Origin of the sequence: Allohoeflea poritis, from assembly GCF_027889715.1 — a bacterium.
Taxonomy (GTDB): Bacteria; Pseudomonadota; Alphaproteobacteria; order Rhizobiales; family Rhizobiaceae; genus Hoeflea_A; species Hoeflea_A poritis.
In genome coordinates this window covers 56,417-107,737 of record NZ_JAPJZH010000018.1, presented here as the reverse complement: position 1 = coordinate 107,737, position 51,321 = coordinate 56,417, and the positions used below count along the sequence as shown (strand labels likewise).

Sequence of the window (51,321 nt, the reverse complement as noted above, 5' to 3'; positions counted from 1 at the left end):
GCGCAAGCCATTTCCTCAGCTTCATACATATCGCCGCCGCAATCCTATGGATGCGATGAATGTCGATTCAGCCTAGGACGGGGCGACGCTGGCAAAGGCCTCGTTGATGCGGTCCTGCGGCCATTGCGTCACGGAAGACGCCGGTGCGCCGGGCGCGCGGATATCGACGCCGTCGCCCGACCGCAGGGTCTGTGTCGCGCCGGCGGCCGTAACAGCCAATTCGCCGCGCTCGACGAATACGGCAAACACATCGCGGTTGGGACCGGCGAAAAACCGCGTGCCGCGGACACCGAGCTGACCGAATACGGAGCGAATGGTGGTGGCGGTCTTCGGGGCGTCTTCCGGCCGGTCGAACACCATGGCGCCGCCCGAAAGGTCGAAGGTTCCCTTCACCCCGGCCAGATATTCGTCGATCAGCAGTTCTGCGTCGGCGCCAAGCCGCAACGCCGTCTCATCGCCGAGCAGCATGGCAAGGAAGCTCTGACCGCCGGTCTTGACGAGGTCGCGTTCCATCAGGCCCGCGCCGACGCTCAGCGCAACGCTGTTTCCGGAGCGATCGGCAGTCGCGACGCCGGACAAAGCAGTGACCGCGCCGATGGGGTCGGCTGCCACGGAGCGCGCGGGCAGCGCCAGGCTTCCCGCAAGGCCGGTTGCGGCGGCAAGGAACTGCCGGCGATTCGAGTGTCTTTTTTGCATGGCGCGAATGATCTCTTCTGTCCAGGTTCCGCCGAGACGGTAGGTGTTAATTGTGCGGTCTTTGTGACGTGATTTCACTGTGTTTTCTGTGAATTAGCCCACATTCATATGCCCAGGATCGCTGTCGTGATCATGAAATACATGAGCAATCCGGTCGTATCGACGATGGTCGTCAGCGCGGGACCGGCCATGATGGCCGGGTCCTGGCGAATGGTCAGGGCAAAGAGCGGCAGGATCGCACCGATGATTGCCGAGACAACGACCTGCACGGCTATGGCCACGCCGATGGCAAACGCGATCATGTGCAGCGTCAGTCCCTGCGTCACATCGGCGCTGTTCGATATGAAAAGAACCTTCACCAGCGCGAAGGCAAAGAGCATCGCGGCAAGCATCAAGGCAATCCTGACCTCGCGCCCCAGCACGCGCAGCCCGCTGCCGACGGTGACGTGGCCCGTGGCGATCGACCTTATGAGAAGACCGGATGTCTGGGTTCCGACATTGCCGCCGGTGTCGGCGACCATCGGCATGTAGAGCGCCAGAATGACGAGCGCGTCGAGGGCGTTCTCATAGACGTGGACGACATAACCGGCGAGCAGCCCGGCGACGGCAAGGCCGAAAATCCACGGCGCGCGCCGCGCGAAGTCGCGCCAGATCGGAACATTGAGATAATCCGGCTGGGTCTCGCCGGTGACGGCGGCGAACCGTTCCATATCCTCCGAGGCCTCTTCCTCGAGCTGCTTGTATGCATCGTCATAGGAAATGGTGCCGATCAGACGCTCTTGCGCATCGACCACCGGCAGAACCGTCCTGCCGCTTTGCGCCACCTGCCGGGCGGCATCCTCGACCGGAAGATCGACGCCGATCGCGTGGACATCCCGGATCATGATGTCCTCGACGCGGGCGTCCTTCGGCGCGCGCAGGAGTTCACGCAGGCCGACCCGGCCGATCAGGCGGTGATCGGCATCGACAACGAAGGCCACGTAGATCGTCTCCGCCGCGTCCTCGGCGACAAGCTGGCGCACGGCGTCGCTGCAGCGGGTCCGCGGCTGCAGATCCGCGTAGCGCGAATTCATCAGACCGCCGGCGACTTCTTCCGAATAGTCCGCCAGCCGGGCGATTTCGGCGCGACGTCCTCCGGCTATTCTCGCGCTGATGGCGCCGCGGCGTCGGGCCGGCAGCTTTCGCAACAGCCGCGCGGCATCGTCGGGCTGCAACGGATCGATCAGCCGCACGATGTCTTCATCGGCCATAGCGGCCAAAACCTTCTTTTCCGGTTTCTGCTTCAAGTCCATGGAAATACCCGAACGTTTGCTGGAGACCCCACCGTTGCATAGCAACTCCCGCCAATGGCCGTAAGACAACGAAGTGAGGAATCTTGGGATGATCGATCCGGGTCTTCGCGCATGAACGCCGGATTAATGGCGGGTTCAATATTGGTTCAGCGCCGCCTTGTCATGATAGTGTGCATCATCAACACCGAACCCGACGGGGGCACGTCATGAAAGCCACATTTTTCGCAGCCATCGCATTCGCAGCCGTAGCCGCAGCCGGCAGCGCCCAGGCCCTGGACCTGCAGGAGGGCGGATCGCCCAAGCTGAAAGTCACCAAGCTCCAGATGGGAATCAAATCGCCGGCCACGAACGCCTGCCCGGCCAATGCGCAACTGAAAGCCTGGGTCTTCACCAACAAGGCAGGTTCGGTGCCGATCTACATCGCGCGCAATGGCGGCACCGTCTCCGGTCCCTACATGGTGCAGACCAAGGCAACCGGCAACGGCACCTTCATGGGCGTCTATTCCAGAACGCTGCAGATCCACCAGCCCATCGACGCGCAATACCGCGCCTCGGCTCCGCAGCACAAGAAGCTGAGCAACTGGGTGCCGCTGAAGGCAAGCTGCAAGATCGGCCTGGGCGGCGGCGGCATCCTGCAGAACTGACCCCCGCCGGTCTCCGGATCAATCAAAGCCCCGCCCCCGGCGGGGTTTTTTTATGATGCGCCGCCGCAGTGTGAATTGCCGTTTCCGAGCCTTCTATTGTAGACTTGCCTGCAAGGAAGGGACGAGATGTCACGCTTCTTCGGTTTGTTCCTGGTGCTCGTGACCGCGTTGTCCGCCAATGGTGTGGCCGCGCAGGAAAACACGCGGACCTTCGAAACGCCGACCATCAACGGCGTGCGGCTCGATTGGTGCAAGCATTTTGCCAGTCAATGCGGCGCGCCGGCTGCCGACCTGTTCTGCCAGCAGAACGGCTACAAGCGCGCGACGCGCTTTATCATCGATCCGGGCATCGGCGCCTTCGGCATCCCGACGGTCATCTCCGGCGACGGGCGCCTGTGCCGGGCGCCGATCTGTTCGGGCTTCCGGGCAATCACATGCACCAGACCGGCACCCGTCAAGGAAAAGAAGCCCGACGGCGGGCAGATCGTCGGGAAACCGCCCAAGGCCGGCCCAGACATGGAAACGGTCGTGCTCGGCCCGAACCGCACGCGTTACCGGTTTCCGAAAATCAGGAATGTGCGCCTGGACTGGTGCCGCAACTGGGGCAAGAACTGCGGCGAACCGGCCGCCGACCTGTTCTGCCGGGAAAAGGGTTTTGCCCGGGCCGGCAAGTTCACCCGCGATGAAACGACCGGCAAGAATGGCATTCCGTCGGTGGTTTTCGGAGACGGGCGCATTTGCAATGCCGACTATTGCAACAGCTTCAAGCAGGTCACCTGCGTCCGCCGCAAGGCAGCGGAAACGGCTGAAAAGCCGAAGGAGCCGGGAAAGCCGCCCGCCAGACCGGGAATCGAGCTGACGATCACCGTGCCGCAGATCGGGGTGGCGGTGATTCCGATCCCGACGCCGAAGCCGGTCCGACCGCCCCGGGTGGCCGGGAAGCCCAAACCTGCCTTGCAGACGAGACCGCCGAGGAACGATGTCATCGTTGTCGGCCCGCCGGTGAATTACGAGCGCTTCAAACCCCTTCCGCGGCAAGAGCTGACGGCAAACTGGGTCGGCATCATCGATACCCTGGACAGCTATCCGGAAGGTGCCAGCCTCTACAAATGCGCCAGCGGGGACTGTTCGATCGCGACCGCCGCCGATTTCGAGATCGACCCGGACGCGCAGTATCAGGCGGTGCGCCTGAATTACCGGGTGGGCAAGGTGCCGCACGCTTCGGGCGCCCTGTGGCAGGTGAGCTACCTGCCCTATCCGCCCTTCGGCAACGGATCGGAAAGCGACATCGAACCGCAAGGCCTCATCGCGTCCGATATCGCCGATATCAAGGAAGGCTGGTTCGCTTTCGACCCGAAGGACCTTGCCACGGACCTTCCGGGCAGCGGCGGACCGGCGATCTTCTACGTGCGGGTGCTGCCGGTCGCAGCCGGCTCGGGCCGGGTCGTCGGCCAGCCTTCGAACATGATGCGGATCTATTACGGCGCCGCGCCGCCGCCGCAGGAGCCTTTCGAATTCTATGCCAAGGAAGAGGTTCAGGGCAGCCGGCCGCTGATCCGCATGACGGCGCTGGAATTCAAGCCGTTTCACCAGGTCGCGCGCTGGCCGCCCGGCTGCAAGACGTGGGAAGAGAAATACGGCAAGAAGGACAGGAATGCTCTCAAGAAAATCGGCAAATTCTTTACCGGCGCGTGGGACTGGACCGGCAAGTCCTACCAGTGGATGAAAAACCGCGTTGTCGACATTGCCGCGACCCTGACCTTCAACATCGTTCCCGACAGCACGCTCGAATTCGCGCTCAATTCCGCCCTGGTTTCGGCCGGTATTCCGCCGGATATTCCGAACCTCGATCAGATGATGCGCGACGGGGTCGACGGGCTGGCAAAGGAAGTGGCGAAAACCGCGGTCACACAGGTACCGACGGCCGATCTCGCCACCAATGTCGGCAATCTGGCGGTTGATATCACCATCCAGACCGCAGCCGGCATGGCCGAGGAAGAGCTGCGCGAACGGCTTGAGGAGGAAGTCGAGAAGCGCACGCGCCAGGCATTGCTGCAGGCAGCCGACGAACTGGAGCAGCAACTGAAATCGAGCGGCAAGGGTGCGCTGTGCGATCCCACCTATTTCCACGGCGTCTACAAGGTGACGGTGAAAAACACCGGTAACAAGGATTATGCGGGTCTTCAAATCCGGGCGAATGCGGCCCCAGTCTATCTGGAGCGGACCTGGACGGTCGACCTTGAGGCGGGCGAGGAAACCACATTGGTCGCCGTCGCCGCGCCGCGCCTGCCGAACGGCCCCTACAGCCATCCGCTGCTGCCGCCCGGCAAGCGCGCGGAAGAAGACATCGACCGCTGGTGGAACGATATCGTCCATGACGAGGAAGTGGAGATCGAGGTGGTGCTGCCGGGAGCGCGCAAATGCCTCGGCGGCGATCCCTCAAGCCGGTTCTGCGAGCAGGAATATTTCACCGCCCACCGCTCGCCGCCGCAACCGGTGACCGAGGGCTACGAATTCTCGCAGTAGGCAGCGAAAACAGACGGGCCTTTGTCTAGAGCAAGTTGCGATTAGATTGATGCATTTGATGGCGGAAAATCGGTTCAGCCGGTTAGGCGCGTCGCGCAGCGCGATGCAGCGCATCGGGCAAGCGGCGCAACGACGCCGATGGGCCGATTTTCCCCACCCTGGAAAGGAAGAACCCATTGGATAACAACGGTTAATGGGCCGGGCGATTTTGGCCCCTGGCGTCGTTGGCTCGCGCTTGTGGTGGGGTGACACCACGGCGCGCAACCCGCCTAACCAGCGACCAAAATCGCCGCGGTCAAATGCGTCAATCTAATCGCAACTTGCTCTAATCCCGCACCAGAAGATGCGCATTCATCATGCCGGCGAAGCGATCCATCATGCGGGCGAGATAGGCCGGGTCCGAAACGAAGCGTTCATGCGTCAGCAAACCCCGGAAGAAAGTCCGGCTGATGCTCCACAGCAGCGCTGCGTCGTCATCCGCGGGATCCGAGCCGCGATAGCGTGCGCTGATTGCCGCCGCGCTCTCCGCCTCCCACGCATGCAGGTCATCGGCCAGCACCCTGTGGAGTTCGCGATCCGTTCGGCAGGCAACGATGATTTCCACGAAAGCCCGCCCTTCGGCGGTATTGACGATATGGTTCCAGGAATCGATCAACAGCTTTTCAGCCGGCACGGGGCGCTCGCCCGCATCCCCGGCCGCATGCATCGGACGCATCGCCGCGTGCAGCATGCGCATGCATGTTTCGGCCACAAGCGCCTGTTTGGTGGGGAAATGGTGGGTCAGCGCACCGCGCGACACGCCGGCACGCTCCTGGATCCTGTTGATCGAGGTTTCCGCATAGCCGAGTTCATCGAGACAGGCGACAACGGCGGCACAGATGCGCCGCTTCATGGCCTCGGCCTTGATATCCTTCTTGGATATCTTCGCCGGCCCTTCCCGTGTCACCGTATCCGACATAATTGCCGCTTCCCCCTTGGAGCGAGACGTGTGTTTATATCGCCTTGACAGGTCGCGTGGCAAGAATTTAAAAACAGAATGTTCGGTCTGTAATAGAGATCCATCTATTGGGAGGACGCATGCCCAAGGACCAGTTGATCATCGCAGGTGCCAGCGGCTTCTGGGGCGAGGCGCCGCATGCGACCGCTCAGCTGCTGCGCTATCCCGGCCTCGAATTTCTGGTCTACGACTACCTTGCCGAGATCACCATGTCGATCATGGCGCGGGCGCGCATGAAGGACCCTGCCCTCGGCTATGCAACCGATTTCGTTACGGACGCCATGGCCGGAAACCTTGAGGAAATCGCGAAGCAAGGCGTCAAGGTCCTGTCCAATGCGGGCGGCGTCAATCCGGCGGCCTGCGCAGAAGCGCTGCGCAAGGCAATCGAGGCGGCCGGGCTCACGCTGAAAGTCGCGGTTGTCGAAGGCGACGATCTGGCAGCCCGCGCACCGGAATTTTCCGATCGCCGCGAGATGTTTGCCGGGACCGCCTTTCCCGATGCGTCCAGGGTCGCTTCGGTCAATGCCTATCTGGGCGCCTTTCCGGTCGCGGCGGCGCTCGATGCGGGCGCCGATATCGTTATCACCGGGCGCTGCGCGGATAGCGCCCTGGTGCTGGCCGCCTGCACTCACCGGTTCGGATGGACACAGGGCGACCATGACCGGCTGGCCGCCGGCTCGCTCGCCGGTCACCTGCTGGAATGCGGACCGCAATCGACCGGCGGCAATTTCACCGACTGGGAGCTGTCCGGCGATATCGCCGAAATCGGCTACCCGGTGGCGGTCGTCGAGGAAGACGGCCGTTTCGACATCACCAAGCCGGACGGTACATCCGGCATCGTATCGCGGGCTTCGGTGGGCGAGCAAATGCTCTACGAGATCGGCGATCCGCAGGCCTATATGCTGCCGGACGTGATCTGCGATTTCTCGCATGTCGTGCTGGAACAGGCCGGCAAAGACCGCGTGCGGATCACCGGCGCGCAGGGCCGCGCCCCGACCGGACGGCTGAAGGTCTCGGCGACCTTCATGGACGGCTACAGGGCCGGTTTCGTCTTCCAGTTCAACGGCCGCAATGCGCGCGAGAAAGCGCAAGCCTTTGCCGAGGCCGGCCTGAAGCGCGCCCAAACGCGGCTCAAGCAACTTGGTGCGCCGGACTATAGCGAGACAGCCGTCGAGCTCTTCGGGGGCAGCCCCGGCGGCAAGGGCGACGAGGAGATCTGCGTCAAGGCGGCCGTGCGCCACGCGGATGCGCGCGCCGTCGGACTGTTTTTAAAGGAAATCACCGGCTGCGCGCTGGCAACGCCGCCTGGACTGCATTTCTTCACCGGTGCCGGCCGGCCGAAACCCTCCCCGGTCGTGCGCCTGTTCTCATTCCTGATTGCCGCCAGCGACGTGCCGGTTCGCGTCTCGATCGACGGCAACGATATCGGTTACGCGGCAGCCGTCCCTGCCCTCCATGACGCTGTCGTGCCCGACCGGCCTGCCCCACCGCCACCGGCTGCCGAAACCGACCTCGTCACCAGCCGCCTCGAGGCGCTGGCGTGGGCGCGTTCCGGCGACAAGGGCAACGATGCCAATATCGGTGTCATTGCACGCCGGCCGGAGTTTATCCCCTGGATCTGGCGCAGCCTCACGGATGGTACGATCGCGTCCGCCTTCGCGCCCTATCTGGAGGGCGAAGTCGAAAGGTTCTTCATGCCCGGAATTCACGGCATGAACATCGTCATGCATAATGCGCTTGGCGGCGGCGGCGTCGCCAGCCTGCGCAACGATGCGCAGGGCAAGGCTTTCGCGCAGACGCTGCTGGCGCTGCCGATCGAGATTCCGGCAGCGCTTGCCGGCAATGCCGCAACGGGGGAACGCTGATGGGTTTTGTCAGCCAGATCGACACCGGCTCGGACCGTTTCGCCAAAAACCGGGACGACATGATCGCCCTTGTCGAGCAATTGCGCGAGCTGGAGGCCAAGGCCGTTGCGCTGTCCGAGCGCCGGCGTCCACGCTTCGAGGAACGCGGCCAGATCACGCCGCGCGAGCGGCTGGCGCGGCTGCTCGATCCGGGCATGCCCTTCGTGCAGCTGCATGCGCTGGCCGGCTATCTCGTCGACAGTTCCGATCCGGAAAAAAGCGTTCCGGGCTCGTCATTGATCGTCGGCATCGGCTTCGTCTCGGGCGTGCGCTGCATGGTCTGGGTCGACGACAGCGGCATCAAGGCAGGCGCCATGGGCAAGATGAGCCTGCCCGCGGTGCTGTCGATCCAGGCCCTGGCGCGGCGGCACAAGCTGCCGCTCGTCCATCTGGTAGAAAGCGCCGGCGCAAATCTGATGGAATACAAGGTCGAAGGCTGGGCGCATGCCGGCGCGCTGTTCCGCAACCTTGCCCTGTTGAGCGCCGAGGGTATACCGACCATAACGGTGCTGCACGGCCCTTCGACGGCGGGCGGCGCCTATATGCCGGGCCTGTCGGATTACGTGATCGGCGTAAAGAAAAACGGCATGGCGGCGCTTGCCGGCGCGGCGCTGGTCCACGCGGCCACGGGCGAGAAGGCCGACGAGCGCGAACTCGGCGGCTCGGAAATGCACGCCAGCACATCGGGTCTCGTCGAGTATCTGGCTGAGGACGACGCGCACGGCATCGCCATTGCGCGCGACGTTGTGCGCCGGCTCGACTGGAACAAGCGGCTGGCCCCGCAAGGCGAACGCGCATTCGAGGAACCGAAATACGATCCGGACGAACTCGCAGGCGTGGTTCCGGCGGATTACAGGACCCCCTACGACGTCCGCGAGGTTGTTGCGCGCTTTGCCGACGGTTCCGATTTCGAGGATTTCAAGCCGCGCTACGGCCTGTCGACCGTCTGCCTGCAGGGTGCCATCAACGGGATCGCCTGCGGCATTATCGGCAATAACGGTCCGATCGATCCGGCCGGTGCGACAAAGGCGGCCCAGTTCATTCAACTGTGCGACCAGGCGGACATGCCCATCGTCTTCCTCAACAACACCACCGGCTACATGGTCGGCACGGAATACGAACAGGCGGGCATGATCAAGCACGGCGCCAAGATGATCCAGGCGGTCTCCAATGCGCGGGTGCCGAAGATCACGCTCTATATCGGCGCGAGCTTCGGCGCGGGCAATTACGGCATGAGCGGCGTCGCCTTCGAGCCGGACTTCCTGTTCGCGTGGCCCAATGCGACGACAGGCGTGATGGGCGGGGAGCAGGCCGCCGGCACGATGACCATGGTGGCGCGTGTCGCGGCGCAGCGAAAAGGCGAAGAAGTCGACGAGGAAGCCCTTGCCGGACAGCACAAGATGATTGCCGCGCATTTCGACCGGCAGTCCGACGCATTCTTCACGTCCGGCCGTTGCCTCGATCACGGCATCATCGATCCGCGCGATACGCGCAAGGTCCTGGGCTTCTGCCTGGAGACGTGCCTGGAATCTAGAAACCGCACCTTGCGGCCGAACGCCTTCGGCGTTGCGCGGATGTAGGAGGCGACCATGACAGACCTGCCGCAAACCGAAGCGATGGATCTCGAATACGAAGCCGGATGGCTGACCGTCTGGTTCAACCAGCCGGAGATACGCAATCCACTGACCGGTCAGCGGATTGGCGAATTGAAAGCCGTCTGTGACGCCATTGCCGGCAATCGCGATATCAGGGGCGTCACCATTCGCGGGCGCGGCGGTATTTTCTGCGCCGGCGGCGATCTCAAAGCGTTCAAGAGCGCCTTCCAGGGCGATGCAAGCCGCGATGACATCGTCGCCATGAGCCTTGAGGCCGCGGCTCTGTTCGATGCCGTCAACACCTTGCCGCAGGTGACGGTGATGGCGGTCGAGGGCGCGGCCATGGCCGGCGGGTTCGGTCTGGCCTGCGTCGGCGACGTGGTTATTGCCGAAGAGGGCGCGCGTTTTGCGCTCACCGAAACCACGATCGGGCTGACGCCGGCGCAGATATCTCCCTTTGTCTTGCAACGGCTGGGCGCACGCGAGGGCCGGCGACTTATGCTGCTTGCTTCGACGCTCGGCGCCGCGGAAGCGAAGTCCGTTGGCCTCGTCGACACGGTCGTATCCGGTTCAGAAACAATGGATGCCGAAATCGAGGCCGTTCGCACGCAAGTAAGGCGCTGCGCGCCGGGCGCCGTCGCCGAAACCAAGCGGCTGATCCGGACGCTGCCGGCGATGCAGCGCGAAGCGCAGGCAAAGGCGGCAGCGGACAGCTTTGCCGATACCATGGTGTCCGGGGAAGCCCGCGAAGGCGTTGCCAGTTTCCTCGAAAAACGCAAACCCGAATGGGCGGAAAGGTAAGCGGCGTGGCCATATCCTCGATACTGATCGCCAATCGCGGCGAAATCGCCTGCCGCATCATCCGCACCGCGCGCGGGCTCGGGCTGCGGACAATCGCCGTCTATTCAGAGGCCGATCGCGGCGCACCGCATGCAATCATGGCCGACGAGGCCGTGATGATCGGACCGGCACCGGTCGGCGAAAGCTATCTGCGCCCGGACCGCATCATCGAGGCGGCCCAGGCGACACATGCCGATGCGATCCATCCCGGATACGGGTTCCTGTCGGAAAACGAGGCTTTCGCCGAGGCGGTCGACAATGCCGGGCTGGTCTTCATCGGCCCACCCGCCAAGGCCATCTACCTGATGGGCAACAAGGCCGAGGCCAAGCGGCGCATGCTGGCGGCAGGCGTTCCCTGCGTGCCGGGTTATGAGGGCGAAAACCAGGATGACCTCGCCTTTGCCGAAGCCGCACAGGAGATCGGTTATCCGGTGATGGTCAAGGCTGCCGCCGGCGGCGGCGGGCGCGGCATGCGGCTGGTTCAGGAAGCAGGCGACCTTGCCGAAGCGCTCTCGCTGGCGCGCTCGGAGGCGGCCAACGCGTTCGGATCCGATGAGCTGATCCTGGAAAAGGCCATCCTGCGGCCGCGCCATGTCGAAATTCAGGTGTTTGCCGACAAGCACGGCAATTTCATTCACCTCGGCGAGCGGGACTGTTCCGTGCAGCGGCGGCACCAGAAGGTTATCGAGGAAGCCCCCTGCCCCGTCATGACGCCGGATCTGCGCGGCGCGATGGGCGCCGCGGCGGTGGAGGCGGCAAAGGCGGTCGATTATCGCGGCGCCGGCACTGTCGAATTCCTGCTCGATGCGGCGGGGGAATTCTATTTCCTGGAGATGAACACACGCCTTCAGGTCGAACATCCGGTTACGGAAATGGTGACGGGTCTCGATCTGGTCGCCATGCAGATCGCGGTCGCACAGGGCGAAGAACTGCCCCTGAAGCAAGAGGATGTCAGGCTGGACGGCCATGCCATGGAGGCCCGTCTTTACGCCGAGGATCCATCGCGCGACTATCTGCCCGCGACCGGCCACATCGATCTGTGGCGTCCGGCCACGGGGGACGGCATCCGGGTCGATGCGGGCATCGCATCCGGCATGGAGGTGTCGCCCTACTACGATCCGATGCTGGCGAAGATCGTTGCCTGGGGCGAGACCCGGGACGTGGCACGCAGACGGCTGGTGCAGGCCTTGAAAGAGTCCGTGCTTCTGGGGCCGAAGACAAACAGCGCCTTTCTTGTCGACGTGCTCGAACAGGACGCATTCGCCAGGGGCGAGGCGACCACGGCGTTTCTCGATGAGTTCTATGGCGGCGGCTTCGATGCGGACGAACCGGACGGAGCGGAAGTCGCCCTTGCCGCGGCGCTGCTGCTCGACAGCGAGCGCGGTGCCGCTTTTGCGGCCGCCGGCTATGTGTCGCGATCGCAGCTCGGCTGGTCGAGCGCGCCTCTGGCGCCGATCCCGCTGCACCTGATGACCGACCATGGCGATTTCGACGTCGGAGCCGAATGCCTCGGCGCCGTGTGGTCGATCACCGTGGGTGACGATCTCTACGCGGTCGCGCTCGGCAAACGGGCGGACCATGCTGTCCGCGCAAGGGTCAATGGACGAACGGTGGACGCGGTGGCGGTCATTACCGGCGATGGCATCGGACTGGCGGTCTCCGGGCGGCGTTTCGGTTTCCGGCGCGGCCGTTCGGGCATGCAGGGCGAGGCGGCCGGTTCCAGCGGGCGCGTGGTCGCGCCGATGCCCGGGCTCGTTATCGATATCCTGGTCGAACAAGGCCAGACCGTCGCCAAAGGCGAGGCCCTGGCGGTTCTCGAAGCCATGAAGATGCAACACCAGATCGCCGCACCGATGGACGGCGTGGTCAACAGCGTTGCCGCGGCGAAGGGCGATCAGCTCGCTTCGGGCGACCTGATGATCGACATCGGCGAAGCGGCCGAATAACCGCCAGGGAGGGCGCAATGGAACAGGCGCAGGATTTTCTTGAAGAATGCGAGGCGCTGGCAGCGGTGTTGACCGGCCTCGCCGACAGCGATTTCGAACGGGCGACCCAGTTCAAGGGCTGGACCATCAATGACGTGCTGGCGCACCTGCACTACTGGAACCGCGCGGCGGACCTTTCGGTCACAGATCCCGACGTGTTCAGCGCCGAGCTTGGCGAGCTGATGAAAGCCTTTGGCGGCGGAGGCCTGCGCGACTACGAGAACGCCAAGATCACCGCGCGCGGACAGGAACTGCTTTCCGCCTGGCAGGTGCTGTTTCGCGACATGGCCGCACGCTGGTCGAAACTCGATCCGAAGCTGCGCGTCAAATGGGCGGGGCCGGAAATGTCGGTTCGCTCTTCGATGACAGCGCGGCAGATGGAAACCTGGGCGCACGGCCAGGAGGTATTCGACGTCCTTGGCGCCCAGCGCAAGGAAGCCGACCGCATCCGCAACATCGTCGTGCTCGGCGTCAACACTTTCGGCTGGACCTTCAAGGTGCGCGGCTGGGATATTCCTGAACAAATGCCGCATCTGTCACTGACGCTGCCGTCCGGCGCGACCTGCGAATATGGCGAGCCGGGCGATGCCGGCAGCATCACCGGATCGGCGGTCGAATTCGCGCAGGTCGTGACCCAGACCCGCAACATCGCCGACACCGGGCTTGCCGTGACCGGACCGGTGGCGACCAGATGGATGGAAAACGCCCAGTGTTTTGCCGGCCCGCCGGAGCCTCCGCCGGCGCCGGGAAGCCGGTTTCGCAGCACGTCCTGAGCGCGAGTGGTTGCTATTTCTGCTCGCCCACCAGCCCCTTGACCAGCCATTTCTGCAACAGGAAGACGACGATCGCCGGCGGCAGCATGGCAAGCACCGCCAGGGCCATGCCGTAATTCGTTGCCGTGCCGAAGCGCTCGATGCCGCGCACCAGCGTGAAATAGCCCTCACCGGTGGTCGATACCATCAGCGGCCACAAATACTGGTTCCAGCCAAGCACGAAGGTGACGGCAAACAGCGCCAGGATCATCGGTAGCGAGACGGGCACCAATATATCGACAAGAAACCGCAACGGGCCGGCGCCGTCGATGCGCGCCGCTTCGATCAGTTCGTCCGGAACCGATTTGAAGAACTGCCGGAAGAAGAACGTGCCCATGGCCGCCGCCAGGAGCGGCAGCACGAGACCGGTATAGGTGTTGAGCAGGCCGAGCGTGTGGACGACCTGAAAACTGGGCAATATACGGGTCTCGATGGGCAGGAGCAGGCTGGCGAAAATGAGCCAGAACAGAAAGGAAGCGAAACGCAAACGAAAATAAACCAGCGCATAGGCCGACAGCAGCGACAACAGGCATTTGCCGAGTGAAAAGCCGAGCGCCATGACCGTCGAATTCAGCGCCATCGTGCCCGCGGTGATCGTCTGGCTGAAGCCGGCTTTTTCAGTCAGAACCCGGCCATAGACAGGGACGAATTCAGAACCCCAGGTGAGCTGGAGCCCATCGGCGGAAACAACTGAATTCTGGTGCGTTGAGGTCAGGAAGACAGCAATAACGGGCAGCAGCATGAACACGCAACCTGTGATCAGCACCAGATGATCGAGCACCTGGCGAACCGTCCGTTTTTTCACTGTTACCCGGCTGCTCAATCTATTGCCTTGAAACTAATGGATTTGTTCTCGCCCATGGACCTGTTTAACGCCATGATGGTCAGAAAACCATTTTCGTTTTTACAAAAAATCCTGTCACAAATTCTTCATTTTTTTGACATGTGGGTGTTACTCGCCGTAGCCTAGTTTCCGACGTCTGCGGCCTGCTCTGCGCGTAGTCGTTAGGGGCCATTCAATTCAACATATGAAGGGGCGAATAATGTCAATTCGCAATATCGTAATCGGCGCAATGGCAAGCGCCATGTCGGTCGCGATGGCCGTACCGGCCATGGCGCAAACGGAAATCACATGGTGGCACGCAATGGGCGGCCAGCTCGGCGAAACGGTCAACCAGCTCGCTGAAAAGTTCAATGCGTCGCAGTCCGATTACAAGATCACACCCATCTACAAGGGCAGCTACGAAGAAACAATGACGGCCGGCATCGCTGCCTTCCGCGCCGGCGAACAGCCCAACGTCATCCAGATCTTCGACGCCGGCGCCGCCACGATCATCGGCGCGAAGGGCGCTGTCGTTCCGGCCCAGCAGCTGATGAGCGAAAACGGCGTTCCGTTCGACATCAACGACTACATCTCGGGCGTGCGCTATTTCTACGCGGACAAAGAGGGCGAGATGATCGGCATGCCGTTCAACTCCTCGACGCCGATCATGTACTACAATGAAGACGCTCTGAAAAAGGCCGGCGTGACGCCGCCGAAGACCTGGGAAGAATTCCAGTCGGTCACGGCTCCGAAGCTGAAGGAAGCAGGCTATGTGCCGCTTACGCAGTCGCACCTTCCCTGGATCTTCACCGAGAATTTCTATTCCCGGCACAATCTCGAATTCGCCTCGCTGGACAATGGCTACGATTCCGGCACGCCGGTCATGATGATGAACGAAGACCCCATCAAGGGTCACTTCGCAGCCGTCAAGGAATGGCTCGATAACGGCATGTTCGCCTGGTACGGCACCGGATGGGCCGACAACCAGAAGCCGTTCAACGAAGGCCAGGCCGCCATGTGGCTCGGTTCCTCCGGCTCGTTCGGCGGTGTCAAGGCAGCCGCCAATTTCTCCTTCAACGCGACCTACCTTCCCTACTGGGAGTCGCTGACCAAGGAGCCCTACCAGACGTTTATCGGCGGCGCGGCGCTGTTCGCGATGTCCGGCAAACCTGCTGACGAGAACAAGGCCGTCGCAGAGTTCTTCCGCTTCCTGACATCCCCGGAAATCCAGTATTTCTGGCACAAGGAAACCGGTTACGTGCCGATCACCACGGCGGCCTATGAGCTCGCCAAGAAGGAAGGCTACTACAAGGAAACGCCGCAGGCTGAAGTCGGCATCAGGCAGCTGACCGAACGCGCCGGTGACTGGACCAGAGGCTACCGCCTCGGCTTCTACGTCCAGATCCGCGACGTGATGAACCGCGAATACGGCAAGATCCTTTCCGGAGAGAAAGGTGTCGACGAAGCGTTCACGACAATCGAAGTTGAGTCGAACAAGCTCCTCGAGCGCTTCTCAAAATCGATGGGTAACTGATAAGGTGGTTCGGGGCGCGCGCATTGCGCGCCCCGGATTTTTAAGGGGGCGGGCCTTCGCATGATCAAATCGCAGTTCAAATCGCCGCTATTTCCCTATCTGCTCCTGCTTCCACAGCTTTCCATTGTCGTCATCTTCTTCTACTGGCCGGCCGCCGAGGCGATCCGGTCCTCCTTTTATCTCGAGGATCCGTTCGGATTTTCCTCGACATTTGTCGGCCTCGACAATTTCCGCGACATGGTCTCACGGTCCGACTACGTCGCGACAGCCGAATTCACCATTATATTTTCGGTGATCGTCACATTATTCTCGCTTGCGATTGCCTTGCTTCTTGCCGTCACAGCCGACCGCGTGCTGCGCGGGGCCTCGACATACAAGACGCTGCTGATGTGGGTCTATGCGATCGCACCGCCCGTCGCGGCGCTGATCGGCATCATGATGTTCGACACGCTTGTCGGACCCATCGCCCGTTTCTTCCAGGCGCTCGGCTGGAACTACCAGCTCGGCACAAACCGCTTCGACACGGCCTTCGCCATGATCGTCATCTCGATCTGGAAACAGGTGCCGGTCAACTTCATCTTTTTCCTGTCCGGCCTGCAGGGCATACCGAAATCGGTCCAGGAGGCCGCCGCCATCGACTGCGCCTCGTCGACACGGCGCTTCTGGACCATCACGTTTCCGTTGCTCGCGCCGACAGGATTTTTTCTCCTCATCATCAACATCACCTATTCGCTGTTCGACACGTTCGGCATTATCGACGTCGTGCTGAAAGGCGAACCCGGCAACAACCCGGTCACGCTTGTCTACAAGGTGTTCCTGGACGGTTTCCGGGGCAACGACCTCGGCGGCTCATCGGCCCAGTCGGTGATATTGATGATCCTTGTGCTGATCCTGACGGTGTTCCAGTTCCGCCTGATCGAACGACGCGTTCACTACAATTGAGGACCTGATCATGAGCTCGTCCGATCTACAGGCCCCGACCGGCACCACCATCACCGCAGCAGGCGCGGCGGCCGTTAGCAAGAAACCGTTCGCATGGCGGCAGATCGTCGATCACGTCGTTCTGATTGCCGGTTCGCTGTTCATGCTCATTCCGGTGCTGATGGCGTTCATGACATCGAGCCATTCCGACATCACCGTGCACACGAACGGGCTGCAGATGACGTTTGGCGGCCATCTGGCGGAAAATTACCACGAGGCGATGCTGGTTCCCGGCGGCTTCACCAAGACGGTGGACGGCATGCGCATGCTGATGAACTCGTTCATCCTCGGTATCGGCTTTTCCGTCGGCAAGATCATCATTTCGATGCTGGCCGCCTATGCCATCGTCTATTTCCAGTTCCGTTTCGCGACGCTTGCCTTCTGGGCTATCTTCACCACGCTGCTGCTGCCGCTGGAGGTGCGCATCCTGCCATCCTATGAAATCGTCCAGGGCATGGGGCTGGTCAACACCTATACCGGCCTGATCGTTCCGCTGATTGCCTCGGCGACCGGGACATTCTTCTTCCGGCAGTTCTTCAAATCGGTGCCGAACGAGCTGATCGAGGCGGCGCGCATCGACGGTGCCGGCCCGGTCAAGTTCTTCATCGATATCCTGGTGCCGCTGTCGAAAACGATGATCGCGGCCATCTTCATCATCATGTTCGTCTTCGGCTGGAACCAGTATCTGTGGCCGACAATCATGACGACGGATGAGAGTTTCTTCACGCTGGTGCGCGGCATCAAGCAGATCCTGAACGTCTTTATCGGATCGCAGATCCCCGAATACGGCCAGGCGATGGCGCTGGCGATCGTTGCAATGGTGCCGCCGGTGCTGGTGGTGGTGATTTTCCAATCATGGTTCGTCAAGGGCCTGGTTGAATCCGACAAGTAGGTGAATTGAATGGCCAAGGTTGTCATCGACAATGTCCGCAAGGTCTATCCCAACGGAACGGAGGCGCTGTCGCCTTCGAGCCTCAATATCGAGGACGGCGAGTTCATCGTCCTTGTCGGCCCGTCCGGCTGCGGAAAGTCGACGCTGCTGCGCATGATCGCGGGGCTTGAAGACATCACCGAAGGATCGATCTCGATCGGCGAACGGGTCGTCAACACGCTCGATCCGGCCGAGCGGGATATCGCCATGGTGTTCCAGAACTATGCGCTCTATCCGCATATGTCGGTCTACAAGAACATGGCCTACGGGCTGAAGAACCGCGGCATGCCGAAGGCAGATATCGATACGGCCGTGCAGAAGGCCGCCAAGCTGCTGCATATCGAGGAATTCCTCAACCGCAAGCCCAGCCAGCTTTCGGGCGGCCAGCGCCAGCGTGTCGCCATGGGACGGGCGATCGTGCGCGATCCGGCGCTGTTCCTGTTCGACGAGCCGCTATCCAACCTGGACGCCAAGCTGCGCAACCAGATGCGCATCGAAATCCGCAAGCTGCAACGGGAACTGGGCGTCACGTCGATCTATGTCACGCACGACCAGATCGAGGCGATGACGATGGCCGACCGCATCGCGGTTCTCAACACTGGCAAGATCGAGCAGATCGGCACGCCGGCGCAGATCTATCACACGCCCGCCAGCATCTTCGTCGCCAGCTTCATGGGCGCGCCGCCGATGAACATTCTCAACGGCCATTACAACGGCAATGGCGGCCTGGAGATCAAGGATCTCGGCCATGTGGCGGTCGACCACAAGCTTGAGGTGACCGGCGACATCCAGGTCGGCATCCGGCCGGAGAATGTCGAGATCCACCGGAAAGAGGAGCCGCACACGATCCCGATCAAGGTGGATTTCCTGGAGGAACTGGGCGCCGGCAGGCTGCTGCACACCACCATCGGCAGCACGCCCTTCATCGCCCATCTCGACAATGAGCATCAGATCGACGGCGAAACGGTGTTCGCGCATCTGCCCGCCAAGGCGCTGCACCTGTTCGACGCGTCGACCGGGCGGCGGGTCTAATTCACTTGTTTTAATTAAAAACCGGCGGCCGTGACGGTGGCCGCCGGAAGTGAGCAGGCAAGGTGAAAGCCTGCTGGGGAGACACCCGAGGCGTGTTGCAGGGCATCGGGTGCCGGAGACCGATCTCACTCTGTCTTCGAAAAACGCCGCGAACGGTTGCGCAGGGCCGCGCGCGTCAGGTCCGCCGACGGGTCCTCCAGCGGTCCGCCGCGCAGGGCGTATCGCAGGTCGCTGCGCGTCAGACCGATATCGCCAAGAAGGTGGTCGCTGAGTGCCTGCATCGAACGCACATCGCGGCGGTTTCTGTAACGGGCAAAGGCCTGCGCCAGCCGCGAGCCGGCAATGCTCCACCCGGCATTGCGGCTGCGGAGCGTCGAGGCGCGAATGTTGCCGAGATAGTTCGTCATATCATCTCTCCCTACTCATCATGCGGCCTCAGGCCGGAACGGTGGCATAGCTGACCACTTCGAATTCGATGCCATCCTCGTCATGGAAGTAAAAACGCCGTCCCGGCTCGTAATCGGCGTGGGAATGCGGCTCCAGACCCGCGGCGATCACCTTCTTCTCGACCGCGTCGAGATCGTCGACAACGATACCCACATGGTTGAGGCCGCCCGTCATCCGGTAACTGTTCGACTTGGCATCGACACCCTTACCTGGCGTGTAGAGCGCCAGATAGCTGTCGTCCGCGCCGACATGAACGCTCATGCCGCCATCGATGGCCGGCCCCTGCCAGCGAACGCGCCAGCCGAACAGGCCGCACAGCCGGTTCGCCGTGGCGACCGGATCGCTGACCGTGAAGTTCACATGTTCCAACATCGCGCTTGTCATCCTGGTCTCCATTCTTGTCATTCGAAACGCTTATGTTGACATTCTAATTCCTCAAGCTAACTTGAGGTCAAGATATTTTTTCGATGTCGTTTGGTGCACCGGATGAAGGCGAGTGACAGGCTATCGATAGGCGAATTGGCGCGTCGGACCGGACTGGCGGTCTCGGCGATCCGCTACTACGAAACCGAAGGCCTGCTGACGGCGGAACGCAATGCGGGCGGTCAAAGGCGGTTCCTGCGGTCCGATATCAGGCGCCTGTCCTTCGTGCAGATCGCCCAGCGCTTCGGTTTCACCATCGGCGAGATCCGCGAGCAGCTTCAGTCGCTGCCGCTGGAGCGCACACCAACCAAGGCGGACTGGTCGAAGATCAGCCGTGGCTTTAGGCACGAACTCGACGCGCGAATCTCGACGCTGACCCGGCTGCGCGACGACCTGGACGGGTGCATCGGCTGCGGATGCCTTTCGTTGAAGAAGTGCAAGCTCTACAACCCGGAAGACCGGGCGCGCCGCTACGGTTCGGGCCCGCGTTACCTGCTCGGTGACGATCCCGCGGAAATCGGGGACTGACCACAGCAAACGGCTTTGCCCGTATTGCACCCTGCGCGCCCGCTCTGCTAATCCGGCCTTACCGGATTCCCGGTCACCGAATTCTTCGTAAACAGCCATCTGAGCGACCGAACAGCCGCATGACCGTTCAAATCGAACTCGGCACCCAGACATCCGGCTGCGCCGCCGCAATGGACCTGGAGGAACTGCTGGCGACCCGCCTGCTTGTGCAGGGCAATTCCGGGTCAGGCAAGTCGCATTTGTTGCGGCGGATCCTCGAGCAGAGCGCGCAATGGGTTCAGCAGGCAGTGATCGATCCGGAGGGCGATTTCGTGTCGCTCGCCGACGAATTCGGCCATGTGGTTGTCGATGCCAATGGCACGGAACGGGATATCCAGACGATCGCGGCGCGGGTGCGCCAGCACCGCGTTTCGGTGATCTTCAATCTCGAGGGCCTCGACGCGGACGGCCAGATGAAGGCGGCCGGCGCGTTCCTCAACGGTCTCTTCGAGGTGCCGCGCGATATCTGGTACCCGATGCTGGTCGTCGTCGACGAGGCGCAGCTTTTCGCGCCGACCGCTTCCGGCGAATTCACAGAGGATGCGCGGCGCGCCTCGCTCGGCGCCATGACCAATCTGATGTGCCGCGGCCGCAAGCGCGGGCTGGCCGGCATCATCGCCACGCAGCGCCTGGCCAAGCTCGCCAAGAACGTTGCCGCCGAAGCCTCGAATTTCCTCATGGGGCGCACCTTTCTCGATATCGACATGGCGCGGGCCTCGGACCTGCTCGGCATGGAGCGCCGGCAGGCCGAAACGTTCCGCAATCTCGACCGGGGCCAGTTCGTGGCGCTCGGTCCGGCTCTGAGCCGGCGGCCCCTGCAGGTGGCGATCGGCCCGGTGAAGACAAAGGGCATGGGATCGAGCCCGAAACTCATGCCGCTGCCCGAACAACTGGCCGGCGAAACGGCGGAAGAACTCCTCTTCGCCTCCGCAGAAACGGCTCCGCCGCCCATCGAGCGCCCGGCGCCGCGACCGGTCGATCCGTCCGGTGTGCTGCAGCAGCTTTCCGCAGCCCCGCCCGAAGCCGCACCCGAAGACGGCATGGACGCCGAGGAACGGGACACGGCAATCGACGCAATCCTTGCCGATATGGTCGAGGATCCGGACGCCGCTTTTCAGCCTGCCGCCATCCTCTACCAGGACTTTCAGGTGCGCTGCCGCATCGGAAAAATTTCTCCCGCGCCGGACCTGACGGCTTTCCAGGATCTGCTGTCCGTGGCTCGGGCGGGCGGCGCGGCCGGTTCGGTGGATGACGAGGAATGGCGGCAGGCCACACGCATCTCGGCGCAACTGCCCGACAATATGCGGGCCGCCTTTCTGTTGCTGGCTCGCGCCGCCGCGCAGAACGAACCGTGCCCCTCCAACCAGGCCATCGCCACCGCCTACGGCACGCGCTCTCCGGGCCGGGCCCGCTGGCTGCTCGGCTATATGGAGGAAAACGGTTTCCTGGTCTGTTCGAACGACCTGCGCGGCCGGCGCGTGATCGTTCTTCCGGACCTCGGATGGCGCACGGAACCGGGCGATCCGGATGCGGCGGAAGTCAGGTCCTCCTGACAGCGACCTGGCAGTAAGCGCGGGCACTCCCTTGTATTTTGGCGTCTGGACGACAATTTATAGCCTCGAGACAGAATCACGCGACATCATGCGACCGGGCGACGAAAATGGCTGAAAGCACACTTATCAAAGGGATCGGCGAGTGGCTGATCGATCAGGCGCTGAGCGAACCCGACATTGTCGACATGTTCGCGGCGGTCTGTCAGCGGCTCTATGCCGCCGGCGTGCCGCTTGGGCGGGCGCGCATCTCCTGGCCGACGCTGCATCCGCTGTTCCAGGCGGAAACCGTGCTGTGGGAGCGCGGCAAGGAGCCGGTGCTCGACCGGTTCCGGCACCAGGCCGAGCGCTCGGAGGACTACCTGCAGAGCCCGATGTACTTCATGTTCGAGCACGATATCGATGTTCTGCGCCGCAAGCTGGCCGGCCCGGACAAGCTGGTCGATTTCCCGATCCTCGAGGACCTGATCGAGCAGGGAATGACGGACTACCTGACCATCGCGACATCCTTCGACAGCGACGCGAAGCAGGTGGATCAGAAGGTTTTCGGCATGATTGTCGCCTGGGCGTCCGACCGTCCCGGCGGCTTCACCGAGGACGACGTCGCGGCGCTTCAGAAGATCCAGCGCCGCATGGCGGTCGCCTGCAAGACGGCAATCCAGTCGCGCATTGCCGGCAATATCGTCGAAACCTATCTTGGCGCCAAGGCGGGCCGACAGGTGCTTGACGGCGCCATCAAGCGCGGCGACGGGCAGGAAACACAGGCTGTTGTCTGGCTCTCCGACCTGCGCGATTCGACCGCGCTCGCCGATACCATGGCGCCGGATGCCTATTTCGACCTGCTCAACGCCTATTACGAATGCACGGCCGGCTCTGCCATCAAGCATGGCGGCGAAGTGCTCGATTTCATCGGCGACGCGGTTCTGGCGATCTTTCCCTATGATACCGACGAAGAGCTGCAGAAAGCCGCGGCGGCGGCAACCAGCGCCCTGCGGGACGCCTTTGCCATGCGCGAGACGGTCAACAGCGAACGCACGAAGGATAACCGGGTCGCGATCCGCTTTGGCGTCGGCCTCAATACGGGCAAGGTGATGTTCGGCAATATCGGCGTCGAGGAACGGCTGACCTTCTCGGTCATCGGCCCGACGGTCAACGAGGTGTCGCGCATCGAGACGCTAACCAAGGGCGTGGAAGCGCAGGCGCTGGTCACGGCGAAAGTCGCCGCAAGCGAGCCGGACGCCTGGGTCTCGACCGGCAAGCACCGGCTTGCCGGCGTGTCACAGGAAATCGAACTGTTCACGCCAAAGACCGCCGAGCGGGGCGTCGCCACCGAGGCAATCGGCGCGGAGCAGGACGGCAAGGTCGGCGACGAGCCGCCGGTTATCCGGCACTAAGCCTCCGCCTTTGCGAGACATATTCCCAGTGTCGCTAAGGCACTGCCGGGCCTCAGCCTCCTTATGGAAACCCGCTGCATACGTCTTGCAGGGCCGCCAGCATGTTCGCGATCGGTGTGTTTCGGACCGGTCAATAAATGCGAAAAACACTCATTTGTGGATTTGGCGACCGTTTGAGAATTCAGCTTGGCGGATCCGGTTTTCTCCCGTTCGAATTGCACATCTCTTGTGATTGCAATCACGCTGCAATAGACCTTTGGTTGTGCAAGTGTGGCTTCTTCGATTACACAATCAAGCCACCGCGTGCATCAGGATGAGGGATTCCACTATGCACATAGTCGGCATTGTTCTTGCCATTATCGCGGCCATCGGCGTCTGGTATTTCAGGTATCAGCAATCACGTGAGGTCATCCACGATGCAGCCGATGCAATCGGTCGAGCCAAAGGCGCATATAACAGGAAGAAGTTCCGCGATAAGGCGCGGGACTCTGTCCTAACCGGGATTGACGATCCGATTCTTGCAGTCGCGGTTCTGCTTGTCGGGATTGCCGAGGCAGACAACCCGATGACGCGGGAGACCGAGGACGGCATCAAGGCGGCTCTCCAGAAAAACACCGGTGCAACCAGTCCGGAGGAGCACTTGGCATTTGCAAAATGGGCATGCAGGGAAGTTCCGGACATCAACAATGTGATTCGTCGTCTAATCCCATTGTTGAATAGCAAGCTGGATGATGACGAAAAACGCGATGTGATCGACATGGCAAATCAAACCATCAAGCTTTCAGGCGGGCCCGGCGTTGCAGGTGCGGCTGCTGTTCTGCGTCTGCAAAACGGCTTGAACATCAACACCTGACCGGTAAGCGATCGATACTACAAACCCGCTCTAGGCTTCTGCTGTCGCCAGACGAACGCCCAAGGCAGCGAAAGCGCCGGCGAAGCCGCGCCGCATCCAGCGCATGACAGCGGGCTTTGAGATGACGTGGCGCCGCGCCGCGGCCGCAAAAGCCCCGTAGCCGACGAAGACGATGAATGTCAGCAGCATGAAGACGCCCGCCAGCGAAAGCATTTGTGCTGTCGCATCGGTGGCGCCCGCCGGCACGAATTGCGGCAGGAAGGCCAGAAAGAAAAGCGACAGCTTCGGATTGAGGATATTCAGGAGGATGCCGCCGATCACCACTTTAACGCCCGATCTTCGTGCAACGTCCCCCGAGACATCGAGTGCGCCGCCCTGGCGAAGCAGGCCCCAGGCCATATAGAGCAGATAGGCAACGCCGAGATATTTGACGATCTGGAAGGCGAGCGCGCTGGTATGAAGAAGGGCGGCAAGGCCGGCGATGCTTGCCGCGACACTCGGGACGATGCCCAATGTGCAGCCGAAGGCCGCCAGAACGCTTGCGCGCCAGCCGCGCGACAGCCCGATGGCAAGCGTATAAAGGACGCCGGGTCCAGGCAGAAGCACGACGACCAGCGCGGTCAGCAGATATTCAAGTGTCATGCCCTTGCTCCGGCTCCCGACAATCAGCGCCGCATGTGATCAGATTTTCCGGCCGGGGACAAGCGCGACCGGGCACCGGCTTGCCGGACCCGGCGCTTTGTGCGCCAATGGGCGATCAATTGGAGGAACGCAGATGATACGGCTCGTAATTGCGGCAGCCTTGTTCCTGGCAGCTATCGGACCATTGCGGGCCGAAACGCTCACGCTCGACTACCAGGCCGTCATGCATGTGCGCGCCTCAAACGCCACGCCTATCCTCGACAATCCGGATCATCTGGTCGGCATCGCCGAATTCCGCGGCCTTGCGATCTTTGCCGACGGTGAAATTGCCGTTCACCGCTATGATGGCTGGTTCGACCTTGTGAAAGGTTCCGGGAAGTTCCACGGTTATGCGCTGTGGACCTTCGAAGACGGATCGGAGCTGAGGGCGCCCTATAGCGGCACGGCAGAGGCCACCAAGGATGGAGGCGTTGCCGTCAGGGCCGCTTTCGAGGATTTTTCAGGCAGCGGCCGGTTCACTGAGGCAACCGGCACCGGCGAATTTTCCGGTCGCCGGATCGATGCCATCGACAAGGGCGGCAGCGCCTATCTGCAGGGCATGCTGCGCATTACCCTGCCCTGATGCCTAAATCGCCAGATATTCGTTGCGCAGATCCTCGTCGTCGAGGACGTCCTGGGCAGCGCCGGAATAGACCACCTCGCCCATATCGACGATGACGGCCTTGTCGGCGAGCTTCAGGGCCGCGACGGCGTTCTGCTCGACGATGATGGTGGTGATGCCGATTTCCTTGATCTGGCGGACGATCTTTTCGATCTCTTGCACGATGACCGGCGCCAGGCCCTCATAGGGCTCGTCGAGCAGCAGCAGCTTGACGTCGCGGGCGAGCGCGCGTGCGACCGCCAGCATCTGCTGCTCGCCGCCCGAAAGCGTGGTTCCGATCTGGGAGCGGCGCTCGGCCAGACGCGGGAAATGCTCGTAGATACGCTCCAGTTCCCAACCGAGCGGCTCCTCGACCTGCGACAGGATCAGGTTTTCCTCCACAGTCAGCCCGCCGATAATGCGCCTATCTTCCGGCACAAGCTGGATGCCCATCTGGGCCGCCTGGTAGGACTTCTTGTCGTGCAGGCTCTGGCCGCCGAGATAGATTTCGCCGCGTTTCAGCTCCGGATCGTCGACGCGGGCGATGGTGCGCAACGTCGACGTCTTGCCGGCGCCGTTGCGGCCCAGCAGCGCCAGGATCTCGCCTTCGTTCAGATCCAGCGATATGCCCTGAACGATGTAGGATTCGCCGTAATAGGCGTGAATGTCGCGGACGCTGAAGAAGGAATCTTTCGGGTCCGGACGAGGGATTTCGAGTTCGGCAACCTCAAGATTGGTTGCATCGGTTTTCGTCAGCATGTCAGTGCGCTCCGCCAAGATAAGCTTCCTGTACCTTCGGGTTCCCTTTGATCTCGTCCGGTGTTCCCGATGCGATTATCCGGCCCTGTGCCAGGACCGAGATCTTGTCCGCGAGCGAAAACACCACATGCATATCATGCTCGATGATGACCTTTGTCATACCACGCTCCTTGATGGTCTTCAAAAGATCAACCGTGCGATTGGTGTCGTGACGCGACATACCGGCCGTCGGCTCGTCCAGAAGCAGGAGCTTCGGATGCTGGATCAGGCACATGGCAAGCTCCAGCCGGCGCTTGTCGCCGCGTGAGAGCGATCCCGCCTCGCGGTCCTTCATCACTTCAAGGCCGACATCGGCAAGGGTCTTTTCCGCTTCCTCGCGGATCGTCGCCTCGTGCCTGAGCTTCGAGAACGGCCTCAGGCTGAAGGCGCCGTCGCGGCTGGCGAATGCCGGTATCATGACATTGTCGAGCAGTGTCAGGTCGGAGAAGATCTCCGGCGTCTGGAAGACCCGCGAAACGCCGAGCTGGTTGATTTCGAAGGGCGTGTGATTGTCGAGCACCTCGCCGTTGAAGACCACGTGGCCGCTGTCGGGCCTGATGCGGCCGACGCAGACATTGAGCAAGGTCGACTTGCCGGCGCCGTTGGGGCCGATAATGGCGTGGGTGGTGCCTTCCTCGACATTGAGGTCGACATCGCTGAGTGCCTTCAATCCGCCGAAGCTCTTGTGGACATCGGCCACGTGAAGAACGCTGTTTGCAACCATGGCAATGCCCTCCTATTCCGCCGGTTGAACGGCCGCGGCCGGTTCCGATTTTCCGCCGCCGCCTCCGGAGAAGCGCCGCAGCAGACGCCGCCAACCCTCCATCAGGCCGCCCGGCAGGAAGATGACGATCAGCATGAACAGCACGCCCAGCGTCAGGTGCCAGCCTTCGCCGACAAACAGGCTGGCCAGTTCCACCGCGAAGGATTGCAGACCTTCGGGCAGGAACGAGAAGAAATGCTCCAGCGTGATCTCGTTGAAGGAGGAGAAGATGTTTTCCAGATACTTGATCAGCCAGGCGCCGAGCATCGGCCCGATCAGGGTTCCGACACCGCCGAGGATGGTCATCAGCACGACCTCGCCGGACGCTGTCCACTGCATGCGCTCGGCGCCGGCAAGCGGGTCCGTCACGGCCAGAAGCGATCCGGCAAGACCGGCGAACATGCCGGAGATGACAAAGGCGGTCAGCGTGTAGGGCCTGGTGTTGAGGCCGGTATAGCCCATGCGGTTCTGGTTCGACTTGATGCCGCGCAACGTCAGCCCGAAGGGCGAATTGAAGATGCGCCTTGTGATGAAGAAGCAGATGATCAGAACGACGGCACAGAAATAGAAGCCCGGATAGCCGCTCATGTCGATGCCGAACAGGTTTGTCTCCGGCAGGCCGGCGCCCGGCGTCGTGAAGGCATTGTCGATGATGCGCGGATCCTGAAGCGTCAATTGCAGCCCGGTCTCGCCATTGGTGATCGGCGTCAGCACCGAATAGGCCAGATTGTAGGACATCTGCGCGAAGGCAAGCGTCAGGATCGAGAAATAGATACCGGAACGGCGCAGGCTCACATAACCGATCGCCAGTGCGAAGATCCCGGCAAAGGCAACACCGAAAAAGATCGCCGGTATCACATTCATGGTGAACAGCTTGAAGGACCAGACCGCCGCGTAGGAGCCGACGCCCAGGAAGGCGGCGTGACCGAAGGACAGGTAACCGGTCAGGCCGAACAGGATGTTGAAGCCCATGGCGAAGATCGCGAAGATCGCGAATTTCTGCAGAAGGTCAGGATAGTTGGCGCCGAAGGGTGTCAGCCAGATCGGCATCAGCAGGATGACCAGCGAGAATGCGGCCAGGGCGAACGGTTCTCTGTTGAGCATCTCTTTCATGGTTCTAGTCCTCCATCACGCCTTCGCGGCCAAGAAGTCCGCGCGGCATGGTCAACAGAATGACGACCGCAACCAGGTAGATGATGATCTGGTTGATGCCCGGGAAAATGGTCATGACGGCGTTCATCGAGGCAAAGGACTGAAGGACGCCAAGCAGGAAGCCGGCCAGCACGGCGCCGGGCAGCGAACCCATGCCGCCCACGACGACCACCACAAAGGACAGGACCAGGAAGTCCATGCCCATGTGATAGTCGGGGGGGAGGATCGGGGTGTACATGACGCCGGCGAGGCCTGCCACGACGGCGGCGATGCCGAACACCACGGTGAAACGTTTCTGGATATTGATGCCGAGCAGGCCGACCGTCTCGCTGTCACGCATGCCGGCACGCACGACCATGCCGTAGGTGGTGAACTGCAGGAAGGCAAAGACCGCGGCAATGACGGCGGCGGAAAAGCCGAAATAGACAAGCCGCCACCAGGGATAGACGAGACCGTCTCCGAGACCCAGCCAAGCGCCGATATCGGCGCTACCGGCGACGGCGGCGGGCGCTGCCTGGGGTATCGGGTTGGCGCCGAAATAGTGCTTGATGATCTCCTGGAGCACGATCGCCAGGCCGAATGTGACCAGAATCTGGTCGGCATGGGGCCGCTTGTAGAAGTGCTTGATCAGGCCGCGCTCCATGACGATGCCGATCACCAGCATCACCGGTATGGCAACAATGATGGAGACGGGAACGGAGTAGTTGAGCAGGAAGCTGCCGAATTCACCGAACCAGGATTCGATGTAAGGAGTCCTGATCTCCAGCGCGGTTCCCCACGCGGTCGTCTGGGTTTCGTCGACGACCACCTTTTCCAGGCCCAGAAGCTTGTTGAAGGTGACGGCACAGAATGCACCGAGCATGAACAGAGCGCCATGGGCGAAATTGACCACGCCGAGCGTCCCGAAAACCAGCGTCAGGCCCAGCGCGATCAGCGCGTAGGCGCCGCCCTTGTCGAGACCGTTCAGCAGCTGAAGTAAAATCGCATCCATGGAGATGTGCCCCCGTTCAAGCTATCGCTTTGCCGGCCGGCCGCGCGGGCGGCCGGTCGGCGATTTCGGTTTCAAGCCGTATAGTTGGCTTAGCAGGTCTTGGCGTCTGCCGGTCCCAGATCGCCGCCGAAGATGGAGGCGTCGTAGGTGACCTGCTCGCGCGGCACGATCTTCACAACTTCCAGAAGGTCGAACTGCGACTGCGGGTTCTCGTTGCCCTTCACCACGAGCACTTCCTTGAAGCACTGGTGGTCGGCGCCGCGGTAAAGGGTTGCACCATTGCCCATGCCGTCGAACTCGAAGCCTTCCAGCGCCTTGATGACTTCCGGCGGATAGAAGGTTCCGGCGCGTTCGCAGGCATCGGCATAGAGCAGCGCCTGGACGTAGCAGGTCTGCGCGGCCTGGGACGGCGGGAAGCCGTATTCCTGGCCGAAGGACTTGACGAATGCCTTGGAGCCCTCGTCCTGCAGCGACCAGTTCCAGTTGGTGGTGCCCAGAATGCCCTTGATGTTCTCGCCGGCACCCTGTGCCATCAGGCGGGAGAAGAGCGGCACGACGATCTGGAAGTCCTTGCCGTTGACCTGCTTCTCGCGCATGCCGAACTGGACGGCCTGGGTCAGCGAGTTGACCATGTCCTTGCCGTAGTGGTTCAGGATCAAGACGTCCGCACCGGAGTTGAGAACCGGCGTCAGATACTGCGAGAAGTCGCCGGCACCGAGCGGCGTGCGCACGGCATTGGCAGTCTGCCAGCCGAGACCTTCGGTGGCGTCCTTGATCGACTCTTCCTGGGTCCAGCCCCAGTTGTAGTCGGCGGTCAGGTGATAGGCAGTGCGGTCCTTGCCGAGCTCTTCGGCGAGGATCGGGCCAAGCGCAAGACCAGACTGGTAGGCGTTGAAGAAGTGGCGGAAACCATAGCGCCGCTTGTCCTTGCCCGTCGTGTCATTGGAGTGGGTCAGACCGGCCATGAAGATGACGCCCATTTCCTGGCAAAGGCCCTGCACGGCAACCGCAACACCGGAGGACGAGCCGCCGGTGATCATGATGGCGCCGTCCTTTTCGATCATCCGCTTCGCGGAAGCGCGGGCGGCGTCGGATTTGGTCTGCGTATCGCCCGTGACGAACTCGACTTTCTTGCCGAGGATGCCATTGCCCTTCAGGGCCTTGGACGAGAACGTGTTGAGGAGACCGCCGTCGCCTTCACCGTTGAGGTGCTTCGTTGCGAGCTGATATGCGCGCAGCTCATCGGCGCCCTCATCGGCATAAGGTCCGGACTGTGGCACGTTGAAGCCCAGCGTAACGCTGCCGCCTGTCGGCATGTTGCAGAAATCCTGGGCGTAGGCACCGCGCACAAAGCTCATCGGCGCTGCAAGCGCAACACCCGATGCCGCGCCCGCTTTCAGCAAGCCACGACGTGTCATGGTAAATTTGGACATTGAATTCCTCCCGAATGTCGCTGATCGAGTGTCCCGCTTCCTCTCAACGGAACGCTCCAGATGCTAGTCACACGCGAAAAAGGCGCAATAATCCATTCGGTTATAAGACTATGGTCTATGAGACTTTCGTCGAATGCGGCGCGCGATATCCTGACTGAATCGGCGTCGAAAAATTTGCCGGAATAGCCCTGTCGGCTTGATCGTGATCAATACTGCGGCATATTTTCCTGTTTAGAGTGCATCTAAAGTCTGGTAGGACGGCATGAATGCCTGTCGGATAATCGGACAGAACACGTCAGGGATGAGTGCAGTCCGCTATAGGCCGCCACACGCGGCGTGCAGTCGGCGAACCGGAGTTGAGACTTCCATGGATTATCGGGGCATCTTTCAGGACGCAGTCGACCAGCTGCACGCCGAAAAACGCTATCGTGTCTTCGCAAATCTGGAACGCATGGTCGGAAAATTTCCCCGCGCCATTCATCGCGCCGGCGGCGCGGCGCGCGAGGTTACCGTTTGGTGCTCCAACGACTATCTCGGCATGGGCCAGAACGAAGATGTGATCTCGGCGCTTTGCGAAGCCGCCGGGCGCATGGGCTCGGGTGCCGGCGGCACCCGCAACATTTCCGGAACCAATCATCCGCTGGTCGAGCTGGAACTGGAACTGGCCGATCTGCACGGCAAGGAAGCGGCGCTTGTCTTCACCTCCGGTTTCATCTCGAACGAAGCGTCGATCTCGACCATAGCCCGACTGCTTCCCAACTGCCTGATCCTTTCCGACGAGCTCAACCACTCGTCCATGATCGAAGGCGTCAAGCGTTCCGGCAGCGAGAAGAAGATCTTCCGCCACAACGATCTGGAACATCTCGAAGGGCTGCTGCGCGCCGCCGATCCGCAGCGTGCCAAGCTGATCGTCTTTGAATCGGTCTATTCCATGGATGGCGACATCGCACCCATCGAGGCGATCGCCGACCTCGCCGACAAATACGGCGCCATGACCTATATCGACGAAGTGCATGCCGTCGGCATGTATGGCAACCGCGGCGGCGGCATCACCGACCGTGACGGCCTTGCCGACCGGATCGACATCATCGAGGGAACGCTCGCCAAGGCCTTCGGCGCGCTCGGCGGCTATATCACCGGGCCGCGCGCGGTCATCGATGCCGTGCGGTCCTATGCGCCCGGCTTCATCTTCACCACCGCTCTGCCACCGGCGATCGCGGCGGCTGCGACCGCATCGATCCGTCACCTTAAGTCGTCGCAGGACGAGCGTACGGCGCATCAGCGCCAAGCCCAGGCGACGAAGAAGGCGCTGACGGAGGCCGGGCTTCCGGTCATGCCGTCGCAGACCCATATCGTGCCGCTGCTGGTCGGTGATCCGGAACTGTGCAAGAAGGCGTCCGACCGGCTTCTGGATGTGCACGGCATCTACATCCAGCCGATCAACTATCCGACGGTGCCGCGCGGGACCGAGCGGCTGCGGATCACGCCGAGCCCGTTCCACGACGACCGGCTGATCGCGGAATTGTGCGAGGCGGTCAGGGAAGTCTGGCTTACGCTGGGCATTCCGTTCGCCGCCGGCAGCGACGAAACGCCCGTTGGCTCGGACCGCATCGTCAAGCTCACCGTTCCAAAGGCCGGCGGCTAGTCCAGATCAACCCTTGGAAATGAAACGCGCGAGGCGGTCGGCGGCCGCCTCGATATGGTCGATGCGGCGCAGGAAACAGGCCCGCAGGAAGCCTTCGCCACCCGGTCCGAATCCGGAACCGGGCGCCAGGCCGACATCCGCCTCGTCCACGATCCGGTACGCCGCCTCGTGTGAACTCTCCATTCCGGCGATCGAGAAGAACGCGTAGAACGCTCCTTCCGGCTTGAGGAGACGCACCCGGTTGGTGGCCATCAGGGCGTCGCACAGAAGATCGCGGGCGTGGGCGGCCCGGTCTTTTTGTTCCTCGACATAGTCGTCGCCCTTTTCAAGCGCTTCCACGGCGCCGCGCTGCATGAACTGGGCGACACCGGATGTCGAATACTGGATGAGATTCTCGAACACCTGTCCAAGCTCGGGCGGCGCCTTGATCCAGCCGACACGCCATCCGGTCATGGACCAGTTCTTGGAAAAGGAATTGACGAAAATAATGCGATCGTCCTCGCCGGCGACGTCAAGAAATGACGGTGAACGATGGCCCGCATAAAAGTAACGCGCGTAAATTTCGTCGGCGATAATCCAGATACCCGCCTGCCGCGCGAGGGCAAGTATCGCCTCCAGTTCCTCGTGGCTTGCCGTCCAGCCGGTCGGGTTGGACGGCGTGTTGATGAAGAGCGCGCGCGTCGACGGACCGATCGCGTCGGAAAGCCTGTCGAGATCGAGCGTCCAGCCGCGTTCCGTATGGTCCAGCGTCACCGGAACAGCCCGGGAACCGGAGATTTCCAGCGCGGCGAAGATGTTCGGCCAGGCGGGCGACAGATAGACCATCTCGTCGCCCGGCTTGCAGATCGCCTCGACCGTGAGCTTTATGGCCTGCATGCCCGAACCGGTCACGTAGAAGGTTTCCGGATCGTGGACGCCGCCGAAATGCCGGCCATAGTAGTCGGCAAGGGCCTGGCGAAGCTCGGGTATGCCGCGCTGCCAGGTATAGAAGGTTTCGCCGTCGCGCAGCGATTTGATCGTTGCATCATAGATGAACGACGGGGTCGGTCGGTCGCCCTCGCCGACCCAGAGCGGAATCACGTCCTCGCGAAGCCGGGCATGATTGACCACCGCCACAATCGCGCTCTCCGGCGCATTGCGCGCCTGGGGGCTCAACTCATCGAAAAAACGCACCATATTCCTCCGCCTGTTTCCGGAGGAATATAGGCAGCGGTGGGGAAAATCACGCGATTTTCCCTTATAAACCCATCGATGGCGCTGATAGGTCGGCGACTACTTCTTGAGCAGGTCGCGGATTTCCGTCAGCAACTGGACATCGGCGGGCGGTGCTGCCGGCGCGGCGGGCTTTTCCTCTTCCTTGCGGCGCAGATTGTTCACCGCCTTGATCATGAGAAAGATGATCCAGGCGAGGATCAGGAAGTTGAGCGCAACCGTGATGAAATTGCCATAGGCCAGGACAGCCCCCTGCTCGCGCGCCGCATCGAGCGTCGATGCCGTCACGGCACTGGAAAGCGGGATGAAGTAGTCCGAAAAATCGAAACCGCCGAATAGGGCGCCGACGATGGGCATGATGACGTCATCGGTCAGCGATTTGACGATCAGGCCGAACGCCCCGCCTATTATGACGCCGACCGCGAGGTCCATGACATTGCCCTTTGCAATGAACTCCTGAAATTCCTTCAACATAGAGGCCCCCTTTATTTCAGTTTCGATTCGTTACTTGCATCCATGCGAGATTATACTTTTTCCCGCTTGAATAAACACGGTTGTATTTGCGACGACTGATCCCGCGCAATCGAAGGTTCGAAACAAGGCGAAACCTGCCGTGTCAGGCATACCACTTTGTCCGCATTTGCTTGCTGGACCTTTGTGTTTATGCTTGCCGGCAGTCCGATCGTTTTGAAAGGAATGGGATTTTCATGTTGGCGGGCTGGGTGATCGTAACCGCGGCGTTGCTTTACCTGCTGCTCCTGTTCGCGATCGCAAGCTATGGCGACCGCAGAACGGCGGCGCAGCGCGGAACGGCCACAACCGGACGGCCGCTGATCTACGCGCTCAGCCTTGCCGTCTACTGCACCTCATGGACCTATTTCGGCGGCGTCGGCCTCGCCGCCCAGCGCGGATACGAGTTTCTCGCCATCTATTTCGGGCCGATCCTGATGTTCACCATCGGCATGCCGGTGCTTCGCCGCATCGTCAATCTGGCGAAGGCCGAGAAGCTGACATCGATCGCCGACTTCATAGCCGCGCGCTATGGCAAGAACCCGACCGTCGCGGGCATTGTCGCGGCGATCGCCGTTGTCGGAACGATCCCCTACATCGCGCTGCAGCTCAAGGCCGTCGCGTCATCGGTGACCATCATCATCACCGCCACGCCTTTCGAGGCCCAGCCGGAATCGTTCCTCCTGACCGACATGGCATTGGTCGTGACGCTCCTTCTCGCCGGCTTTTCGGTCATTTTCGGCACGCGGCACACGGACGCGACGGAGCACCAGAACGGCCTGATCCTGGCCGTTGCGATGGAATCCGTGGTCAAGCTGATCGCATTCACCGCCGTCGGCCTCTTCGCCACTTTCGTCCTGTTCGACGGACCCGGACATTTGCTGGAGCAGGCGCGGCAGAGCGAGGCCGCCATGGCCGCCCTCAGCTACGACACCTCGACCTCACGCTGGATCGTCCTGACCATGTTGTCGGCCGTCGCCATCGTCGTCCTGCCGCGGCAGTTTCATGTCACCGTTGTGGAAAACCGCACCGAAAGCGAGCTGAAGACCGCAGGTTACCTTTTCCCGATTTACCTGATCGCCATCAATCTCTTCGTCATACCGATTGCCCTTGCCGGCGTGCTGACCCTGCAGGGAACGGGCACCGGCGACCAGTACGTGCTGCTGCTGCCGCTTGCCAACGATATCTCCTGGCTTTCGCTTGCCACCTTCATCGGCGGGTTTTCGGCGGCGACCGCGATGGTGATCGTTGCCTCCGTGGCCGTCGCGATCATGATTTCGAACGATATCGTGATGCCGGTCCTGCTGCGGCAGAACATCATCCGGCGCAGTACTGACCTCGGCGACTTCACCGGTATCATCCTGAAGATCCGCCGCACCGCGATCTTCTGCATTCTGCTTCTGGGCTATGCCTATTACCGCTCCGCCAACATCGATGCCGGCCTTGCCTCGATCGGCCTTTTGTCCTTTGCGGCAATGGCGCAGTTCGCGCCGGCGCTGTTCGGCGGCCTGATCTGGAAGGGCGCCAACGCGCGCGGCGCGATCGTCGGTCTTTGCGGCGGCATGCTGGTCTGGGCCTATCTCCTGTTCGTTCCGAGCCTTGGCGGCCCGGACAATTCGCACGTTGCTGCCGCGGTCCTCGATTTCCTGCTGCCCGGAACCGATGTCTTCTCCGGCGATGGCGCGGACCCGTTCGTCAACAGTGTGCTGCTCAGCCTTCTGGTGAACATGGCGCTGTTCGTCACCGGCTCGCTGAGCCGGCCGGCCCGGCCGCTGGAGCGCATGCAGGCCGGCGTTTTCATTCCGCAGCGGTCCATGATCCGCCCGACCCGCAACGAGTGGCAATCGGGAATCACCGTCAAGCAGCTCAAACAGGCGATCACCAAATATCTCGGCGCGGAGCGGACGGAACGCTCGTTCCATACCTACGAGACGACACGCGGCCGCTGGCTGGAGCCGAGCGCGCCGGCGGACATGGACCTGGTGCGCTATGCGGAACAGTTGCTCGGCAGCGCCATCGGCTCCGCATCGGCCCGGCTCGTCCTTTCGCTGCTCTTTCAGAAGGAGGACGACACATCCTCCGACACGGCCCGGCTGCTGGACGAAGCGTCAGAGGCCTTGCAGTACAACCGCGACCTTCTGCAGAGCGCGCTCGGGCAGATGGACCAGGGGATCACGGTCTTTGACCGCAACAACCGTCTGAGCGTGTGGAACCGGCGCTTCCGCTCGCTGCTCGACCTGCCCGAATCGGTCGGCCAGGTCGGCGTCGCGCTTGAGGACATCGTGCAGATGCTGGCCGACCGCGGCGATATCCGCAAAGACCAGGTCAAGGGAATCATCGACAGCTTCCTGACCATGGACGTCTCCTGGACGGTCAAGCTTGTCGACTCCGGCCGGATTATCGAAATCCGCTCCAATCCCATGCCCGATTCCGGCGTGGTCACGACCTATGCCGACATCACGGAACGCGTGGCTTCGGCAAAGGCGCTCGAACAGGCGAACGAGACGCTGGAGCAGCGCGTCGCGGAGCGAACCGCCGAGCTGGTGCGCGTCAATGGCGAACTGGCACAGACACAGGCACGGGCCGAGGAAGCCAATATCGGCAAGACACGTTTTTTGGCCGCCGCCGGACACGATATTCTCCAGCCGCTGAACGCCGCACGACTTTATTCTTCGTCACTGGTCGAGCGTCTCGGGCAATCGGAAAACCAGGAGCTGGTCACGAATATCGATTCGTCACTGGAATCGGTCGAATCCATTCTCGGCGCCGTACTCGACATATCGCGGCTCGACACCGGTGCCATGAAGCCGCAGATCTCGAGTTTTCCGCTCAATGATGTGCTGCGGCGGATCGAGACCGATTTCTCGCCACTGGCCGCGGAATGCGATCTCGATCTGCGGGTCGTTCCGACATCGGCGTTCGTACGCAGCGATCCGAACCTGTTGCGGCGCCTGATCCAGAACCTCGTTTCGAACGCGATCAAATACACGCAAAGCGGCGGCGTCCTCGTCGGTGTGCGGCACAGCGGGGAGAACGTGTTCGTTCAGGTGATCGACACCGGCATCGGCATACCGCGATCGAGTTTCGACATCGTTTTCCGGGAATTCACGCGGCTGGACGAGGGGGCGAAGACGGCATCCGGCCTGGGTCTCGGCCTGTCGATCGTCGACCGGATCGCACGCGTTTTGGGACATCGCGTTCACCTGGCGTCCAATCCGGGCAAGGGAACCGATTTCCGGGTGGAAATCCCGGTCGAGACCAATGTCAGGCAGGTTCAGGCGACCGATGCCCGGCCCAGCCGGCCCACCGCGCCGACCTCGCTCGACGGGCTGCGTGTCCTGTGCATCGACAACGAGCCGAAGATCGTCGAGGGACTGCGGCTGCTTCTCGAGGGCTGGAACTGCCGTGTTGCAACGGCGGCCAGTCTGGAAGACCTTGGCGCGCTGCTGGGCGATCAGGCGGCACCGCCCGATGCGGTCATCGCGGATTACCACCTGGATGACGGCAACGGCATAGAGGCGATCACGCGCATAAGGGCACATTGGAACGTGGATATTCCGGCCGTGTTGGCGACCGCCGACAGGACGCTCGACGTGCGCAACAGGGCGGAAGAACGGTCCATTGCGATCTTCAACAAGCCGCTAAGGCCCGCCGCGCTGCGGGCGTTCCTCAATCAGATTGCGGCGGCAAGAAAGTCAGCAGCGGAGTAGAGCGTATCTGGTCGGTCACACCGTGATCAGTGCACGGTGCCGGACTCGCGATCGAGTGCCTCGGTGCCGATTTTCGAAAGCTGGATAACGGCCTGGGTCCGGCTGTCGACGGAGAGCTTTTGCAGAACGGCCGATACGTGCGCCTTGATCGTTGCCTCCGAAACACCGAGCTCATAGGCGATCTGCTTGTTCAGCAGACCTTCCGCAAGCATGCCGAGAACCCGGCTCTGCTGGGGCGTCAGTGTCTGCAGGCGCTTGATCAGTTCGGCGACCTCGGGATCCTGCTCGAGGCCGAGTTCGAAACCGCCCGGCGTCCATATCTCGCCGGCCAGAACGGCGGCGATACCGTCGCGGATTTCATCGATACTGGCGGATTTGGAGATAAATCCTGATGCACCGAGATCGAGTGCGCGCCGCACCGTGGCCTGATCATCGGACGCCGATACCACGACCACGGGAAGGCTGACATACTCTGCCCGCAGGGCGATCAGCCCGGACAGGCCGCTGACGCCGGGCATGGTCAGGTCGAGAAGCAGGAGATCGGCTTCCGGATGCTCCTTTGCGGCATTGCGCGCCGCGCCGAAATCGCCGGCTTCAACGATCTCCAACCCGTCCTCGATGCCTGAAAGGGCCTGCCTCATGGCACCGCGAAACAATGGATGGTCATCTGCAATTATAAATGTCTTGCTCAACTCGATCGCCCCCTCCCAGAGGCCGCCGCACCTGAAAGAGATCGATTCCTCCCGCCCAATCAGTCCGGCTCGCTCGTCTGCATCGCTCGTCGCTCTGCAGAAGCCAATGCTACCGGGCTTGGCTGCCAAGGCAAAGAGATTTCTTCACCGGAGGTTTTTGTTCGACGCGATAAACCGGAGCAGACCGACGTCAGGAAGCCTGGTGCACCAGGAAAGGCTGGGGGTAAGCCAGTTCAGGAACACCGCATTCGCTGCAGACCTTCACATTGGAGCAAAGCAGCGCAGCTTTCTTGAGCGCCAGGCGGCCATTCGGATATTCACCGAGATAAAGCCGGTGATAGCGGTCGGGCAAATGGACACAGCCCTCGGCGTGAATTTCATATACGCCATTTGTCTGATTTTCGCTGAGATAGTAGCTTGGCAACAGGATCCTCCAGGTGCTGACCGGACATCGTCCTGCCAACACGTTTCGAGTTACACCGCCCTGATTCGATATATCGGGATGGTCCTACGCTCATTCAATGGTCTGCGTCCACCAACCAGAAACATAGTTTGCCGGCAATGCAACTAAGGTTTACGGCGTCAGGTCCTGTCCGGGGCATCCGTGCCGGGAATTCGACCGGAATTGTCCTTCTCGATATCCTCCATAACGCCCAGAAAACGGCGCATGAGCTTTTCCATGACCCCGAAGGTGCGGTCGATTTCCTCATCGGTCGGAAACCTGCTTTCCGGTCCGCCGGGCCGTTCCGCAAGCGTTTGCTCCAGCACCGCGATGCGCTCTTCCAGAAGATCGATTTCCTCTTCGAGGGCCCGCCGTTCATCGGCTGCCATGCGACAAACGATCTGGCCCTCCACGTCGGAACAGACGGAAATTTCCCCCGTATGGGAATCGAGCCGCACAAACCCGTCGCCGGAGGGCTCGATCACGAAGCGGTTCTCCTGCGCGGCTGCCGGCGCGCCTGCAAGCAGCAGCGCCAGGCACGCCGGGTAAAAAGGCTTGATCCGAAAAAACTGGTTCATATCCGCATGCCCCCGGTGATAATTTCGATCCGACGGTGTAGTTAGCTCATGATCGTGCCAGAAATGCGATGCGCGAGGCTGTAGACAATGGCGGAAATCATTTACAAGATCGTGCCGCGCACCCTTTGGCGGCAGGCGCTGGAGAACGGCCGTTTCGACGGTGCGCCGATCGACCTCCAGGACGGCTATATTCACTTTTCGACGGCCCGCCAGGTGGCGGATACGGCCGCGCTGCACTTTGCCGGACAGGACGACCTGCTGCTGGTCGCCGTCGACAGCGCCGATCTCGGTGCAGCCCTGAAATACGAACCATCTCGCGGCGGCGACCTGTTTCCGCATCTTTACGGCCCGCTGCCGGTTGATCTGGCGCGCTGGGCCCTGCCGATGCCGCTGGGCGACGACGGCATGCACCAACTGCCCGATCTGGACCGGTGACACATCCGTTGTACAGGCTGGCACGGCACGCCTTGTTCGCGCTCGACCCGGAAACCGCCCACCGGCTTTCCATCAAGGCACTGAAATCAGGCGCCCTGCCACCTCAGACGGCCGATGCCGACCCGGGCCTTGCAGTGGACGCTGCCGGTTTGCGCTTCAAGAACCCGATCGGAATCGCAGCCGGTTTCGACAAGAATGCCGAAGTGGCCAACGAGGTGCTGCGGCTGGGCTTCGGATTTACGGAAATCGGATCGGTGACGCCGCTGCCGCAAGCGGGCAACCCGCAGCCGCGAATCTTCCGGCTGCCGGCGGATCGCGCCGTCATCAACCGGCTCGGCTTCAACAATGAGGGGCATGCGGCGGCACTGCGCAGGCTGCGCGGCTCGACCGGACCGCGGCCGGGACCGATCGGCGTCAATGTGGGCGCGAACAAGGATTCCGAGGACCGCATCGGCGACTATGCGCTTGGCATAACCGTTTTTTACGATGTCGCCGACTACTTCACGGTCAACGTCTCGTCTCCCAACACGCCCGGCCTGCGCGACCTGCAGGCACGGGAAAACCTGATGCTGCTGATCAGCGCGGTGCAGGAAGCGCGGTCGGCGCGACAGTCTGCGGGTGCGGAGCACAAGCCGATCTTCGTCAAGATCGCGCCTGACCTGAATGAAGAGGACCTTCGGAACATCGCATCGGTTGCACGCGAAACCGGGCTCGACGGTCTCATCGTGTCCAACACGACGCTGTCGCGCGACGGGCTGCGGGCCGGCAGACATACCGGACAGTCCGGCGGTCTATCGGGACGCCCGCTTTTCGAACGGTCGACCATCGTTCTTGCGAAACTGCGCGCGCTTGTCGGCCCGCAGATGACCCTGATCGGCCTGGGCGGCGTCGACTCGGCGCAAACGGCTCTGGAAAAAATCCGGGCCGGCGCCGATCTGGTGCAGCTCTATACCGGTTTCGTCTATGAGGGGCCTGGTATCGTCCCCGCCATACTGTCGGGACTGTCCCGGGCGGTGTCGCGTGAAGGCATAGGGTCAATCGCCGATCTGCGCGACAGCCACCTGGATGCATGGGCGGAAAGGTCGATCCCGCAATAGTGCTGTTGTCTCAGTGGAGGGTCCTGCGGCTTTCGCCGAGCATTTGCGCAACATCGGCAACCGTGCTCGAACTCTTCAGCCGTTCGACTTCAATGCGGCACCCGGTCCTTTCCTCAATGACCATGAGCAGCGTCAATTGAACGATGCTGTCCCAATCGGGGAGCTGGCACAGTGCGCAGTGGCAATCGATCCGCTCCGCCGGCATCAGCAGGATATCGGCAATCACTTGTCTTACGACCGAGACGCTGTTTTCCATCGACCTGTTCCCGCTGCAAACAATGCGACCTTGCGGCCCGGATTGCGAACCGCCATGGGACCAAGTTCTATCGGTCCCGCGTTGGATAATTCACTCAGCTTCGCGCCCCTTATAAGGCCGAAACCTGTAAATTTAATTTGCAGCAATCAATTTTTCACAGATTTCGAGATGTTTTGTCAACAGGTGTATAATTAGGCCCTCGCGACCGGATTTCGTTCCACGTTTGGATTGAGCGGCCTATCCCCTTGATCAGACCGGGATTATTCGACACTTGGCGCGTGATCCGAGGCCACCAAGGCCTGGAGCAATTCTGAAGCTACCAGCGCGCCCGCCCGGACCCGCGACCAAACACCGCGTTCGCACGGGTTCCCAGCATGGCGTAGAGCGTGACGCCGCGCGTTCCGAGAAACGCCAGCAGCGCAAGCCACAAACCGTGATTGCCGATTACCGGCACCAGCACCCAGGTCAGGACGACAAAAAGCGCGAGCGACACAAGCATCATGTTGCGCATGTCAGCCGACCAGGTCGCGCCGATGAAGACACCGTCCATTTCGAAGGCGAGCACGCCGACAAGGGCCGTCAGCGCCGCCCAGTGCAGGAATTGGCGGGCCTGCCCACGCACCTCCTCGGAAGTCGTCAGAAAATCGATGACGGCCGCGCCGAAAACGAGAAAGAACAGGGTCGTCGCCGCCGCAAGGCAGAAGCCCCAGACAAGCGTCAGACGTACCGAGCGGTCGAACGCCGGTCGGTAATTGGCACCCACTGCGCGGCCGGCCAACTGTTCGGCCGCGGTGGCAAATCCGTCAAGATAATAGCCGGCGACCATGAAGAAATTCATCAGGACGGCATTTGCAGCGAGGGTCACCGGACCGAATTGCGCGCCCTGCCTGACAAACAGCGCAAAGGCGGCAAGCAATGCGAATGATCGGATCATGATGTCCCGGTTGAGCGACATGAGCCGCGTGATCGCGGCCCGGTCGAGCACGCGTTGCCAGGTCGGCCGAGCGGTGCGGTCGAACCGCGCATAGACAAAGGCAAAGCCGGCAAGAGCGCCCACGGCTTCGCCCGTCACAGTGGCCCAGGCTACTCCCTCGATGCCCCAGCCGAGACCCAGCCCCAGCCAAATGGACAGGATGATATTGATGCCGTTGATCAGCGTCTGCAAGAGCAGCCCGGCAATCGCTTCGCCGCGGCCGAGCACATATCCGAGGATGGCGTAATTGGCGAGGCTCGCCGGCGCGGAAACCATCCTGATCGTTATATAGGTCTCGGTTGCCTGGCGCACCGCCTCGCCCGGCGCCATCGCCCGGACACCGATCCACACGATCAAGGGCGAAATCAGCAGCAATGCGGCTCCGCTCGCAAGGCCGATCATCAGGGAACGCCAGAAGACGGCCTGTTCCTCGCCCGGATCGTTCCTGCCGAAGGCCTGCGCCACCAGGCCGGTGGTGGAGGCGCGCAGGAAGTTGAATGTCGTGAAGACGAGGTCGAAAATAACCGCCCCGACCGCCAGGCCGCCAAGCAGCGCCGGATCGCCCAGCCGACCGACAACGGCGGTATCGACCAGACCGAGCAACGGCGTCGTCAGGTAAGCGAGCGTCATCGGCACGGCGATGGACAGGACCAGCCGGTTGCTGACGTCAAAGGGCCGCTGTTGCGGCCCGGCCCCTTCCGGTTCCGGGGTCCGATCCATGATCACAACCAGATTTTGCTGGGCACGCCCGACCACGGATGGAAGCCGGCGGCATCTTACGACCGAGCCCGCGGCGGACTATCGCCGGAAACTCAATATGCGCAATACCAGAAAAACGGGCACGACGACAACCGCGCCGAGCAGCAGGTAATCACCGAAACGCCCCAATGCGGCAAAGCCCAGTTCCCACACATTGACGACGAAATCGCGCACCGCGTAGATCACGTCGATCGGATACCAGTTGAAGGCGCTCATCACCGCACCGACGATGAACGAGATCACGACCAGCTTGACCAGTGTCCGGCCGAGCGAATCTCCCAGAAACCGGTTCAGTCTTTCCGACATGCGCCATCACTCCGTTTCGATTGTGCCATAGGTAATCGCAATCGGCGGCTGCTTCAACCGCGACGGCGGTGTCCGACGATACCGTTTTGCGCAAGCCGGACATGGGTTAACGTCGGCCTGTGAACAATGATTCTGCGGATATCGGCGAGAACGCGGGCTCTTCGCTGCCGGAGCCTTTTTCAGGCTGGTTCTCGGGGCGCGGCTGGGAGCCGCGGCCGCATCAGCTGGCGCTCCTTCAAAAGGCGCAATCCGGCCTGTCTTCGCTGCTGATCGCACCGACGGGCGCCGGCAAGACACTGGCCGGCTTCCTGCCGTCGTTGATCGACATCACGCTGAAGGAGGAAAAACGCCGCCCGGGGGCCGCGCGCTCGTCGGCACGGCGCGGGATACACACGCTCTATGTCTCGCCGCTCAAGGCGCTGGCGATCGATATCGAGCGCAACCTTGCCAATCCCGTGGCGGATATGGCGCTTCCCGTGCGCATCGAGACACGAACCGGCGATACGCCTTCCTCAAAGCGGCAGCGCCAGAAACGCGATCCGCCGGACATCCTCCTGACGACGCCGGAACAGATCGCCCTTCTGATCGCCAGCCGGGAGGCCGGGCTTCTTTTCGGCGACCTGAAATTCGTCATCTTCGACGAGTTGCACTCGCTGGTCACCTCCAAACGCGGGCATCTGCTTTCCCTCGGCCTTGCCCGGTTGCGGCGCCACAGCCCCGGGCTTCGCACCATCGGACTTTCGGCCACGGTGGCCGAACCCGAGGCACTGCAGGCCTGGCTCATGCCGCAGGTGGCGCAGGATGCGCCGGTGCTTGCCGAGCGCATCGTCATCGCTGGTGGCGCCAAGCCGGAAATCACGATCCTGCGTACCGACGAGCGGGTCCCGTGGTCCGGCCATTCGGCGCGCTACGCGATGGCGGACGTCTATCAGGCCATCCGCGAGCACCAGACGACCCTGCTCTTCGTCAATACGCGCAGCCAAGCCGAACTCCTGTTCAGGGAGCTGTGGCGCATCAATGAGGACGACCTGCCCATCGCACTGCATCACGGCTCGCTCGATGCCAGCCAGCGGCGCAAGGTCGAGGCTGCAATGGCCGGAAACAAGCTGCGCGCCGTCGTCGCGACGTCGACACTCGATCTGGGCATCGACTGGGGCGATGTCGACCTTGTGGTGCATGTCGGCGCGCCGAAGGGCGCCAGCCGGCTTGCACAGCGCATCGGGCGTTCCAATCACCGCATGGACGAGCCGAGCCGCGCCATCCTGGTGCCGGCGAACCGATTCGAGGTGATGGAGTGCCAGGCGGCGCTCGATGCCAATTATCTCGGCGCCCAGGATACGCCGCCGGTCGGAGACGGCACCTATGACGTATTGGCCCAGCACATTCTGGGCATGGCATGCGCCGAACCGTTCACGGCCGATGCGCTTTTCACGGAGGTGACGACCGCCGAGCCCTACCGGTCGCTCGGACGCGACCAGTTCGACCGCGTGCTGGATTTCGTGGCGACCGGCGGTTACGCGCTGAAGACTTACGATCGCTATGCCCGCATCCGCGTGACGAAAGACGGCACATGGCGCGTCAGCAATCCGCGCATCGCCCAGCAGTACCGGCTCAATATCGGCACGATCATCGAAGCGCCTGAGCTGAAGATCCGTCTGACGAAACACAGCGGGCGCGGCGTCAATGTGCGCGGCGGGCCGGTGCTCGGCAAGATCGAGGAATCCTTCGTCGAGATGATGTCGCCCGGCGATACGTTCCTGTTCGCCGGCAGGGTGCTGCGTTTCGAGGGCATCCGCGAAAACGAGTGCATCGTGTCGAAGGGCGGCACCGGCAGCCCGAAGATCCCTGCCTATGCGGGCGGCAAGTTTCCGCTGTCCACCTATCTCGCCGACCAGGTCCGCTCGATGCTGGCCGATCCCGGCAGCTGGCAGGCGCTGCCCGACCAGGTGCGCGAGTGGCTGGAGATCCAGCGACGGAAATCGGTCCTTCCAAAGCAGGGCGAGCTGCTGATCGAGACATTCCCGAACGCCGACCGTTTCTACATGATGATGTATCCCTTCGAGGGACGGCTGGCGCACCAGACCCTCGGTATGCTGCTGACACGCCGGCTGGAACGGGCGCGGGCAAGGCCGCTCGGCTTCGTTGCCACGGACTACGCGATGTCGGTCTGGGGCCTTCGCGACATGGGCCTGATGATCGAACGCGGCGAACTCTCGCTGGCCGAGCTGTTCGATGAGGACATGCTGGGCGACGACCTGGAGGCGTGGCTGGCTGAATCCTGGATGCTCAAGCGCACATTCCGCAATTGCGCGATGATTGCGGGTCTCATCGAGCGCCGCTATCCGGGTCAGGAGAAGACCGGCCGGCAGATCACCGTTTCCGCCGATCTTATCTATGACGTACTGCGCAGCCACGAACCCGATCACATCCTGTTGCAGGCAACGCGCACCGATGCGGCGGCCGGCCTGCTGGATATTCGCCGGCTTGCGGATATGCTGTCACGAATCAAGGGCCGAATCATCTTGAACCGGCTGGACCAGATCTCACCGCTTGCCGTTCCCGTCATGCTGGAAATCGGCAAGGAACCCGTGTCCGGCGAAGCGCATGATGATATCCTGGCCGAAGCGGCGGACGAGATCATTGCCGAGGCAATGGGTTAGATACGAGGGCATGACGAGGAATGAACAGGGCCAGCGCCGCACAGGCAGTGATCGCCGACGACATGATCAGCACCGCGGAAATCGACATCAATGGCACGGCGGCAATATGCGACCCGATCGGCGCGCTCTATCTGCCGGACAGCCGGACGCTCGTGGTATCGGACCTGCATCTGGAGACCGGGGCGGCCTATGCGCGGCGCGGCATGCTGCTGCCGCCCTACGATACGGGCCTGACGCTGAAACTGCTCCAGGTCGCGCTCGACCGCTACCGGCCAGCCTGCGTTGTCAGTCTGGGTGACAGTTTTCACGACCGCCATGGCGCCGGCGCACTGCCCGGGGAAAGCCTGGCGCAGATCGGCTCCATGATGCGCGGCCGCGACTGGTACTGGATCGCCGGCAACCACGACCCGGACCATCCGGCCGGCCTAGCGGGGGACTGCGTGAACGCGCTGCTGTTCGACGGTCTTTGCTTCCGGCACGAGCCGCTTGGGGGAACGGCGGACACGGCCGGCGAGGTCGCCGGTCACCTGCATCCGGCGGCGCGCGTGGTGCGGCGCGGCAAGGGCGTTCGCAGGCCGTGTTTCGCCAGCGACGGGCTGCGCCTCATCATGCCCGCCTTCGGCGTGACGACGGGCGGGCTCAATCTGCGCAATGCCGCATTTCAGGGGCTCTTCCACAAGAGCCAGCTGACCGCCCATCTGCTCGGCCGCGAACGGATATACTCGGTGCCGTTCGACAGGTTGATCGCCTGATCGGCCGAAAACCTAATCCCGCCTGAAGATCAGGCTGCCGAGCCAGCCGGTCAGCATGGCCAGCAGAACCGCAAGCACGCCGTAGACGAACGAATGGTTCTGCGCCAGTTCGAATATGAACTGTTCGATACCGGTCTTGACCACGCGGAGACGGAGCTGACGCTCCATGACGAATTCATTGTTCTTGAAAAGGAAAGCGCGCAGCCGGTGCTCGCCAACCGGGATGTTCGCCGGCAGGCGCAGTGTCGCCCGGAAAAGGCTGGAGCTGACGAATTCGACACCGAGCGGTTCGCTCTGGTAGATGCCGTCTTCTTCCCGCAACCGCAGGAGCGCATCCCGGAATTCCGGTACGCGCGATCCGTCGCCGACATTGCCGAGCGGTGTCAGGTGGATGTGCCTCACGCCGATGGCCTTGCCGCTGAGCTCGATCTCCTTTGTGATCCGGTCAATGGGCAGCGTGCTCGACAGGGAATAGGATGCCGGCGCCGGCGCGAAGCGCATCGAATAGCGATTGATCCAGATGCCGAAGACCCGTTCCTTGCGACGCACCACCGTTTCCTTCGCGGGGCCTTCAAGCGCCACGATGATATCGTAGCGGCCGAGCTGCAGCAGGAGGTCGTCGGCATTGTCCAGCGCGCCGAACACGGTGAGGTCAGCGCCGGCGAAATCCGACGTAATGGCGATCTCGTCGGTGGAGATGCCGATCTCCAGTCGTTCATCCTGCGCGGCGGCCCCGGCGGCGGTCAGCAACCAGACGAGCGCCAGGGCCACAAGGCGTATGCGGACCGGCCAGCGCATCAATATCCGACCCCGGTGGTCGCGATCGAGTAGAATTCGTCGGGTGTCGCGATCAAATCGTAGGCAAGCCGCACCCCAACGGCCAGGACGATGATCGCCAGCAGGGCACGCAACTGTTCGCCACGCAATTGCTGGCCGACCCGCACGCCGTATTGGGCTCCGATCACGCCCGCGATCATCAGCAGGCCGGCGAGAAAAATATCGACCGACTGGTTGGTGGTGGCCTGTACGATGGTGGTGAACGCGGTCACGAAAATGATCTGAAACAACGATGTGCCGATAACCACATTTGTCGGGATGCGCAGCAGGTAGATCATCGCCGGGACCATGATGAAGCCGCCGCCGACACCCATGATGGATGTCAGAACGCCGATGCCGAAGCCGAGAACGATGACCGGAATGACGCTGAGATAGATCTTGGAACGCTTGAAGCGCATCTTGAACGGGAGGCGGTGGACCCAGTTATGCTGCCCGGGTTTGCGCAGGGAAACCGGCTTGTTCGCGGCCGCCCGGCGCAAGGCGTTGATGCTTTCGATCAGCATCAGGCCGCCGACGACACTGAGGAATGTGACGTAAAAGAGCGAGATGATCAGGTCCAGCTGACCGAGCTGTCTTAAAAGCGTGAACAGGTATATGCCGACGGAGGCGCCTGCCAGACCTCCTGCAAGTAAAGTAAGCCCGAGCTTGACGTCCAGCGTGCCGCGCCTGAAATGCGACAGCGCACCGGAAAAGGACGATGCAACAACCTGGTTGGCGCCGGTCGCAACGGCGACGGGCGGCGGGATATTGTAGAAGATCAGCAGCGGTGTGATGAGAAAGCCGCCGCCCACACCGAACATGCCCGAAAGAAATCCGACAGCCGCGCCCATCCCCAGGATAATGAAGGCATTGACTGACAATTCTGCTATGGGCAGATAGATGCTCATGTCGGGCCGAAGCGGCTATTCCCAAAAGATAAAAGACCGGATGCAGCGGGCATCCACGACTGTCATGCGCCTTATGTTCTGCTAAGTCAATCGCTCTGATTGGGGCCAGAAACGCGCGGTCATGGAGCCAGATTCAGCCGGCTTACGGTTCGCCTGAAAAGGTAGAACGGAAGCGGCCGCCGGGTCCAGTGAACCGGCGGCCGCAATGCTGTTTTGGTTAAGACGGAAAAGCCTAATTGTTGCGTTCGATCAATTGCTTTACGAGCGCATCGTCGACTTCACCGGTGGGCTCCAGCCCGACCGATTCCTGGAACGACTTGATGGCGCTGACGGTGCGGGCGCCCATGATGCCGTCAACGCCGCCCGTATCGAAACCGTTCTTGGTCAGGATCGCCTGGATATTCTTGACCGCCTTGGTCATGTCGACGGAAGCCGTGCGGGTCTCGGCGCCGCGCCATTCGGGCGGAATGCGCGCCGTGTTGGCCGCTTCGATGAGCGGTGCGGGCTTCCAGAGTTCAACCTTGGCCCGCGCGCTTTCGAGCTGCTCGGGGCGCAACGCGTTGGCAACCTCGTCGCGCTTCTTGGCCGCATCCTTGTCTCCGGATTTGGCCGCGATGGCGAACCATTTGTAGGTCTCTTCGAGGTCCTGGGAAACGCCGCTGCCACGCGCGTGCAGGATTGCGAGATTGAACTGGCTGTCCTTTACGCCAAGATCGGCCGCTTTGGTGAACCATTTGCCGGCCGCATCATAGTCGGCGGCGCCGCCAGGTCCCATCGCGTGCAGCACCGCAAGATTGTGCATGGCGCTGGCATTGCCCTGCTCGGCGGCCTTCACATACCAGGTCATGGCCTTTTCGACATCGCGGTTCAGCCCGGAGCCTTTCTCATAGAAGTTGGCCAGACGGTACTGCGCCGGCGCAAACCCAAGATCCGCGGAACGCTGATACCACTTGGCCGCCTCACCGAGATCGGTCGCGACGCCACGGCCTTCCGTGTAGCGCGCCCCGATCTCGAACAATGCAAGGCTGTCGCCACTGGCAGCGGCCTCGCGCAGTGCAAGCGGCCCGACCGTTTCCGGCGGCAATTCGATGTCCATCGCCGGCGCTGCCGGCTCCGCCGGAATCGCGGCTACTTCCTCAACGGGTGCCGGCTCGGCGGGCTGGAAGCTCGAACTCGGCTGGACCTGGTTGTCTGCGGAAAGCGTCTGTGCCGGCGCGGCATCGTTGTTGGATGCAACGACAGGCGCGACAACCTCCTCGACCTGCCGTTCGATCACCTCGACCTTCGGCAGTTCCGGTTCCACGACAGGCGCCGGTTCGGTTACCGGCGGCGTTGCGGGCTCGACAACGGCCGGCTGTTCGACGGACGCCGTCTCCACGGGTTTCTGCTCGCCGCCGATGAAGCCGGACAGCAGAGGATAGGAGATGACCGCCAGCAACACGGCGCCGGCGGCCAGCAGGATCGGCTTGCGGCTCCGGCTCACCGTCTCAACCAGGGCAGAGCGGCCTTTCTTGTCCTCGTCCACACTTTCCATCTCCGCCACTTCGCTGGCGGCTGCCTGGGCGGCGCGGCGGGCGGCCGCTATGAAATCGGCCTTGCCGTTGCCCGATTGTTCGGATTCTGCCGAATAGGCGTGATCCTGATCGGCCATGTTCTGCGCATGACGGACCTTGGCCATGATCTTCTTGATGTCCGGGGCGCCTGAACCCGGCTCGAGCGGCATATTGGCCGTTTCCGGATCGATATCGCCGACCGGATCGATGGACGGCGCCGGATCGACATTTTGAAGCGCATTGTCCCGCGACTCAGAAACGTCCGTCTGACGGGTACTGCCGGCAAAGCGCTTCTTTAAGCCGGACAGCAGCGACTTTCCCGCGGGGACATCGTCCTCCCGCGGCATGTCGTCATCATCCTGGGAGACAATCGGAGCGGGGTCATCGGGATGAACCATGGCCTCGGGCGGGTAGACTGCGGACGCCGTCGCGGCCGGTTCCAGCTCGAATGCGTCCCGCTCGTCGGTGCCGTAGTCGATCGGCTCATGCGACGTGGGTGAATAGCTCGACGATTGCATTTCGTGCGAACCGAACTCCATGGACTGCCGGTCGGCATCGCGGTAGTCGGCCAGTCCCCGGCCCTCGTCCGCGAAATCGTCGTCCCGTGTCAGGGCCGGCGCCGGAGCAGCCGTGGTTTCCTCGAGCTTCTCCAGCCGTTCGGCAATCTTGAGAAGCGTGTCATGCACCGCGTCGATGGTGCGCGTGCTGCGCTCCTCGCTCCTGCGGCTGAGGTCCTCCAGTGAGCGCAGATCGCTGACAAGGGACTCGACCGCGGCCATGTCGGCCGGCGGCGCACCGTTTTGCTGGAAGGACGCGACGGCCGTTTCCGCCGCCTGCCGAGCGGCTTCGATCACCAGATCCTGGCTGTCCGCCCTGCTGGCCGACAAATGGTCCTCGATAGCGGCAAGACGCGGCTCAAGCACCGCGGCGGACTCACCGTTCGGATCGGGATTGTTCAGAAGGCTCGACAGTCCCGCCACCTGATCTTCCAGGTTGCGGATGGCATCGTCGCTGACATAATTCGGCGATTGCGACTCATCGAGACGCGCCGCCAGGTCGGCCAACCGCATCTCGATGGGCGTGAAATCCACAACCGTTTCACGGGCCGCACTCTGCTCGACGCGGTCGGCGAGTTCCTCGAGACGGCCATAGAGCTGGTCCTGGTTGCCGTTCGTCGCCGTCAGGTCGGTATTGATGTTGTCGATACGCAGCGACAATTCGTTGAGCTGGTGGGCGATCTGGGCATTGACGCTCTCAAGATCGATCGTGTCGACCTTGCGCGACAATTCGTCGATCTGCGCAATCAGATGCGGATCGGTGCTCGAAAACTGCTGAACCAGGGTGTGGGTCAGCGTGTCGAGCCGCTCGGCCACGGCGCTGATCGCTTCCTCATGGGCCAGGTCCTCGACCCTGCGGGTCAATGACTCGAGGCGTTGCGAAAGTTCATTGTGCGCTTCGCTCTGGCGCCCGATCTGGGTCTGGTTGGACTGACCGATCTGGCCGATACGGTCGACCAGGGCATCCATGCGGCTTTCCAGCCGTTCGATCGCCTCGTGGTCCACCGACGAGGCCTGGGCGTTCTGGGTGGCGACAATGGCACGGCTGATCTCGTCGAGCCTTTCGTCGAGCAGCGCGAACTGGCGCGCGACTTCCGGGTCGGACGCCGCCGGCTGCCTCGACATGGCATCGATGGCTCCGACCAGCATCTTGATCTTGTCTTCCAGCGCGTGGAGCGGCAAGGCCGACGGAAGCTGGCCGATGGAGGATTTGAT

At 62.2% G+C, this 51,321-nt stretch carries 45 protein-coding genes (1 of these 45 running past the window's edge); 22 read left to right on the top strand and 23 right to left on the bottom strand.

Annotation, left to right across the window (positions count from 1 at the left end; all coding sequences use genetic code 11):
- Positions 1–72 precede the first annotated feature (72 nt).
- Positions 73–774 carry a FecR family protein gene (locus tag OOZ53_RS22275; protein WP_271091948.1) on the bottom strand — a complete coding sequence of 234 codons (702 nt, stop codon included), beginning with the start codon at positions 772–774 and terminating at the stop codon, positions 73–75.
- 26 nt (positions 775–800) lie between these two features.
- Complete coding sequence (mgtE, locus tag OOZ53_RS22270) at positions 801–1,988, bottom strand: magnesium transporter (RefSeq protein ID WP_271091947.1); 1,188 nt, start codon at positions 1,986–1,988, stop codon at positions 801–803.
- A 206-nt stretch (positions 1,989–2,194) separates the two neighbouring features.
- Between mgtE and OOZ53_RS22265 the strand changes: the two genes are divergently transcribed.
- Both OOZ53_RS22265 and OOZ53_RS22260 read left to right on the top strand, forming a co-directional pair.
- Positions 2,195–2,632 (top strand): hypothetical protein, encoded by a 438-nt coding sequence (locus tag OOZ53_RS22265; RefSeq protein ID WP_271091946.1) that lies wholly within the window; start codon positions 2,195–2,197, stop codon positions 2,630–2,632.
- Between the two features lie 126 nt (positions 2,633–2,758).
- Positions 2,759–5,158, top strand: coding sequence for a hypothetical protein (locus tag OOZ53_RS22260; protein ID WP_271091944.1), 2,400 nt, complete (start codon positions 2,759–2,761; stop codon positions 5,156–5,158).
- Between the two features lie 325 nt (positions 5,159–5,483).
- On the opposite strand, the gene OOZ53_RS22255 is transcribed toward OOZ53_RS22260, so the two are convergent.
- Positions 5,484–6,116: a TetR/AcrR family transcriptional regulator gene (locus OOZ53_RS22255; RefSeq protein ID WP_271091943.1), complete on the bottom strand. Its 633-nt coding sequence runs from the start codon at positions 6,114–6,116 to the stop codon at positions 5,484–5,486.
- Positions 6,117–6,235: 119 nt separating this feature from the next.
- Between OOZ53_RS22255 and OOZ53_RS22250 the strand changes: the two genes are divergently transcribed.
- From OOZ53_RS22250 to OOZ53_RS22230, 5 genes are read left to right on the top strand one after another with little or no spacing between them, the layout of a single operon-like run.
- Entirely contained in the window at positions 6,236–8,020 is a 1,785-nt protein-coding gene (locus OOZ53_RS22250) for an acyclic terpene utilization AtuA family protein (protein WP_271091942.1), read from the top strand.
- Positions 8,020–9,639, top strand: coding sequence for an acyl-CoA carboxylase subunit beta (locus OOZ53_RS22245; RefSeq protein ID WP_271091941.1), 1,620 nt, complete (start codon positions 8,020–8,022; stop codon positions 9,637–9,639). Before OOZ53_RS22250 ends, OOZ53_RS22245 begins: the two co-directional genes overlap by 1 nt.
- Positions 9,640–9,648: 9 nt before the next feature.
- Positions 9,649–10,455, top strand: a complete 807-nt coding sequence (locus OOZ53_RS22240; RefSeq protein WP_271091940.1) for an enoyl-CoA hydratase-related protein — start codon at positions 9,649–9,651, stop codon at positions 10,453–10,455.
- On the top strand, positions 10,440–12,440 hold the full coding sequence (locus OOZ53_RS22235) for an acetyl/propionyl/methylcrotonyl-CoA carboxylase subunit alpha (RefSeq protein ID WP_271091939.1): 2,001 nt from the start codon (positions 10,440–10,442) through the stop codon (positions 12,438–12,440). The genes OOZ53_RS22240 and OOZ53_RS22235 overlap by 16 nt, the downstream gene beginning before the upstream one ends.
- A 17-nt stretch (positions 12,441–12,457) precedes the next feature.
- Entirely contained in the window at positions 12,458–13,252 is a 795-nt protein-coding gene (locus OOZ53_RS22230) for a TIGR03084 family metal-binding protein (RefSeq protein ID WP_271091938.1), read from the top strand.
- A gap of 13 nt (positions 13,253–13,265) precedes the next feature.
- On the opposite strand, the gene OOZ53_RS22225 is transcribed toward OOZ53_RS22230, so the two are convergent.
- Positions 13,266–14,033: an ABC transporter permease subunit gene (locus OOZ53_RS22225; protein ID WP_271091954.1), complete on the bottom strand. Its 768-nt coding sequence runs from the start codon at positions 14,031–14,033 to the stop codon at positions 13,266–13,268.
- A gap of 301 nt (positions 14,034–14,334) precedes the next feature.
- On the opposite strand from OOZ53_RS22225, the gene OOZ53_RS22220 reads away from it, so the two are divergent.
- Genes OOZ53_RS22220 through ugpC form a run of 4 tightly spaced genes read left to right on the top strand, consistent with a single transcriptional unit; the run spans position 14,335 to position 18,592 of the window.
- The gene (locus OOZ53_RS22220; RefSeq protein WP_271091937.1) at positions 14,335–15,648 is read left to right on the top strand and encodes an extracellular solute-binding protein; all 1,314 of its coding nucleotides are present in this window, start codon (positions 14,335–14,337) and stop codon (positions 15,646–15,648) included.
- Between the two features lie 60 nt (positions 15,649–15,708).
- Positions 15,709–16,590 (top strand): ABC transporter permease subunit, encoded by an 882-nt coding sequence (locus OOZ53_RS22215; RefSeq protein WP_271091936.1) that lies wholly within the window; start codon positions 15,709–15,711, stop codon positions 16,588–16,590.
- A gap of 10 nt (positions 16,591–16,600) precedes the next feature.
- The gene (gene ugpE, locus OOZ53_RS22210) at positions 16,601–17,521 is read left to right on the top strand and encodes a sn-glycerol-3-phosphate ABC transporter permease UgpE (protein ID WP_271091935.1); all 921 of its coding nucleotides are present in this window, start codon (positions 16,601–16,603) and stop codon (positions 17,519–17,521) included.
- A 9-nt stretch (positions 17,522–17,530) separates the two neighbouring features.
- Entirely contained in the window at positions 17,531–18,592 is a 1,062-nt protein-coding gene (gene ugpC / locus OOZ53_RS22205; protein ID WP_271091934.1) for a sn-glycerol-3-phosphate ABC transporter ATP-binding protein UgpC, read from the top strand.
- 125 nt (positions 18,593–18,717) lie between these two features.
- On the opposite strand, the gene OOZ53_RS22200 is transcribed toward ugpC, so the two are convergent.
- Both OOZ53_RS22200 and OOZ53_RS22195 read right to left on the bottom strand, forming a co-directional pair.
- Positions 18,718–18,999, bottom strand: coding sequence for a YjiS-like domain-containing protein (locus tag OOZ53_RS22200; RefSeq protein ID WP_271091933.1), 282 nt, complete (start codon positions 18,997–18,999; stop codon positions 18,718–18,720).
- Between the two features lie 28 nt (positions 19,000–19,027).
- The gene (locus OOZ53_RS22195; RefSeq protein WP_271091932.1) at positions 19,028–19,423 is read right to left on the bottom strand and encodes a VOC family protein; all 396 of its coding nucleotides are present in this window, start codon (positions 19,421–19,423) and stop codon (positions 19,028–19,030) included.
- A gap of 102 nt (positions 19,424–19,525) precedes the next feature.
- Here OOZ53_RS22195 and soxR point away from each other — a divergent pair, with 102 nt between their 5' ends.
- The 4 genes from soxR to OOZ53_RS22175 all read left to right on the top strand — a co-directional run bounded on the left by soxR (position 19,526) and on the right by OOZ53_RS22175 (position 23,826).
- Positions 19,526–19,990, top strand: a complete 465-nt coding sequence (gene soxR / locus OOZ53_RS22190) for a redox-sensitive transcriptional activator SoxR (RefSeq protein WP_271091931.1) — start codon at positions 19,526–19,528, stop codon at positions 19,988–19,990.
- Positions 19,991–20,109: 119 nt separating this feature from the next.
- Positions 20,110–21,582 carry an ATP-binding protein gene (locus tag OOZ53_RS22185; protein ID WP_271091930.1) on the top strand — a complete coding sequence of 491 codons (1,473 nt, stop codon included), beginning with the start codon at positions 20,110–20,112 and terminating at the stop codon, positions 21,580–21,582.
- Between the two features lie 107 nt (positions 21,583–21,689).
- Complete coding sequence (locus tag OOZ53_RS22180) at positions 21,690–22,973, top strand: adenylate/guanylate cyclase domain-containing protein (protein ID WP_271091929.1); 1,284 nt, start codon at positions 21,690–21,692, stop codon at positions 22,971–22,973.
- Positions 22,974–23,301: 328 nt separating this feature from the next.
- Positions 23,302–23,826: a tellurite resistance TerB family protein gene (locus OOZ53_RS22175; RefSeq protein ID WP_271091928.1), complete on the top strand. Its 525-nt coding sequence runs from the start codon at positions 23,302–23,304 to the stop codon at positions 23,824–23,826.
- A gap of 30 nt (positions 23,827–23,856) precedes the next feature.
- Here the strand turns inward: OOZ53_RS22175 and OOZ53_RS22170 are convergent, their stop codons facing one another.
- Entirely contained in the window at positions 23,857–24,468 is a 612-nt protein-coding gene (locus OOZ53_RS22170) for a LysE family translocator (protein ID WP_271091927.1), read from the bottom strand.
- Positions 24,469–24,601: 133 nt separating this feature from the next.
- Between OOZ53_RS22170 and OOZ53_RS22165 the strand changes: the two genes are divergently transcribed.
- Positions 24,602–25,090 (top strand): hypothetical protein, encoded by a 489-nt coding sequence (locus tag OOZ53_RS22165; RefSeq protein ID WP_271091926.1) that lies wholly within the window; start codon positions 24,602–24,604, stop codon positions 25,088–25,090.
- 3 nt (positions 25,091–25,093) lie between these two features.
- Here OOZ53_RS22165 and OOZ53_RS22160 read toward each other — a convergent pair whose 3' ends face one another.
- The 5 genes from OOZ53_RS22160 to OOZ53_RS22140 all read right to left on the bottom strand — a co-directional run bounded on the left by OOZ53_RS22160 (position 25,094) and on the right by OOZ53_RS22140 (position 30,245).
- The gene (locus OOZ53_RS22160; protein WP_271091925.1) at positions 25,094–25,885 is read right to left on the bottom strand and encodes an ABC transporter ATP-binding protein; all 792 of its coding nucleotides are present in this window, start codon (positions 25,883–25,885) and stop codon (positions 25,094–25,096) included.
- Positions 25,869–26,630, bottom strand: coding sequence for an ABC transporter ATP-binding protein (locus OOZ53_RS22155; protein ID WP_271091924.1), 762 nt, complete (start codon positions 26,628–26,630; stop codon positions 25,869–25,871). Before OOZ53_RS22155 ends, OOZ53_RS22160 begins: the two co-directional genes overlap by 17 nt.
- 12 nt (positions 26,631–26,642) lie before the next feature.
- The gene (locus OOZ53_RS22150; protein WP_271091923.1) at positions 26,643–27,782 is read right to left on the bottom strand and encodes a branched-chain amino acid ABC transporter permease; all 1,140 of its coding nucleotides are present in this window, start codon (positions 27,780–27,782) and stop codon (positions 26,643–26,645) included.
- A 4-nt stretch (positions 27,783–27,786) separates the two neighbouring features.
- Positions 27,787–28,812 carry a branched-chain amino acid ABC transporter permease gene (locus OOZ53_RS22145; RefSeq protein ID WP_271091922.1) on the bottom strand — a complete coding sequence of 342 codons (1,026 nt, stop codon included), beginning with the start codon at positions 28,810–28,812 and terminating at the stop codon, positions 27,787–27,789.
- Positions 28,813–28,901: 89 nt separating this feature from the next.
- Positions 28,902–30,245 (bottom strand): substrate-binding protein, encoded by a 1,344-nt coding sequence (locus OOZ53_RS22140; RefSeq protein ID WP_271091921.1) that lies wholly within the window; start codon positions 30,243–30,245, stop codon positions 28,902–28,904.
- Positions 30,246–30,612: 367 nt separating this feature from the next.
- Between OOZ53_RS22140 and hemA the strand changes: the two genes are divergently transcribed.
- Positions 30,613–31,890 (top strand): 5-aminolevulinate synthase, encoded by a 1,278-nt coding sequence (gene hemA, locus OOZ53_RS22135; protein ID WP_271091920.1) that lies wholly within the window; start codon positions 30,613–30,615, stop codon positions 31,888–31,890.
- Positions 31,891–31,896: 6 nt separating this feature from the next.
- Here the strand turns inward: hemA and OOZ53_RS22130 are convergent, their stop codons facing one another.
- Positions 31,897–33,066 (bottom strand): pyridoxal phosphate-dependent aminotransferase, encoded by a 1,170-nt coding sequence (locus OOZ53_RS22130; RefSeq protein ID WP_271091919.1) that lies wholly within the window; start codon positions 33,064–33,066, stop codon positions 31,897–31,899.
- Positions 33,067–33,162: 96 nt separating this feature from the next.
- Complete coding sequence (gene mscL / locus OOZ53_RS22125) at positions 33,163–33,576, bottom strand: large conductance mechanosensitive channel protein MscL (RefSeq protein ID WP_271091918.1); 414 nt, start codon at positions 33,574–33,576, stop codon at positions 33,163–33,165.
- 233 nt (positions 33,577–33,809) lie between these two features.
- Between mscL and OOZ53_RS22120 the strand changes: the two genes are divergently transcribed.
- Complete coding sequence (locus tag OOZ53_RS22120; protein WP_271091917.1) at positions 33,810–37,322, top strand: PAS domain-containing hybrid sensor histidine kinase/response regulator; 3,513 nt, start codon at positions 33,810–33,812, stop codon at positions 37,320–37,322.
- A 26-nt stretch (positions 37,323–37,348) separates the two neighbouring features.
- On the opposite strand, the gene OOZ53_RS22115 is transcribed toward OOZ53_RS22120, so the two are convergent.
- The 3 genes from OOZ53_RS22115 to OOZ53_RS22105 all read right to left on the bottom strand — a co-directional run bounded on the left by OOZ53_RS22115 (position 37,349) and on the right by OOZ53_RS22105 (position 39,034).
- Positions 37,349–38,014, bottom strand: coding sequence for a response regulator (locus OOZ53_RS22115; protein ID WP_425499215.1), 666 nt, complete (start codon positions 38,012–38,014; stop codon positions 37,349–37,351).
- A gap of 190 nt (positions 38,015–38,204) precedes the next feature.
- Positions 38,205–38,438, bottom strand: a complete 234-nt coding sequence (locus OOZ53_RS22110; protein ID WP_271091916.1) for a hypothetical protein — start codon at positions 38,436–38,438, stop codon at positions 38,205–38,207.
- A 158-nt stretch (positions 38,439–38,596) separates the two neighbouring features.
- Positions 38,597–39,034, bottom strand: coding sequence for a hypothetical protein (locus OOZ53_RS22105; protein ID WP_271091915.1), 438 nt, complete (start codon positions 39,032–39,034; stop codon positions 38,597–38,599).
- Between the two features lie 87 nt (positions 39,035–39,121).
- Between OOZ53_RS22105 and OOZ53_RS22100 the strand changes: the two genes are divergently transcribed.
- Positions 39,122–39,469, top strand: coding sequence for a DUF952 domain-containing protein (locus OOZ53_RS22100; protein ID WP_271091914.1), 348 nt, complete (start codon positions 39,122–39,124; stop codon positions 39,467–39,469).
- The gene (locus tag OOZ53_RS22095; protein WP_271091913.1) at positions 39,466–40,566 is read left to right on the top strand and encodes a quinone-dependent dihydroorotate dehydrogenase; all 1,101 of its coding nucleotides are present in this window, start codon (positions 39,466–39,468) and stop codon (positions 40,564–40,566) included. The genes OOZ53_RS22100 and OOZ53_RS22095 overlap by 4 nt, the downstream gene beginning before the upstream one ends.
- 10 nt (positions 40,567–40,576) lie before the next feature.
- Here the strand turns inward: OOZ53_RS22095 and OOZ53_RS22090 are convergent, their stop codons facing one another.
- The 3 genes from OOZ53_RS22090 to OOZ53_RS22080 all read right to left on the bottom strand — a co-directional run bounded on the left by OOZ53_RS22090 (position 40,577) and on the right by OOZ53_RS22080 (position 42,860).
- The gene (locus OOZ53_RS22090; RefSeq protein WP_271091912.1) at positions 40,577–40,822 is read right to left on the bottom strand and encodes an acyl carrier protein; all 246 of its coding nucleotides are present in this window, start codon (positions 40,820–40,822) and stop codon (positions 40,577–40,579) included.
- Between the two features lie 316 nt (positions 40,823–41,138).
- On the bottom strand, positions 41,139–42,521 hold the full coding sequence (locus tag OOZ53_RS22085; protein ID WP_425499216.1) for an MATE family efflux transporter: 1,383 nt from the start codon (positions 42,519–42,521) through the stop codon (positions 41,139–41,141).
- A gap of 72 nt (positions 42,522–42,593) precedes the next feature.
- Positions 42,594–42,860 carry a DUF6460 domain-containing protein gene (locus tag OOZ53_RS22080; protein WP_271091910.1) on the bottom strand — a complete coding sequence of 89 codons (267 nt, stop codon included), beginning with the start codon at positions 42,858–42,860 and terminating at the stop codon, positions 42,594–42,596.
- A 119-nt stretch (positions 42,861–42,979) separates the two neighbouring features.
- Between OOZ53_RS22080 and OOZ53_RS22075 the strand changes: the two genes are divergently transcribed.
- Positions 42,980–45,520 (top strand): ligase-associated DNA damage response DEXH box helicase, encoded by a 2,541-nt coding sequence (locus tag OOZ53_RS22075; protein ID WP_271091909.1) that lies wholly within the window; start codon positions 42,980–42,982, stop codon positions 45,518–45,520.
- A 20-nt stretch (positions 45,521–45,540) separates the two neighbouring features.
- Entirely contained in the window at positions 45,541–46,272 is a 732-nt protein-coding gene (gene pdeM, locus OOZ53_RS22070) for a ligase-associated DNA damage response endonuclease PdeM (protein ID WP_425499214.1), read from the top strand.
- A 12-nt stretch (positions 46,273–46,284) separates the two neighbouring features.
- Here pdeM and OOZ53_RS22065 read toward each other — a convergent pair whose 3' ends face one another.
- The 3 genes from OOZ53_RS22065 to OOZ53_RS22055 form a co-directional block, all read right to left on the bottom strand.
- Positions 46,285–47,070, bottom strand: coding sequence for a TIGR02186 family protein (locus OOZ53_RS22065; RefSeq protein WP_271091908.1), 786 nt, complete (start codon positions 47,068–47,070; stop codon positions 46,285–46,287).
- Positions 47,070–47,996, bottom strand: coding sequence for a sulfite exporter TauE/SafE family protein (locus tag OOZ53_RS22060; RefSeq protein ID WP_271091907.1), 927 nt, complete (start codon positions 47,994–47,996; stop codon positions 47,070–47,072). Before OOZ53_RS22060 ends, OOZ53_RS22065 begins: the two co-directional genes overlap by 1 nt.
- A gap of 232 nt (positions 47,997–48,228) precedes the next feature.
- Positions 48,229–51,321, bottom strand: partial view of a peptidoglycan-binding protein gene (locus tag OOZ53_RS22055; protein ID WP_271091906.1) — the 3' portion only. 699 nt of this gene lie beyond the right edge of the window; 3,093 of the gene's 3,792 nt are visible here — the last part of the coding sequence; its start codon lies beyond the right edge, outside the window; its stop codon occupies positions 48,229–48,231.

Bases quoted from the DNA above. Each gene is read 5' to 3' on its own strand.
- OOZ53_RS22235 (WP_271091939.1), top strand. From the start codon at position 10,440: ATGGGCGGAAAGGTAAGCGGCGTGGCCATATCCTCGATACTGATCGCC.
- OOZ53_RS22250 (WP_271091942.1), top strand. From the start codon at position 6,236: ATGCCCAAGGACCAGTTGATCATCGCAGGTGCCAGCGGCTTCTGGGGC.
- ugpC (WP_271091934.1), top strand. From the start codon at position 17,531: ATGGCCAAGGTTGTCATCGACAATGTCCGCAAGGTCTATCCCAACGGA.
- soxR (WP_271091931.1), top strand. From the start codon at position 19,526: ATGAAGGCGAGTGACAGGCTATCGATAGGCGAATTGGCGCGTCGGACC.
- OOZ53_RS22170 (WP_271091927.1), bottom strand. From the start codon at position 24,468: ATGACACTTGAATATCTGCTGACCGCGCTGGTCGTCGTGCTTCTGCCT.
- OOZ53_RS22200 (WP_271091933.1), bottom strand. From the start codon at position 18,999: ATGACGAACTATCTCGGCAACATTCGCGCCTCGACGCTCCGCAGCCGC.
- OOZ53_RS22105 (WP_271091915.1), bottom strand. From the start codon at position 39,034: ATGAACCAGTTTTTTCGGATCAAGCCTTTTTACCCGGCGTGCCTGGCG.
- hemA (WP_271091920.1), top strand. From the start codon at position 30,613: ATGGATTATCGGGGCATCTTTCAGGACGCAGTCGACCAGCTGCACGCC.
- OOZ53_RS22175 (WP_271091928.1), top strand. From the start codon at position 23,302: ATGCACATAGTCGGCATTGTTCTTGCCATTATCGCGGCCATCGGCGTC.
- pdeM (WP_425499214.1), top strand. From the start codon at position 45,541: ATGAACAGGGCCAGCGCCGCACAGGCAGTGATCGCCGACGACATGATC.
- OOZ53_RS22065 (WP_271091908.1), bottom strand. From the start codon at position 47,070: ATGCGCTGGCCGGTCCGCATACGCCTTGTGGCCCTGGCGCTCGTCTGG.
- OOZ53_RS22100 (WP_271091914.1), top strand. From the start codon at position 39,122: ATGGCGGAAATCATTTACAAGATCGTGCCGCGCACCCTTTGGCGGCAG.
- mgtE (WP_271091947.1), bottom strand. From the start codon at position 1,988: ATGGACTTGAAGCAGAAACCGGAAAAGAAGGTTTTGGCCGCTATGGCC.
- OOZ53_RS22140 (WP_271091921.1), bottom strand. From the start codon at position 30,245: ATGTCCAAATTTACCATGACACGTCGTGGCTTGCTGAAAGCGGGCGCG.
- OOZ53_RS22155 (WP_271091924.1), bottom strand. From the start codon at position 26,630: ATGGTTGCAAACAGCGTTCTTCACGTGGCCGATGTCCACAAGAGCTTC.
- OOZ53_RS22220 (WP_271091937.1), top strand. From the start codon at position 14,335: ATGTCAATTCGCAATATCGTAATCGGCGCAATGGCAAGCGCCATGTCG.
- OOZ53_RS22215 (WP_271091936.1), top strand. From the start codon at position 15,709: ATGATCAAATCGCAGTTCAAATCGCCGCTATTTCCCTATCTGCTCCTG.
- OOZ53_RS22185 (WP_271091930.1), top strand. From the start codon at position 20,110: ATGACCGTTCAAATCGAACTCGGCACCCAGACATCCGGCTGCGCCGCC.
- OOZ53_RS22265 (WP_271091946.1), top strand. From the start codon at position 2,195: ATGAAAGCCACATTTTTCGCAGCCATCGCATTCGCAGCCGTAGCCGCA.
- OOZ53_RS22130 (WP_271091919.1), bottom strand. From the start codon at position 33,066: ATGGTGCGTTTTTTCGATGAGTTGAGCCCCCAGGCGCGCAATGCGCCG.
- OOZ53_RS22150 (WP_271091923.1), bottom strand. From the start codon at position 27,782: ATGAAAGAGATGCTCAACAGAGAACCGTTCGCCCTGGCCGCATTCTCG.
- OOZ53_RS22060 (WP_271091907.1), bottom strand. From the start codon at position 47,996: ATGAGCATCTATCTGCCCATAGCAGAATTGTCAGTCAATGCCTTCATT.
- OOZ53_RS22145 (WP_271091922.1), bottom strand. From the start codon at position 28,812: ATGGATGCGATTTTACTTCAGCTGCTGAACGGTCTCGACAAGGGCGGC.
- mscL (WP_271091918.1), bottom strand. From the start codon at position 33,576: ATGTTGAAGGAATTTCAGGAGTTCATTGCAAAGGGCAATGTCATGGAC.
- OOZ53_RS22240 (WP_271091940.1), top strand. From the start codon at position 9,649: ATGACAGACCTGCCGCAAACCGAAGCGATGGATCTCGAATACGAAGCC.
- OOZ53_RS22225 (WP_271091954.1), bottom strand. From the start codon at position 14,033: ATGCTGCTGCCCGTTATTGCTGTCTTCCTGACCTCAACGCACCAGAAT.
- OOZ53_RS22080 (WP_271091910.1), bottom strand. From the start codon at position 42,860: ATGTCGGAAAGACTGAACCGGTTTCTGGGAGATTCGCTCGGCCGGACA.
- OOZ53_RS22195 (WP_271091932.1), bottom strand. From the start codon at position 19,423: ATGACAAGCGCGATGTTGGAACATGTGAACTTCACGGTCAGCGATCCG.
- OOZ53_RS22245 (WP_271091941.1), top strand. From the start codon at position 8,020: ATGGGTTTTGTCAGCCAGATCGACACCGGCTCGGACCGTTTCGCCAAA.
- OOZ53_RS22230 (WP_271091938.1), top strand. From the start codon at position 12,458: ATGGAACAGGCGCAGGATTTTCTTGAAGAATGCGAGGCGCTGGCAGCG.
- OOZ53_RS22165 (WP_271091926.1), top strand. From the start codon at position 24,602: ATGATACGGCTCGTAATTGCGGCAGCCTTGTTCCTGGCAGCTATCGGA.
- ugpE (WP_271091935.1), top strand. From the start codon at position 16,601: ATGAGCTCGTCCGATCTACAGGCCCCGACCGGCACCACCATCACCGCA.
- OOZ53_RS22260 (WP_271091944.1), top strand. From the start codon at position 2,759: ATGTCACGCTTCTTCGGTTTGTTCCTGGTGCTCGTGACCGCGTTGTCC.
- OOZ53_RS22255 (WP_271091943.1), bottom strand. From the start codon at position 6,116: ATGTCGGATACGGTGACACGGGAAGGGCCGGCGAAGATATCCAAGAAG.
- OOZ53_RS22120 (WP_271091917.1), top strand. From the start codon at position 33,810: ATGTTGGCGGGCTGGGTGATCGTAACCGCGGCGTTGCTTTACCTGCTG.
- OOZ53_RS22090 (WP_271091912.1), bottom strand. From the start codon at position 40,822: ATGGAAAACAGCGTCTCGGTCGTAAGACAAGTGATTGCCGATATCCTG.
- OOZ53_RS22180 (WP_271091929.1), top strand. From the start codon at position 21,690: ATGGCTGAAAGCACACTTATCAAAGGGATCGGCGAGTGGCTGATCGAT.